Below are 49,664 nucleotides of genomic sequence, written 5' to 3' on the forward strand. Positions count from 1 at the left end.
CCCGCCAACGGCGGCGCGGGGCAGACCGTCGCGATCGTGGACGCGCAGGACGACCCGAACGCCGAGGCCGACCTCGCCACCTACCGCAGCCAGTACGGCCTGCCGGCCTGCACCACCGCCAACGGCTGCTTCAAGAAGGTCGACGAGAACGGCGGCACCAACTACCCGAGCGCCGACTCGGGTTGGGCGGGGGAGATCTCCCTCGACCTCGACATGGTCTCCGCGATCGCCCCGAACGCGCACATCGTCCTGGTCGAGGCGACCTCCGCGAACATGAGCGACCTGGGCACCTCCGTCAACGAGGCCGTCTCGCTGGGCGCCAAGTACGTCTCCAACAGCTACGGCGGCTCCGAGGACTCCACCGACCTCAGCTCCGACAGCAGTTACTTCAACCACCCGGGCGTCGCCATCACCGTCTCCGCGGGCGACTCCGCCTACGGCGCCGAGTACCCCGCCTCCTCGCAGTACGTGACCTCGGTGGGCGGCACCTCCCTCAGTCGCGCCTCCAACACCCGCGGGTGGAGCGAGAGCGTCTGGTCCACCTCCAGCACGGAAGGCACCGGCTCCGGCTGCTCCGCCTACGACCCCAAGCCCAGCTGGCAGACCGACACCGGCTGCTCCAAGCGGACCGTCGCCGACGTCTCCGCCGTCGCCGACCCGGCCACCGGCGTCGCCGTCTACGACAGCTACGGCGCCTCGGGCTGGCAGGTCTACGGGGGCACCAGTGCCTCGTCGCCCATCATCGCCTCGGTGTACGCCGACGCCGGCACCCCCGGCAGCGGCGACTACCCGGCCAAGTACCCGTACCAGCACACCTCGTCGCTCAACGACGTGACCAGCGGCAGCAACGGCAGCTGCTCCCCGGCGTACCTGTGCACCGCCGAGGTCGGCTACGACGGTCCCACGGGCCTCGGCACCCCCAACGGCCTGACGGCCTTCACTGCGGGCAGCAGCTCCACCGAGTCGGTGAGCGTCACCAACCCCGGTAGCCAGAGCGGGACGGTGGGCACCGCGGTCTCCAAGCAGATCTCCGCGACCGATTCGGCCGGCAAGTCGCTGACCTACTCCGCCACGGGTCTCCCGGCCGGCCTGTCCATCTCCTCGTCCGGTCTGATCTCCGGCACGCCGACCACCGCCGGAACCTCCAGCGTAACCGTCACCGCCACCTCCGGCACCGCGTCCGGCTCCACGACGTTCAGTTGGACGGTCAGCACCAGCGGCGGTGGCGGCGGCTGCACCAGCACCGGACAGAAGCTCGCCAACCCCGGCTTCGAGTCCGGCACCGGCTCCTGGACCGCCAGCAGCGGCGTCATCGGCCAGAACGGCCCGAGCGAGCCCGCCCACACCGGCACGTGGGACGCCTGGCTGGACGGCTACGGAACCACCCACACCGACACTCTCGCCCAGTCCGTGGCGATCCCGGCCGGCTGCAGCGCCACCTTCTCCTTCTGGCTGCACGTCGACACCGCCGAGACCACCACGACCACGGCCTTCGACACCCTCAAGGTCCAGGTCCTGAACAGCTCCGGCACCGTGCTCGGCACGCTCGCGACCTACTCCAACCTCAACGCCGCGACCGGCTACGCCCAGCACAGCTTCAACCTGTCCAGCTACGCCGGGCAGACCGTCACGCTCAAGTTCACCGGCAGCGAGGACGCGAGCCTGCAGACCAGCTTCGTCGTCGACGACACCGCCCTGACCGCCTCCTGACGCCCGTGCGGGCGATGCCCCCGGCATCGCCCGCACCGACCGACCCGCGCGACAGTCCCCAAAGGCTCGCCCGTCCCGAAAGGCATCCCGATGACCGTGTCACGCCGCCTGCTCGCCCCCGCCTCAGCCCTCGCCCTCCTCGCCGGCGCCGTCGCCCCCACCGCGGCCGCCGCGGTGTCGGCCCCGGCCCTGCTGCAGGCCCCGATGCACCACGTCAGCGGGCAGCACGGCAGCACCCCCTTCTTCATCAGCCATGGCGGCGGCGTCAAGCACACCACGACCACCAGCGACAACTGGTCCGGCTACGCCGCCACCGGCTCCACCTACACCAGCGTCAGCACCACGTTCGTCCAGCCCGCGGTCGACTGCTCGCAGGGCGACGGCTACTCGAGCTTCTGGGTCGGCCTGGACGGCTACACCAGCTCCTCGGTCGAGCAGACCGGCACCGAGGCCGACTGCTCCGGCGGCCAGGCGCAGTACTCCGCCTGGTACGAGATGTACCCGGCCAACCCTGTCACCTACAGCAACACCGTCCAGCCGGGCGACACCATCACCGAGACCGTGAGCTACGCCTCCGGCACCTACACCCTCACCCTCGCCGACCCGACCGAGGGCTGGACCAAGAAGATCACCAAGCGCCAGAGCGGCCTGGCCCGCTCCTCCGCCGAGGTCATAGCCGAGGCCCCCTGGTCCGGCAGCGTCCTGCCGCTGGACGACTTCGGCACCGTCACCTTCGACAACAACAAGGTCAACGGCCAGGGCCTCGCCTCCACCAACCCGACCGGCATCAACATGGTCTCCGACTCCGGCACCCCCGAGGCCACCATCTCCGGCCTGAGCGGCAACGCCTTCTCCGTCACCTGGAACAGCCTGTGACCCACTGACCCACTGACCCACCGAACAGCGTCCGCGGCCTGACGGCACCCCCTTGCCGTCAGGCCGCGGCGTGGCAGTCGGCCGCAGCTGAGATCATCGAGGCATGGCTGATCCCGGGCGCCCGCACGTCGTCGACATCGGCTACGACAACCCCGATCAACCCCGGCTGGGGCTGGAGGTCTTCTCCTTCGCCACGCTGCGGCGACGCCTGCGACCGTCCGTCGCCGCAGCGTCCAGCCGCCCGGACTTCCACCAGTTGACCCTGGTCACCCGCGGCGAGGGCACTGCGTGGATCGACTTCGTGGCCCACGCGTGCGCTCCGGGAACCCTGCTGCACGTCCGCCCCGGCCAAGTGCAGCGCTTCCCCCTCGACTCCCGGGGGGAGATCGCGGATCTCGAGGCCACGCTCGTGGTGTTCACCCCCGCCTTCCCGCCGCCGGTTCCGGCCGCCACCGCCGTCACCGACGAGGCGTTCGGTCCCGCCGCGTTCTCCCTCCTCTCCCTTTCCCCGGCCGAACACCGGGGCATCGCAGGCGCGGTGGCCGAGCTGGCCGCCGAGTACGAGGCGCTGTCCGTGCGGGACGCGTCGCAGACGGAGCTCACCGTGGAACTGCTGCGGCAGCTCCTGGCCGCACTGCTGCTGCGCATCGCCCGCCTGCCGCAGGCCGACGCGGGCGAGGCCGCTGCGGGAGGGGAGGTGTTCCGCGCTTTCCGCGCTGAGCTGGAACGCGCGTTCGCGACGAGGCGTCACGCCGCCCAGTACGCAGCGACGCTTGGCTACTCGCCCCGGACCCTCATGCGAGCCTGCCTGGCGGCCACCGGCCGCACCGCCAAGGACCTCATCGACGACCGCGTCGCCCTGGAGGCCAAGCGGCTCCTGGTGCACACCGACCTCCCCGTCGCGTCCGTCGCCCGCATGCTGGGCTTCACCGAGCCGGCCAACTTCGGCAAGTTCTTCGCCCGGACCGTGGGCACCACCCCCGGAACGTTCCGCGCCACCCAGCGCTGACCGCGCCGCGCGCGCCGGGGGCGTCAGAGACGGTGTCCAGTTTCGACCATGGCGCGTCACTTGCCGACCTCGTCCACCAGGGTCGTGCCCGCGCATGCTGGAGACACGCAGTCAGCAACAGGGACAAACGACCATTCCCTGCGCACTCCACCGGAAGGAACCACCATGTCCGTTCCCGTCACCGACCCGGCCCAGCTCCCTCCGGCCTTCGAGAAGGCCCTGAACTCCGGGAACCTCGACGAGGTCCTCGACCTGTTCGCACCCGGTGCCGTGATGCGCACCGTCACCGGCGAGACCGTCACCGGCCAGGCGCTGCGCGACTACACGGCCGGTTCGATCGCCGGCAACGCACACCTGTCCAACGGCCCGTCGCGCGTCGTCGCCGGGGGTGACATCGCCCTGCTGAGCGAGGAGTGGACCATGGAGATCACCACCCCCGACGGCCACCGCCGGAAGGCCACCGGCACCACCGCCAACGTCGCCCGCCGCAGCCCGGACGGAACCTGGCGCATGGCCGTCCTCAACCCCCTCGGCACCGCCTGACCTCGTCGGGACACGGCTCCGCCCCGGCTCCCGGCAGCGCGCGCAGGACGTCTAGGCTGATGCCGTGGCAGGCAGGGAGCAGACAGAGCGGCGCGGTCCGGGGCGGCCCCGTGAGGAGCGGGTCGAGCGGGTGGTACTCGACGCCGTCCTGCAGCTGGTCACCGAGCAGGGCATGGACGCGGTCACCATGGACGCGGTGGCGGCCCGGGCCGGGGTGAGCAAGCCGGCGATGTACCGGCGCTGGCCCACCAAGCAGGACCTGGTCCTGGCCGCCGCCGAGTCGCGGATCGGCGCGGTCGACATCCCGGACCTGGGCGACTTCCGCGCCGAACTGCGGGCGCTGCTGGAGTCGCGCATGCGCCGGTACCGGGAACCCGGCACCGACCGGCTGCTCGCCGAGCTGATCGGTGCCGCCGCCAAGGCGCAGGGCGCGCGGGGGGCCTACGCGACCTACACCGCCCGGGTCACCGACCAGACGCGGGCCATCCTGGAACGCGGTATCGAACGCGGCGACGTCCGCGCCGACCTCGACGTCCCCACCGCCGTCACCCTGGTCGCCAGCCCCCCGGTCTTCCGCCTGGTCGGCGAGCAGCTGCCGCCGGACCAGCGGTTCGTCGACGAGCTCGTCGACCTCCTCGCCCTGGCGTTCGCCGCCCGCGACTAGGGCATTCCCGACCGTTCCCGACCGTTCCCAACCGTTCCCAACCGTTCCCGTCGGGTCCGGCCCGCCCGGTACGCCCGGGTGTCCCTTTGCAGCCGCCGCGAGATTCCTCGGCCGCCAGGCCTTGTGCACCCATGAGGCGATAACGATACTTCCGGTAACGAAACCGGGGATCGCCCCTCGCCCATGGAGGACGCCATGCCGCACGCCCCGCACACCGCCACCGCCACCGCCACCGGCACTGATACGGCGCCCGCGCCGGCGCCCGCGCTCGACAAGCCGCTCATGCACTACGGCCGGCGCACCCTCGAACGCAACGCACCCGGCCGCACGCCGGGGGAGTACCGCACCTTCGGCATCACCCCGCTCACCCCGCACATCGGCGCCGAGATCACCGGCGTCGATCTCTCCCGGCCGATCAGCCCCCAACTCGGCGAGGAGCTCAAGCAGGCGCTGCTGGAGTGGAAGGTCGTCTTCTTCCGCGACCAGCACGACTTCACTCCCGAGCACCAGCTCGCCCTGTCCGCCCTGTGGGGCGAGCCCGAGGACAATCCGTTCTTCCCCAAGGGCGACCTCGTGGGCGTCTCCCGACTCGCCAAGGACGCCATGGCCGTCGGCACCGAGAACATCTGGCACAGCGACCACTCCTTCATGGCCGCTCCCGCCCTCGGCTCCGTGCTGCGCGCCGTCGAGATCCCGCCCGCCGGCGGCGACACCCTGTGGGCCGACATGGGCGCCGCCTACGACAACCTGCCCGAGATCACCAAGGAGCGCATCGCCGACCTGCGCGCCGTCCACGACTGGGTGCCCAGCTGGGGCGCCATGATGACGCCGGAGCAGATCACCGCGCTGCGCGAGCGCCTGCCGCAGGTCGAGCACCCCGTCGTGGTCCACCACCCCGTCACCGGGCGCCCGCTGCTCTACGTCAACGAGCCCTTCACCACCCGCATCGTCGGCCTTCCAGAGGAAAAGAGCCGGCTGCTGCTGGACGAGCTGGTGCTGCAGGCGCGCATCCCCGAGTACCAGGTCCGCTTCCGCTGGCAGCCCGACTCGGTGGCCATCTGGGACAACATCGCCGTCCAGCACTACGCCATCAACGACTACTTCCCCCAGCGCCGGGTCATGGAGCGCATCGCCATCGCCGGAGTCCCGCTCTCCTGACCCCGGCCACGAGCGGAGGGGCGCCCTCGGCGGAGGGCGCCCCCACCACGCCTCACGCCGTCCCCGCACGCAACCCCCACCCCCACCCCCACCCTGCCCCCGCCGACCCGTGCCGGAGCCGCACATGACCGAGACCGACGCCAGCGCCAGACCCGTGTATGACCCCGCCCGCCCCACCGGGCTCTCGACACGGAGCGCCTGGCTCACCACCGGCCTGCTGGTGGTGTTCATGATGGTCAACTTCGCCGACAAGTCCGTGCTCGGACTGGCCGCCGACCCGATCCGCAAGGACCTCCGCCTGACGGCCACCCAGTTCGGCCTGGCCAACAGCGCCTTCTTCCTCCTCTTCTCCGTCGCCGCCGCAGCCGTGGGGCTGCTCGCCGACCGGCTCCGGGCCCGATGGCTGCTGCTGGGCATGGCCCTGCTGTGGTCCGCGGCCCAGCTCCCCGTCGCCCTCGGCGGCGGCCTCGCCGTCCTGGTCGGCTCCCGGATCGTGCTCGGTGGCGCGGAAGGCCCGGCCTTCCCACTGGCCCAGCGCACCTCGCTGGGGTGGTTCCCCGACGAGCGACGCAACCTGCCGGGCGCCCTGGTCACGCTGGGCGTCACCTTCGGCGTCATGGTCTCCGCTCCCGGACTGACCTGGGTGATCGACCGGCACGGCTGGCGCAGTGCCTTCGCCGTGGTGGCCCTCGCCGGCCTGCTGTGGGCCGCCGCCTGGTGGCTCTTCGGCCGGGAGGCTCCCCAGCCGGGTCCGCTCCCGGCCCCGCGCACCGTGCCGGGAGGCGTGACCACCACGCCCGCCCCCAGCTACCGCAGCATCTTCGCCACCCGTACCTGGATCGGCTGCACGATCGCGTACTTCACCAGCTACTGGGTCGTCGCCCTCATGCTGGTCTGGCTGCCGTCCTACCTGCACACCGCCCTCGGCTACACCACCGACCACGCGGCCACCCTCGTCGCCCTGCCCTGGGCGCTCGGCGCCGTCGTCGTGCTCGCCCAGGCAGCCCTGACCAGCCGTCTGATGCGACGCGGCGTCAGCAGCCGCCGCGCCCGGGGCGCCGTCGGCGCAGGTCTGCTGCTCGTCGGCGCCGCCGGCTGCCTGGCCGTCCCCCTGGTCGGCGGCAACGGTCCCAGGACCGCGCTGCTGTTCCTCGGCTTCGGCTTCGGCGGCTCCCTCGCCGGCCTCGCCAGCACCTGCGTCGCGCAGATCACCCCCGCGTCCCGGCGCGGCGGCGCGCTGGGCACCATGAACGCCGTCGTCACCACGGCGGGCCTGCTCGCACCCGTGCTCGTCGGCCGCCTCGTCGACAGCGACGGTGCGGCCGGCTACCAGCACGCCGTCGTCGTGTCCGGCGCCCTGCTGCTGCTCGGCTCGCTCGCCGCATTCGCTCTGATCGACCCCGACCGCGACGCGCGCGCCCTCACCGGGTGACCCGTCCGACCGCGCCCACCCCCACCTTGCAACAGCGCCCAGAGAGGCGGCCATGACCACCGTCATCGACACCGAGGCCCTGGACCGGGCCGTCGCCGAGCTCCGCGACCGGGCCTCCTCCTGGACCGACACCCCGCTCCCGGCACGGATCGCACTGCTGGAACGCATGCTCCCGCGCATCGGCGCCGTTGCCGATGCCATGTGCGCCGACGCGGCACGGGCCAAGGGCTACCCGGCCGACTCGACCTGGGCGGCCGAGGACTGGACCGGCGGCCCCTGGGCCCTGGCCCAGAACGTCCAAACCCTGCTGCGGACCCTGCGCCGGATCGCCGCCACCGGCGAGGTCGTCCCGCCCCACGCCGTGCACACCCGCGAGGACCGCGTCGTCGTGGACGTCTTCCCCGCGACCCGCTGGGACCGGCTGCTGCTCAACGGCTACCACGCCGAGGTATGGATGGCCGTCGGCAGCACCACCGGTGGGGTCCGCGCCTCGGCGGGCACCGCCTACAGCGGACGACGCCACGAACCGCGCGTGGCCCTGGTGCTGGGCGCGGGGAACGTCGCCGCCATCACCGCTCTCGACATCCTGCATAAGCTCTATGTCGAAGGCCAGGTCGTCCTGGCCAAGATGAACCCCGTCAACGCCTACCTGCGCCCCCACATCGAGCAGGTCTTCGTCGAGTTCACCGAACGCGGCTGGCTGCGGTTCGCCGACGGGGGCACCGACGAGGGCGCCTTCCTGACGCGCCATCCCGGCATCGACACCCTCCACATCACCGGCAGCGCCCGCACCCATGACGCCATCGTCTGGGGCATCGGACCCGACGCCGAGCGGCGCCGCGACCAGGACCGGCCGCTGGTCGCCAAGCCGTTCAGCAGCGAACTCGGCGGCGTCAGCCCCTGCATCGTGGTCCCCGGCCGCTGGAGCGCCGCGGACTTCCGCTACCAGGCCGAACACATCGTCACCAGCAAGATGAACAACTCCGGCCACAACTGCATCGCCAGCCAGGTCCTCGTCCTGCCCCGCGACTGGGACGGCACCGAGAAGCTCCTCGCCGAGATCCGCCGCGTACTGCGCGCCCTGCCGCCGCGCCCCGACTACTACCCCGGCGCGCCCGCCCGGCTGCAGGCGGTCCGCGACGCCCACCCGGGCGCCGAGGTCCTCGGTGAGGACTGCTCACGGCTGCTCGTCGAGATCGGAGCCGAGGACCCGCTGCTGCGCGACGAAGTGTTCGCCAGCGCCCTCGGCGTCGTCCGCCTGTCGGGCGCCACCGCCGAGGACTTCCTGCCCCGCGCCGTCGCGTTCGCCAACGACACCCTTCCGGGCACCCTCGGCGCCACCCTCGTGGTCCACCCCCGCACCGAACGCCACGCCCCCGGCGCCGTGGGCGCCGCCATCGGCGCGCTGCGCTACGGCACCCTCGGCGTCAACTGCTGGTCCGGCGTGGGCTTCCTGCTCGGCACCACCCCCTGGGGCGCCTACCCCGGCCACACCCGCCAGGACATCGGCAGCGGCGTCGGCCTCGTCCACAACGCCTACCTGCTGGCCGACGCGGACGTCGAGAAGACCGTCCTGCGCGCTCCCTTCGCCCCGGCGCCGCGCGGACTGCTCACCGGCTCGCCCTCGCTGTCGCCCCGCCCGCCCTACTTCGTCACCAACCGCACCGCCCTCACCACCGTCAAACGCCTCACCGCCTTCACCCTCGCCCCGTCCCTGCGCCGCCTGCCCGCGATCCTCGCCTCCGCCCTCCGCGGCTGACCCGCCGCCCGGGCCGCGGTCGACGCGCCGGTCCACGACCTGACTCGGCGCAGACTGCTCACGGGCCGCGGCGCGCCCGATGCGACCTCGGCCCCGGCTGCGCGTGCGGTCCGGCTGCGCCGTCACCGTCGGCTGCGGCTTGCGACCCCCGCGCGGCATCGGCCTGTCAGTGGGGGCCGGACGCCACGACGTGCCCTCCTTGGGTGGGTCCGGCGGACGAGCCGGCCATGCCGGGCGGATCGAATGGTCCCCCCGCGCCGGCAGGTTCCCCCGCGCCGAGCGCGGCCAGGCGCGAGGCGACGCGGTCGGCGGCCGGTCGCAGGCCGAGTGCGTGGTAGCGGCGGGCCGCGGCGCAGAGGCACAGCGAGCCGACGACGAGGGCGCCCCGGGCGGCCCTGATCGCGCCGATTCCCTCCAGCGCCGTCGCCTCCTCGGCCGGTCGGCCCAGCGCCCGGTGCAAGGCGAGGGCTCGGCGGTAGGCGCGCAGCGACTCCCTGGTGTGCCCGGCCGCTTCCAGAGCGGCGGCGAGGTGGTTCAGGGCCCACGCCTCGTCGCCTTGTTCCCCGGCCGCACGGAACGCGGCGATCGCCGGTCCCAGCTCGGCCAGCGCCCCCGGATGGTCCCCCCGGCGCTGTCGCGCCGCGCCGCGGTGGACCCGCACGACCGCCTCACCGTGGCGTTGCCCCAAGGCGCGGTAGAGCGTGATCGCCTCCTCGAAGTCGGCGGCCGAGCCCTTGACGTCCCCGGTCAGGTCGCGGACGACGCCCCGCTCGGCCAACGCCCCGGCCTCGCCGATCTTGTTGCCCAGGGCCCCGGCCAGCTCCGCCGCCCGAGAACTCACCCGCAGCGACTCGGGATAATCGCCGGCCCGGCGGCGCAGTGCGGCGAGGGAGACGAGTGCGGGGACCTCCTCCAGCGGGTTGCCGAGATCGCGGCACAGCAGACGGCAGCGAGTGAACGCCCGTACCGCGCCGGGGTCGTCACCGGTCAGCGCCCGCAGCAGCCCGAGCTCGCTGAGTGCGCGCGCCTGGCCGACCACGTTCCCGACCTCGTGGTAGAGGGCGAGGCTCCGTTCGACGTCCTCGATCGCGGGAGGGTACTCGCCCAGCCGCTGGCGCACCCGGCCGCGCACGCTCAGCGCGTTCGCCTGCCCGAGCCGGCAGTCCAGCGCCCGGTAGAAGGCCAGTGCCGTGCGGCACGCCTCCAGCGCGGCGGGGTAGTCCGCGGCGTGCATGCGCACGCGGGCCAGCTCGGTCAGGGTGTTCGCCTCGCCGAGGGGATCCTGCGCCGCGCGGTAGAGCTCCAGCGCGGTGGTGAGGGCCTCGGCGCCGCCCGCGCGGTCACCCGTCAGCTGCCGCAGCGGTCCGGCGGCGAGCAGCCCGGCCGCCCTGGCGCGCGCGTCGTGCAGGGTGTCGGCGAGGTCGGCCGCGCGGGTCAGCAGCTCCAGCGCGCGGGGCCAGGGACCGTGGTGGTACAGGTGGGCCGTGACGGCGAGCGGGAGGCTGACGGCGTGTCGCGGATCTTCCCGGGTCGCGGCGTGCCGGGCCGCCGCGACCACGTTCTCGATCTCTGCGGCCAGCCAGGCTTCCGCGTCCTGGCGGGGGCCGATGAGCGAACCGGGCCCCCGGCCTCGGGCCCTCCGGCCTCTGGCCCTCCGGCCTCGGGCCCTCCGGTCCCGAAATCCGCGGCCTCGGGCCCTCCGGCCCAGGACCTCCTGGCCTCGGGCGGCTCCCCGCCCGGGACCATCCGCAGTCGGTGGCCGGCCGCGCGGGCCGCGCGTTCGTAGTGGTCGAACAGGCCGTCCAACGCGGCCTCGCACACGGCGGGGTCGTCCTCGGCCCGCGACCGGCCGCGGGCGTAGTCGCGCAGCAGGTCGTGCAGACGGAAACGGTCAGGGGCGGTCTCGGCCAGGAGGTGACGGTCGGCCAGTTCCCGCAGGCCGCGCCGCACCGGCCCTGGGGGGACGGCCAGCAGGGCCGCCGCCCCGTGCACGTCGATGTCCGGCCCGGGCACCAGGCCGAGCCGCCGGAAGAGGGTCCGCTGGTCGGGTGTGAGCGAGCGGTAGGAGAGCTCGAACGTGGCCGCGAGATTGCGGCTGCCGTCGTCGAAGGCCTCCAGATCCCCCTGGCGCGTGTGCAGTTCGGCGAGCACGTCGCCCAGCCGCCAGGCGCGCCGGTGCCGCAGCAGCGACGCCGCGATGCGCACGGCGAGCGGGAGCCGGCCGCACAGCTCCACGGTCTCGGCCAACAGCGCCTCCTCCGCGGTCCGCAGCTCGCGCCCCGCCGTCGCCCGGAACAACGCCATCGCGTCGGGCGCCGGGAGGCTCTCCAGGCTGAGCGGGTCGGCCTCGTCCAGCCCGTTCAGCCGCCTGCGGCTGGTCACCAGCACCAGGCATCCCGCACTGCCGGGCAGCAGCGCCCGCACCTGTGCCTCGTCGGCGACGTCGTCCAGCACGATCAGCGTGCGGGTGCCCGCCAGCGCGGCACGGTACGCGGCCGCCCGGGCGTCCGGGCCGGGCGGGATCGCGTGAGGCGGGAACCCCAGACAGCTCAGCGCCAGCCCCAGCGCCTCGGCGGTGCCGCGCGGCGGCACGCCCGCGCTGTGCGTGTGCAGCTCCAGACAGAGCTGCCCGTCGGGGTAGCGGTCGGCGAGTCGGTGCGCGCAGTGGAGCGCGAGGGAGGTCTTGCCGACCCCGCCCATCCCGTCGATCGCGCACACGGCCGGAACAGCGGCCCGAGCACCGTCCCCGGAGCGCTCCGCCAGCCTCACCACGCGCGCGACCTCGTCCGAGCGGCCCGTGAAGGCCCCGGTGTCGGGCGGCAGTTGGCGTGGCGACGGGCCGGGGCCACGCCGGTTGTCCGGTCCCGGCCCACCACGGCGCCCGGAGCCCGCGGCCTCGGGCCGGCGTTCCGGGGCGGTCGCGCGGCCCGCGAGCGCGTCGCTGTGCGCCTGCCGCAGCGCAGGGCCGGGCGTGTGGCCGTCGGCGATCAGCGCGGCGGTCGCACGGGCCGCGGCCTCGGCGGCCTCCACGCCCTCCCCGCACGCGGCGAGCGCGCGCACGAGCGCCACCGCGACGCCCTCGTCCTGCGGCCGCTGCGCCGCCAACCCGCGCAGCGGCTCCAGCACGGCGGGGAGCCGGCCCGCCTCTTCCTCGATCCGCGCCAGCAGCAGCACGGCATCCCGGTGCCGCAGCGTCAACTGTGCGGCCCTATCGCGAAGGTAGGGCGTGTCCAGTCCGTCCAGCGGAGGGTCGCGCCACAGGGCGAGCGCCTGGTGCAGGTGGGCCGCGGCGATCTCGTGCTCGTGTCCGGCCCGCGCGGTGCGGGCGTTCTCCACCAGCGAGCCGAAGCGGTCGACGTCCAGCACGTCCGCCTGCAGCACCGCGCCGAACCGTGCGGAGCGTGAGGAGAGCGTCACCGTCTCGCCCAGCGGGGCCAGAGTGCGACGCAGTCCCGACACGTAGTTGGCGATCTGCCGGTCCACGGTGGCGGGCGGGTCCTCGGGCCAGGCCCAGGCTGCCAGGTTCGCGCGCGAGAGGGTCCGGCCGTGGTGCAGCAGCAGCACCGCGAGCAGGCACCGCTGCCGCTGACCGGGCAGGGGGAGCGCCACGCCGTCCCGACTGACGCTCAGGCCCCCGAGCAGCCGGATGCTCAACGCCATTGCCCCGCCCCCGATACAGGTCCCACGCACCACAGTCTTGTCATGCACGCTGCCGTTCCCGCCGGTGACTCTACTGCCCGAAGTCCCGCGCGGGCCGAGCGTATCCGGATTGTGAACGTGCACTGACAGACTGTCCCGATGTGCTTGCCCGGGGCCGCCCGGGGCCACCCGGGGGCCGTCAGGGTCGGTCGGGGGGTTGTCCGTAGGCGGTCGGCGGCCCCGGACGTGCGGCGCCCGTGCGATCGTCATGCGCCCTTTGTGACGTTCCGCCAGCACACTTCCCAGCGTGTCGACGGGACCACCGCGACGCCACCGGGCAGCACGCGGACCGCGTCGGCTCCCCGCTCCGCGGAGGAGGAGCCCGGTGCTCCGACATGCCCCCTGGAGAAGATGGCCATGACCGATCTGCCGCACAACCCGGGCTTCACCCGGCGCGGAGTCCTGCGAACCGGCGCCGCCGCCGCCCTGGGCGCCGGGTTCACCCTTGGATCCGGGCTGCTGCGAGCCACCCCGGCCGAGGCCGTCAACGGCGTCGGTCAGACCGGCGCCCCTCTGTGCCAGCAGCCCGGCGACTCCGCCTCGGCCCAGGGCCTCGGCAGCGGAGACCTCGGCATCCCCTACCTCCGGGGGCACGACGGAACCTGGGGCTACGTGTTCGGTGACTCCTTCGACGACAACGGCACCTACCTGCCCTCGCCGACGATGCTGAACCAGGCGGGCTTCGACTCCTCGGGCTCGGCCCCCATCTCGTTCACCTACGCCATGCCGAACGGCCAGGCCGCCTCGCTGTTCGACTACACGCCCAACCAGGACAACGGCTACGGCGTGGAGAAGACCCGGATCCCCAACGACTGCATCGAGTTCGGCGGCCGCACCTACATCCAGTACACCTCGGTGGTCACCGGCATCGGCCCGGACGACCTGCCCGCCGGGGACGACGGCTCGTTGATGTCGGGCATCGCCTACTCCGACGACTACGGCGTGACCTGGACCGACTACGCCTACCACTGGGACGGCCAGTACCGGGGCGTCAACCAGTCGATGTACGGCATGTGGTCCTTCGCCGGCATCGACGCCGACGGCTGGCTCTACGTCTACTCCAAGCGGTGGAACGGCAGCCACAAGAACACGGCCGACCAGGGGGCCATCCAACTGTTCCGCTTCAACCCGGACGACTTCCGGGCGGGCAACTTCGGCGCGCAGCAGAACTGGGTCTACAACGGCAGCGGTTGGTACTGGGCCACCGACGGGACGCCGCCCACGCCGCTCTTCCCGCCCGGCAACAACATCGGCGAGTTCTCCGTCAAGAACATCAACGGCACCTACTGCATGAGCTGGTTCGACGTGACCGACGGGTCGATCTGCACCCGCACCGCCCCCGCCCGGACGCCGCCTGGACCAACCCGACCCCGCAGGTGGTCGCGAACGCCGCCTGGCCGCTCAACCACCTGGGCCGGCCGCAACTGGACAGCCTCTACGGCGGCTACATCCACCCGGGCAGCGCGAGCGCCACCTCACTCACGCTGATCGTCTCGCAGTGGACCAGCCAGGGCGCCTACCGGGTGCTGCAGTACGACGGCATCAACCCGTGACGAGGCGGGCTCGAGCCGGCTGCGGGACGGCCTCCGCCTGACACCGTGCCGGTCGCAGCCGCGAGCGGGCGGCTGCGACCGGCGCCTCACCACTGACGCCGAACCGCCGTCAGTTGGTCGGGGACACGTAGCCGCTGATCGTCATGCCCCAGTAGGAGCTGTAGCCCACCGTCCCTTCGTAGGAGTCGGAGTTGACGTAGGAGGTGGAGGGGTCGTTGGTCCCCTCGTTGCCGCCGATGCTCTGGATGGTCCCGTCGGGGTTGACCGCCGTGACGATGGCGACGTGGTCCGCGTAGCCGCTGCCGTTGTCGTCGAACAGGATCGCGTCGCCGACCTGCGGATCGCTGTGGACCCCGGCGCCGTACTGGTCGAAGCTGCCGGCGGCGGGCGTGAGCCCGTCGACGTTGTAGCCCGCCTGCTGCCACACCCACGCGGCGAAGTCCGCGCACCAGTTCTCGGGCGAGCCGCCGTCACCGGTGCAGCTGGAGTTGTACCCCTGCCCGCCGGTGCTGTTGGTGTCGCAGGCGTGGTTGGACATGTTGGCGTTGGCGATGTTGACGATGTCGTCCGTGCTCGCCGACGCCGGGCCCGACACCAACAACAGCGTCGGACCCGCAAGGGCCACGGCCACCAGGCCCCGGGTCAGCGTGCTGCGCAGACTTGCGGCGTTCATGAGGGTATTCCTCTCGGAACATGAAGTGATTGCCCATGGCCCTCGGGGCCATGTCCCTGACATAGCCAGGAGCATGGCGGGCGGGCTGCACAATCCGCGCACAGGCATCGCACACGACCGGACTGCGGTGGGCCGGCGGTCCTCGTGCGCAGGCGTGCGTCGTGTCAGACTGCGACCGGACGAGGACGAACGTCAGCCCGAACCGCAGGTCCTGTCAGGAGTGGCCACATGCGCGTACTGATCTCGGCGGACATGGAGGGCGCCACCGGCGTCACCTGGCCCGACGACTGCGAACCCGGCAACCCCGCCTGGCAGCGCTGCCGCACCATGTTCACCTCCGACGTCAACGCCGCCATCGCCGGGTTCTTCGACGGCGGTGCCACCTCTGTGCTCGTCAACGAGGCCCACGCCACCATGCGCAACCTCCTCCTGGAGGACCTCGACCCGCGCGCAGAGATGCTGACCGGGCGTCACAAGGACCTCTCCATGGTCGAGGGCATCCAGCATCCGGGCGTGAGCGGCGTCGCCTTCGTCGGCTATCACACCGGCGCCGGAACGGACGGCGTCCTCGCGCACACCTACCTCGCCAACTCCATCACCGGCGTCTGGGTCGACACGGTCCCGGCCGACGAGGGCTACCTCAACGCCCTGGTCGCCGCGGAGTTCGGGGTGCCGGTCGTCCTGGTCACCGGCGACGACCTGGCCTGCCGGGACGCTGCGGCCTACGCACCCGCCGCCGTCACCGCCGCCGTCAAGGACTGCGTCAGCCGCTACGCGGCCGTCTGCAGGCCGCCGGCGGTCACCTTCGAGCTCATCCGGGCGGCCGCGAAGCAGTCAGCGGCCCTGTGCGTCCGTGCGGAGCCCGTCACCGGGCGCACCTTCCAGGTGGAGGTGGAGTTCGACGCCGCCCACCTGGCAGCGGCCACGGCCGCCGTGCCCACGGTCACGCGGACGGACGTACGCCGCGTCGCCTTCTCCGCGGACAGCGCCTACACGATGATCCGCGCCTTCAAGACCGTCACGACCGTCGCTGCGGCCGCCGTCGAGAACCGCTACGGATGAGCGGACGGCCCGGCGCGTCCTTTCCATTTTCCAGACTGAGTATGTTTTTGAACCCAGTCTGATTATTATGGTCCGCATGGCAGGACTGCGCGAGCGCAAGAAGGAACAGACCAGGCAGCGAATCGCCGCGGTGGCGTGGCAGATGTTCACCGAGCGCGGTTTCGACGCGGTGTCGGTCAACGAGATCGCCGAGGCCGCCGAGGTGGCCAAGGCGACCCTCTTCGCCTACTTCCCGAGCAAGGAGTCACTCGCCCTGCACGGCGTGGGCGGCGACGACCTGGCGGGGATCGTCGCCCGGCGGCCGGCCGGCCAGACATTCCTTGAGCCGCTGCGAGCGCACCATCGCGCGCTCGCCGCCGGAGAGGTCCCCGAGGGGGAGCTCGAAGCACTCCTCGCCCGCGTGCGCGTGATCCAGGACAGCCCGACCCTGCAGCACGCGGCCAACGCTCAGCTCTACCACCAGCGCGAGGCGTTGGCCCAGGTCCTGGCCGACGAGTACGGTCCCACGGCGGCCGCGCTCATGGCCGCCCAGATCGCCGCGTCCCTGCTCACTCTCCAGGAGACCTACTTCCGGCATCTGCAGAGCGGTGCCTCCGCCCTGGAGGCCCACCGTGCCCTGGCACAGGACGTCGAGCTGGCCTTCGACCTGCTGGGACACGGACTCGATCAGGCAGAAGGGCGCTGACGTGCGCGCGCGAGGCATCAACTACGACACCGGGACCTTCCCCGGAGACCGCCTCACCCGAAAGACCTTCGACCCGGCCCAGGTCCGGCACGACATGACGGTGATCGCCGACGACCTGCACTGCGACGTCGTCCGCATCACCGGCCGCGACAGCGACCGACTCGGCATCGCCGCCCACCACGCCGCCGAAGCCGGGCTAGAAGTGTGGCTCTCGCCATTCCCGGTCGACCTTCCCCCGGAGCAGATCCTGTCTCTCCTCGCCGACTGCGCCCAGCGCGCCGAAGCCCTGCGGCAGGGCGGCGCACAGGTGGTGCTGGTCACCGGCTGCGAGCTCAGCGCCTTCGCCCACGGCTTCCTCCCCGGGGACACCCACCTCGACCGTCTCCACGCCATGGCCACCGCCGACATCCACTGGTGGCTGTCCCTCGGACCGGTCCCCGAGCGACTCAACGCCTTCCTCGCCGAGGCCGCGACGACGGTCCGCGCCCACTTCGGCGGCAAGATCACCTACGCCTCCGGCCCCTGGGAGCCCGTCGACTGGCACCCCTTCGACATGGTGGGCGTCGACGCCTACCGATCCGCGCAGAACACCGACACCTTCCGCGCCGAGCTGCGCGAGTTCTTCTCCCACGGCAAGCCCGTCGTCGTGACCGAGTACGGCACCTGCGCCTACCGCGGAGCCGGCGAGCTGGGCAGCATGGCCTGGCAGCCGCCGCACGGGGCGATTCCCGACGAGACCGAGCAGGTGCGCTACCTCGACGAGCTCCTCGACGTCTTCGAGGAGGAGGGCGTCGACACCGCGCTGTGGTTCTCCTTCGCCAACTACGACAAGCCCGGCGACCGCGACATCGCGTCCTACGGGCTCGTCCGCCTGGTCGACGAGACCCGCTGGGAGCCGAAGAAGGCCTTCCACGCCATGAGCGCCAGGCATCAACGGACCGGCAGGACGATCCGTTCAGGCGATCGGTAGGATCGGCCGGCCGGGGAGAGGTGTGATGTTGCAGGTTCTGCACAGCGGGGCGACCAGGGAGCTCGAGCTCTCCGGGACGCGTCGAGGGCTCTTGGCTCTCGGGAACCTGCTACGCGAGAAGGCCGGAAGCTGCGATCTCGTGGAGAACCGGCAACCCTTTCCCTACGCGAGGTCACTGTCCGAGATCGCGATCGGTGAGGAGCCGGAGTGCAACACCGCTTCGATCGTCACGGACGGCCAGGCACTGAGGATCCAGGGAGGGCGAGCAGCTCTCGACCTCCTGGCCGACACCATTGAGAACTTCGCCACCGAGGCGGACTCGGGCGATCACTGCCATGTCGACTCACCGACATTCGACTTCATTGCGCCGGAGTCGGACTCGTTGGTGATTGCCTTCCTGAAGTGAGCAGCGCACCTTCTCCTGACGCACCGCCCGTCGGTGCCTCGTCAGAGGCATGGTCGGTCTCTCAAGAAGCGGTCCGGCTGCCGTCGGTGACCCCGGTGTGGAAGACCGGCCAGCCGACCTCCGTGCGCCACTGCGAGGTGTCGGAGGTGTGGCGCTGGCCGACGAGGTAGTACTCGCGGATCGGGCCGTCGACGATGAGCGCGTGCCGGGCGACGTACGCGGCCAGTGTGCCGTAGGCGCGGTCGACTTCGGACGGCGGCCCGCAGTGTTCGAGCACGGCCAGCTCCGCCGCCGGCACGACCAGCGGCTCCACCCGGCCGACCGGCCGGACCGTGCCCTCGCAGGGCACGAACACGGTGGCCCGCCCCCGGTGCAGAGTGAACAGCTCGTCCGCGTAGACGCCACCGGCCGGCCCGGACTCCCGCAGGCTCTGACCCGCCACGGTCGCGAACAACTCACCGAGCGCGCCTTGGAACCACGCCCCGGCGTCCTGAGCCTCGACGGTCGCCGTGATCGCCGCAGCCGGGACCTCGCCGACGCTGCGCAGCTCGATCGCGGGGGAGTCCCCGGCAGCGGGCGGGGTCAGGAGGTCGCGCAGGGCCGCCACCGCCCGTTGGGTGCGGCCCAACTCCTCCTCCAGTCGCTGCAGGTGGGCGCTGATGTGCTGGTTGCGCGTGGGGACGTCGGAGGTGGCCAGCACGGTCCGGATCTCCTCCAGGGGCATCCCGAGATCCCGGAAGCGGCGCACCACCTGGGCCGTGGGGATCTGCCCCGCCGAGTAGCGGCGGTAGCCGGTGTGCGGATCGACGTCGACGGGTTCGAGCAGCCCGATGTCGTGGTAGTGGCGCAGGGTCTTGACGGTCATGTGGGTGGCGCGGGAGAAGTCGCCGATCGACAGGTGGTTCGTCACCCGTCGATTGTGCGGCCTCCCGTAGGGGGAGAGTTCGGCGCGGCCGTCCTGTTGACCCTCCCGTGACGGCCGACGGCAGCCTGGTGCACACGGCGGAACCCCGCCGATCACGTACCGAGCCAGGGAGTTGACCCGCCATGTCGCAGACCACCGCCATCGACGTCGACCGGATCGTGCAGCGCTACCTCGCCGTCTGGAACGAGCCGTCCGCAGCCGCACGCGAGCGCGCCGTCGCCGAGCTGTGGGCGCCCGACGGCGTGGAGTTCGTCGAGGGCGTCCAGTTCCGCGGACACGCCGGGCTGGTGGCCCGGGTGGGGGAGGCGTACGGCCTCTTCGTCGCCTCCGGTGAGTACCGCGTCACGCACGACGGCCATGTCACCGTGCACGACGACGTCGTGAAGCTCACCATCCAGCTGACCTACGCCCGGGGCCCCCGAACCGGTGAGGTGGCCTGGGCGGCCCGCGTCTTCCTCGTCCTGGACACCGACGGCCGGATCCTGCAGGACTACCACCTGACCGTCCAGCCGCTGCCCGAGGCGTAGCCCCGGTCGGGCGGCCCTGTACACGACGTCAGCCGAGCGGCGTGGTCAGTTCCTGGTCGTCGAGGAGTGTCATCCCCGGCCCGGAGTCAGGCGCCGTTGATGACACGCATGATCCGAGCGGTCGCAGCGTCCAGCTCGGTGGAGGCCGCGTTGCCGTCCGTCACCGCCTTGGTGATGAGGGCCGGGTTCTTGGTGGCGACGCCGGTCCTGCAGTCGGTGGCGGCCTGTTGGTACGCGTCGAGGACGGCGGACAGGTGGTGTTGCGCCTGTGCGTCGGGGACCGGCCCGTAGGAGCGGGCGGCGGAGACATCGGTGGAGAGCGAGGTGCAGTCGCTGCCGACCTTGGCGGGATCGGTGTTCGCGTCGTTGTTGACGTCGCCCAGGTCCGTGCCGATCCAGCCGAGCCGGCCTTCGCCGCCGCCGTACCACCAGGCGGACACCTGCTGGCGGACGCTGCCCGTGGTGGGCCGGCCGGTGCTGCCGGTGGCCGTGCTGCGGGGGGTGGCGCCGGCGTTCGGGCTGTGGGAGCCGACGGGGGTCGGGCTGGTCGGCGGCCCCGGCTTGCTGACGCCGTTGCAGCCGCAGAGCAGGACGGCTGCGGCGAGGGTGAGCAGGACGCCGGCGGGTGCGCGCAAGGTGGATTCCCTTCGTGGTGGTCCGCAGAGCGTTGCATCGCGGCCCGGGGGCTGTGTGGCGCGCGTCCGGATCGAGGCCAAATGGTGATCATGGATGCCGCCCGCAGCACCCGCGGCACCCGCAGTACCGCCGACGGAGCTGCGGCACGGTGCCGCGGGCCAGGCCCGCTCCAAGGCTGGCCGTTCGGTACCGGGGCTCTCAGTTGGCTGTGAATGAGACGGCCCTGATGAGCGGAACGCGCCGACGTTTCTGCAGGTCAGAGACTTCCGGTCGGAGTTCCCCCGGCGCGGGGGCAGCAGCGGCACCGCACAGCCCGCTCACAGCGGGTCATTCGGGTGGCCCGGCGCGCCCCAGAATGGCCGCATGCCGCACAACCTCGCGCCGACCCGTGCCGCCTCGACGAACACCCTGGTCACGGACGACGAGTCCACCGGGCCACGACGCGTCCGCGTGGTGGACGAGCGCGCCCACGAGGGGACCTGCGGCAGTGAGGTCATCGAGCTCACCCGGACCGAGTACGCGCTGCTGCGCCACCTGATGCGCAACTCGCGCCGCGTGCTGAGCAGGGGCCGCACACCGTTCATCCACACGGTCCGCGGGACCGGCCACCTGATCAAGGCTCCGACGACGTGAAACCGCACCGCTTCCGCCTGCCCGCTCGGCGCCCTCGCAGGCGCCGGCCCCTGGGGCCACCGGGTCGGTTCCTGCCCCGCACCCTGCGCGCCCGGCTGACCGCCGGACTGCTGGTCCTGCTGGTCCTGGCGAGCACGGTCGTCGGACTGGTCACCATCTGCGAACTGCAACGCTTCCTGGTGGCGCAGGTCGACCAGCAGCTCACTCGAAGCGGTGGCCGTTACGCGCTCAGCCTGGAACACCCCGGCCAGAGCGGCGACACCCGGGCCCAGTCGGTCGGCACGCTCGGCGTGCGGTTGAAGAACGGTCGGATCACCGCGGCCGGTGTGGTCGACGGCGACCCGGACGACCGGGCCTTCGGTGGCCCTGACGACCGGCCGGCCTTCGGGCAGCGAGAGAGCGCGCAGTTCGCCGCGCTGCGGGTCGGCGGCCCGCCGGTCGCTCTCCATCTGGACGGGCTCGGCGCGTACCGGCTGGTCGCACAGGCGGGCAAGGACGGCGACGTCCTGGTCACCGGGCTGCCGCTGGAGCCGGTCGACAGCACCGTGCACAAGCTCCTGGTGGTCGAGCTGGCCGTCTTCGGCGCACTGTTCGCGGTCACCGCTGCGGCGGGCACCTTCTGGGTCCGCCTGACGCTGCGGCCCCTGGACCGGGTCGCCCGGACCGCCGAGCAGGTCAGCGCGCTGCCGCTGGCCAGCGGCGAGGTGGCGCTCGACACCCGGGTGCCGGACCAGGACCCCTCCACCGAGGTGGGGCGCGTCGGTGTCGCGCTCAACCGCATGCTCGGCCATGTCGAGCACGCGTTGGCCCAGCGCCAGGCCGTCGAGGAGCGGCTGCGCGCCTTCGCCGCGGACGCCAGCCACGAACTGCGCACCCCTCTCGCGGCGATCCGCGGCCATGCGGAGCTCGCGCTGCGCCGGTCCGAACAGGCCCCGGAACCGGTGCGGCACTCGCTGCGCCGCATCGAGGCGGAGTCGCTGCGGATGGGCGCCATCGTCGAGGACCTGCTGCTGCTCGCCCGCCTGGACGCGGGCCGCCCACTGGCCGCGGCCGAGGCCGACCTCTCCCGCCTCGCCCTCGACTGCGTCGGTGACGCCCGGGCCGCCGGACCCGACCACACCTGGCAGTTGGAACTGCCCGAGGAACCGGTCCAGGTCACCGGCGACGAGGACCGCCTGCGGCAGGTCGTCACCAACCTGCTGGCCAACGCCCGCAGCCACACCCCGCCAGGGACCCGGGTGACCCTCGGACTGCGCAGCGAGCCCCACGCGGTGGTCCTGACCGTCGCCGACACCGGTCCCGGCATCCCCCCTGACCTCCTGCCCCACGTCTTCGAACGCTTCGTCCGCGGTGACCGCGCCCGCTCCCGTGCCACCGGGTCCACGGGCCTGGGCCTCGCCATCGTCCACGCTGTCGCCACCGCCCACGGCGGCTCCGTCCGCGTCGATTCCGCGCCCGGCCGTACGGTCTTCGAGCTGCGCGTGCCGGACGCGCGCCGGGGATCCGGCTGAAGCCGCGCCGCACCGCGCCGTAGGGCGTCGCGGCCGACGTTGCCGCGCTGGGCACTCGCCTGGCTGAGTGGGCGACCGGGGAGCACAGTGGAGGATGTGGGAGCGCAGACACGCGGCCGGGAGCGTCGGCGCCCATGGCGTCGACGTCATGTGCTGACGCCGGTCCCGTTCGTGCTGATCATCGTCATCACGACGGTCGACCTGACGACGCCGATCAGGGTTCACTACGGGGCCGCGCTGATCCTCGCCCCGCTGCTGATGGCCATGATCGAAGGGCCGTGGCTGACCGCAGTCACCGCGCTGCTGGCCGTCTGTGCGCAGATCGTCATCGCCGTGCACTTCGACGTCCTCGAGGTCAGGCGCGAGGAGGCGGTCCAGATCATCGTGCTGACGGTGCTGTCCACCATGGTGGTGTGGTTCGCGCGGGTGTACCAGCGGCGACGCCGGCAGTTCGAACAGTTGCGCTCGGTGTCGGAGACGGCGCAGAAGGCGGTGATGCGCCCACTGCCCAGCCGTCTCGGCGGCCTGCAGATCGCCTCGTTCTACCTGGCGGCCGCGGCGGAGGCCCGGATCGGTGGTGACCTGTTCACCGCCACCCGCACCGGCTACGGAGCGCGCGTGCTCATCGGGGACGTGCGCGGCAAGGGCCTGAACGCCGTCGGCGAGTCCGCCCTGCTGGTCGGGGCGTTCCGGGAGGCGGCGGCGAGTCACCGCACCCTGCCGGAGCTGGCGGCCGCGCTGGACCGCAGCGTCGGCCGCTTCCTGGCCGACTACGCCGAGGACTACGCCCACCCCTCGGAACACTTCACCACGGCCGTGCTGCTCAACATCCCCGAGCACGAGTCGGTCGTGGAGGTCGTCAGCTGCGGCCATCCTCCGCCGCTGCTGGTCCACGACGGCACGGTACGGGTGCTGGAGAGCTCCGACCCGGCTCCTCCGCTCGGCATGCACGTGCTGGAGCTCGGCGACGAGTGCACGGACGTCTTCGAGTTCACCGCGGGCGACACCCTGCTGCTCTACACCGACGGGGTCGTGGAGGCCCGGGACGAGCTGGGCGCGTTCTACCCGTTGGCCGAACGCCTCCGGGCCTGGGCGCGCGAGAAGCCTGACGACCTGCTGCAGAGCCTGCGCGAGGATCTGTCGGCGTTCTGCGGCGGACGCCTGGACGACGACGTGGCGGTCATCGCGATCCACCGCGTGCCCTCCCCGCTGCCCCGCCCGGCCCAGGACCGCCGGACGGGCGGGCGGACCGCAGGCGCCGACACGGCTCCCGGCGACACCGTTCCCGGACGCACTGTTCCCGGCCGCACGGCCCCCGGCCACACGGTTCCATGAGGTGCACGCTTCCGTGGGGCCGTACGGCCCGGTGCCGGGCGGGGTGGCGGCGTCGGTCTTAGCCTTGATCCACGGGCGCCGCGGCGCCGTCCCCGACCCGTGAAGGTCCACCGCATGGGCACCGAGCACCCCGACGGGAGCCTCCCGGCGCCTCCGGACGACGTCCTGGAGGCGGCCCGCGTCGGCACCTGGACCTGGGACCCCCGCGCCCGCACGCTGACCGTCGACGCCCTCGCGGCGCGGTTCCTCGGCCTGCCGCAGGAGCCCGCCCGGCTGACCGAGGCGGAGCTGCGCGCCCGGGTGCAGCCCGAGGACATGGTGGTGCTGCGTTCCAGCGCGCTGCTGCTGATCGCCGAGGGCCGACCGATGGACGTGCCCGTGCACGTCGTCACCGCCCCCGACCGGCCGCCGCGGCCGCTGTGGGCGCGGCTCGCGCCCGGGCCCGCGGATGCCACCGGGGCGATCCGCGGCACGCTGGTGGAGGAGTCCGAACCGGTCGCCGAACGCCTGCAGATCGAGGCACTGAACCGCGCCCCGCTGCCGGCCGGGCAGACGGCCGGGCAGACCGCCGCGCAGACCGCCGGGCTGTCCGGCGGGCAGGCTGCGGGTGTGCCACAGGCCGAGGCCCGGCTGCGGCGCTCCCGGGAGGCGTTCCTCCTCGACGCCGGGCGCGCCCTGGCCGAGGCGACCACGACCAGTGACGTCCTGCGCGTCGCGGCGTCACTGGCCATGCCGGGCTTCAGCCCCGACGAGCTGGCGGTGTTCGGAGTCGAGGGCAACCGGCTGACCGTCGTGGGACACCACGGCCGGCTCACCCATGCGCAGGAACCGTTCCAGATGCCGCTGGACACCGCCCATCCCGCCGCGGAGGCCGCACGGACGGGACGTCCGGTCTACATCTCCTCGCCCCAGGACTACCGGCGGCGCTACCCGGCGGTGTGGCCCCTGGTCTCCGGCGAGGGACGCCGGGCCTGGGCCGTCCTGCCGCTGACCGGCGCCGGACGCACGACCGGTGCGTGGCTGGCCGCGTTCAGCGAGCCCGTCGCGTTCAGCTCCGACGAGCGCGCCGTCCTGGGCACCGTCGCCCGCATGCTCTCCCAGGCGCTCGAACGAGCGCACAGCAACGAGTCCGAGCGCGCGCTCTCGCGCGGCCTGGCCCGCAGCATGCGCACCGGGGCGCCTCAGGCGGGGCTCAGCGTCGCCACGCGCTACGTCCCCACCGGCGGCGGACTCCAGGTCGGCGGCGACTGGTACGACGTGATCACCCTGCCCGACGGGCGGTTGGGCGTCGTGATCGGCGACGTCCAGGGGCACGACGTCCACGCGGCGGGCCTGATGGCCCAACTGCGGACCGCCGTCCACGCCTACGCGGCCGAGGGGCACCGCCCGGACGCCGTGCTGGCCCGCGCGTCGCGATTCCTCGCCGGCATCGACGAGGACCGCTTCGCGACCTGCCTCTACATCGAGGCCGACCCGGAAACCGGCATGTTGGAGATCGCCCGGGCCGGTCACCCCCACCCCGTCGTGCGTCTGCCCGACGGCACCTGCCTGCTGCGCCACGTCGACGGCGGCCTTCCGCTCGGCCTGATGCCGGACGGCGACGACTACCCCGTCACCCGGATGCAGCTGCAGACCGACGAGATCCTGATGCTGTGTACCGACGGCCTGGTCGAGACCGGGGGCCACGACTGGTACACGGGCTGGATCCGCGTCCGCGACGCGATGTCGCCCGCACCGGCCGACGACCTGGAGGGCATGGCCGACGCCCTGATCACCGCCGTGCACGGGCCCGCCTCCCACCGCATGCCCGGCAACCTCGCCGACCGGCGCGAGGACGACATCGCCCTGCTCCTGCTGCGCCGTGACGCGCTGCCCGGTCAGCCCGGCGCGGAACCGGACGGGCCCGAGCGGCGCATCGCCCTGACCGTCGGTCAGGACCAGCCGGAGCGCCTCGCCGACGCCCGCCAGGAGATCCGCGGCGTCCTCCACGACTGGGCGCAGCCCGAGCAGGTCGACGCCGGCACGCTGCTGGTCTCCGAACTGCTCGCCAACGTCCTCGTCCACACCGACCGGGACGCGGCCCTGCTCGTCGAGGTGTGGGGGGCCCGGCCGCAGCGGCGCCTGCGGGTCGAGGTCGCGGACAGCAGCGACGACCTGCCGCACCGGCGCTCGCCGGGGGAGATGTCCTCCTCCGGCCGCGGCCTGATGCTGCTGGACATCCTCGCGGACCAGTGGGGTGTGCTGCCGCGCGGCGACGGCAAGTGCATCTGGTTCGAACTGCACGAAGCCCCCACCCCGGCCGCGGCGTCGGCGGCGGATCTGGTGGGGTGAGACGCCTGCTGACGGCGCCTGGATCCGGGCCGGACCGGCCGGGGTGGGAAGCGGGTAGGTTGTGCGCGGCGTGGGAGCGCCGCGCGGGACGGACAGCGATACGGGGGACGGTCGATGGCAGGGCGCAAGCGCGTCCGCGGGGGCGGGCAGAAGCAGCGCAGGGGGCCGGAGCAGAACCGTCCGGCGACGGGTCGCGGCAGGCCCTCCCTGCCGTCGTCGAGGCTCGGTTGGGCGGGGATCCTCGGCCTCGTCGTCCTGCTCGGCGTCGGGATCGGGGCCAGCGTGGGCGGGGTGGTGGCAGCCGGCGGCATCGGCACCCAGCTCGGCCTGCGGGAGGGACCGGAGCTGCGGATGACGGTGTTGGCCTGCGCCGACTCCTCCACCGGCAAGAACACCGTCACCAACTGCACCGGTGAGGGCGATCCGGGCCGCAGCGGCGTCACGTCCGGGCCCTGGAGCCTGCACGATGCGGGTGCCCACTACCGCTTCGGCACCGTCGTGGACGTGCGGTGCACCCGATCGGGCGACTGCACCGTCATCGGGCTCGGCGGTCTCTCCGAGGACCTGGCCGGCCTCACCCTGTGCCTCGCCTTCGCCTCCTTCGCGCTGACGCTCGGCCTCGGGGTGCTGGCAGCCCGGTGGTTCCCCGAGCGCAGGGCCGGCCGCGTACTGCCCGGCCGCCGTGTGATCCGCGGCTGGCTGGGTGTGCTCGGCCTGCTGCTCCTGACCTCGGGGGTTCTGGCCGTGCTGAGCTGAGACACGGTGACCGGGGCTGCACAGGCTCACGGCAGCGGTGCCGCTGTCAGGCCTGGTCGCCGGGCCCACCATGATGCGCCCCCCGCGACGGTCGAGAAGTTCGCACGCGGACGCGACGCACCGCCTCCGGCCTGCACATCGTCGGCTTGGACGGGGTGCGGGCGGGCGAGCACACTGTCGCCTGCGATGTCGCGCCGTGGATGCGCGACGGGGATGATGCGGAGGGGACATGACGGACGATCCGGTACAGAGCCTCGAAAGACTCGCCGAGTTGCATCGGCGCGGTGATCTGAGCGACACGGAGTTCGAGGACGCGAAGCGTCAACTGCTGCAACGCGGTTCAGCGGGCGGGGCGCCGGTGCAGCCGACCGTTCCGGCGCCGGCCATGTTCGACACCCGACCGCCGTTCCCCCAGCAGCGGGAGTCCCAGGAAGCGCCCGGACCGGCCCGCATGTCGGCCGCCAAGCGGTGGACCCTCGCCCTGATCGCCACCGTGGTGGTCGGTTTCGTGCTCGGCATCGCACTGCTCGTCGTGGCCGAGGTCGCACCCTCTACGGCCGGATGGACGACGCAGTTCGTGTGCGCCGGCGGGCAGCACCTCATCACCAACGGCGGCGTGGTCCACAGCAACGGCGGCTCCGCACAGGGCTCCACGCACTTCTACTGCGCGCCCGTCGGTCAGCAGGTCACCGGCCTGGACCTGCTCTCGATGCAGGAGCAGAGCGGGAACGTCCTCGGCCTGTCGATGCTGCTCGGCTTCCTGATCGCCGCCGTGCTGGTCGGCCTGGCCACCGCGCTCCTCGCGCTGCGTTCCAAGGCACGCGTCCCGCGGGGGTGAGGCGGCGGCGGTCGGTCCCGTCCCGCTGCCCTGGCAGCATCTTGACGAAGGCTGGCGGGCCGGGCGCTCGCCACGACGGGCCGGGACGGGCCATCCTCTCGACATGATCATTCCTGACACCAAGGACTGGACCTGGGTGCTCGAGCGCCCCTGTGCCGACTGCGGGCTCGACACCGCGGCCATCGCCCGTGAGGACGTGGCCGGCACGGTGCGGGCCAACGCCGCCTTCTGGGTGGAGCTCCTCGCGGGCGACGCGGCCGCGCTGCGGAAGCGGCCGAGGCCGGACGTGTGGTCGCAGCTGGAGTACGCCTGTCACGTTCGGGACGTCTTCCGCCTGTTCGCACTGCGGCTGGACCTGATGCTCACCCAGGACGACCCCGTGTTCCCCAACTGGGACCAGGACGAGACAGCGGTCGCCGAGAACTACGGCGCCCAGGACCCGGTCCGCGTCTCGGCCGAACTCGCCGAGGCTGCCGAGGTGTTGGCGATCGCCTTCGACCGTGTCGAGGGTGCCCGGTGGCAGCGCACGGGCAACCGGAGCGACGGCGCACGCTTCACCGTGCAGTCCTTCGCTCCCTACCTGATCCACGACGTCGTCCACCACCGCTTCGACGTCTCCGAGTGACCGGAGGATGCTCCCGCCCTCAGGGCGGCCGCCTGCACCTCGCGGGCGGCATCGTCGTGACCGTGGTGCGGTCGCGGGACCTGCCGATGGAGCCGACCTCGGTGCGGGTGCGCCGGGACAGTCTGGGACCACAGGGATGAAAGGGATGAAGCAGGCCTGAGAGCCGCGGTCCCTGCCCGTGGGCTCGGCGGCGAGGGCGCGGCACCTCGCCCGGCGCCCCGCTTCTGCCTCCGTCGGCACCCGGTGGCTCAGGACCTGCGCCGGGGGCGCTCCTGCCCCCACCTGCCCGTCCAGGCGCACCCGCGCCGGCCGAGTCGGCTCGGCCCGCCTGGCGGATCCCTGGGCCGGGTGAAAGGTTGGGGGCATGCGGTTCCGTTCCCGCAAGGTCACTCCGGCGCGTATCACCGACGCGCGCCCTGGGCTGTCCGAGGACATCCGCCACCGCCAGCGCCGGTACGCCCTGACCATGGGCATCCGCACGGTCTGCGTGATCCTGGCGATCGTCCTGTGGCAGGTGAACCGCATCGCCGCCGTCATCGCCCTCGTGGCCGGCGGCACCCTGCCCTACATCGCCGTCGTGTTCGCCAACGCCGGGCACGAGCGCTCGGGCGAACCCATGGACTCGCCCGTTCCCCCGGACCCGCCGCACGGACTCCCGAAGGGGCCGCCCCCGGAGCCCCCGCCGGAACCCCCGCAGCCTTCCCCACCACCGCCGCGACGAGGCGAGTGACCGAGCGGGGCGCGCGGCTCCGCCACCACTTTCAGGGGCGACAGCAAGGGTCCCAGTGCCCTCGACGGGACGGACCGAATCGTTATATTCCGGGTCATCATCGCCCAACCGATGCGTGGCTAAGATCCGGCGCCATGGCACTTCTCGGACGCCGCAGGTCGTCCCCACGGTTGGCACCCGAACTGGACGACAGCGACTTGGGCAAGCTCTGCAAGGGGCTCGGACCCTCCACCATGCCCGGCATGACGGACTTCAACGTGGAAGCGGCCGAGCGCCTCATCAAAGCCGCGGACACCGACTGGGACCGGCGCTGGCACCGGCTCTCCGTGCTCGCCCAGGCGACCGCGGACTTCGACTTCGACCGCTCCTGGCGGCTGCGCCGACCGCGCAGCGTGGACGCGATGGTCTTCAGCGCCTGTGTGGCCACGGTGCGGGTACGCCGCGGCGAACCCGCGACGGAACTGCCGGAGGCAGTGCGGGCCTGCTACCAGGCGCATGAGGCACGACCGCAGGAGCCCCTCCCGCTGGTGGCGCTGCTCGGCGTGCTCCGGCTGATGCGCACCCCCGCGCCGCAGGTCAACGACGTCTGGAGGGCCCTGGTCCTGCGCGACCCGTGGAACCGCGAGGCACACCTGCAGGTCCTCGCCTACCTGTCGCCGGAGGAGTGCGGAGCTCCCGGCCAGGCACGCGAGTTCGTCGACGTCCAACAGGCCCGCATGCCGTACGGCGCCCCCGCGTCCGCACTCGAACTCACCGCCGCCGTACGCGACTTCCACCGGGCCACGGCCGGGGACGGCCTCAACGCCATCCTCGCCGACATGTGGTGGCGCCGCCCCCACGCCGCGGGCATCCTCGACCGCGCCCTTCGCTCCTGGACCGGGCCCGGCTTCCTGCGCCACGCCGCCGCCCTGGCCGACCTCAACCTGCTCGCCTACGCACTCGTCCAGGCCGGACGCGTCGCCGACGCGGCGCCGTTGTTCCAGCAGATCGGAACCACCGTGGTGGCATGGCCCTGGTCCTACCACGGCGAGCCCGTCGAACAGTTCACGTACTGGCGCAACCGCGCCCAGCGCTGACCCTGCGGCGGACAGCCGCTGACCAGCCCTGGACGGCGACGCGGTCGTGGCCGCCGCGAGTGCAGCGGTAGGTTGCTCGCTGGCGTCCTCACGAGGAGCGTCGCGAAGAACGTGATGGCGGACAGGGGGCCGGTTGTCATGAAGTCCACCTGGATCGCCATGGCTGGCTCCCTGATCTTCGTCCTGCTGTCGGTGCGCGCAGTGCTGACGCCCGAGCAACGACAGAGGGTGGAGAGCGCTCCGATCCCAGGAGCGCTCTGCTTGAGCGGCATCTCGGTCGTACTCGCGGGCGCGGTGGCCATGGGGCCCGGCGTGGGAAGCAGCTCCCACGCCGGGCCCATCGCCCTGGGTGTGGCTACGGCAGGCCTCGGTGTCTTCCTGCTCGGCCTGCTCGGTCAGCTCTCCATTGCCTTCACCGGTCGGCCCGCGCTGCTCGTGCGCGGGCCGGCGCAGGTGGGAGCCGGCGTGGACCCTGCCGGGCGGAGCACCTGGGTGCCGGAAGGGACCGCCAGGGCCCAGGCCGCGACCGCATCGTCCCGGATCTCGGTGATGCGCGACGAAGAGGACTCGTACGCCCAGATGCGTCGCTACCACGTCTTCGGCTGTGACCGCATACGTTCACCGGGTTGGCGATACGTGACGCCAGGAGCCGAGCTTCTAAGGTGAGGCGTCACAGCTCAGCGCCGGGTCGGGAGGACGCATGGCAGAGGTTGAGGTTCCTGGACCGGAGTCGGACTGGGAACGCGCGCCGGAGTACCAGGGCGGCAAGCGAAACCCGGCATTCCAGGCCAGCATGTGGGAGTACGCGGCGAGCTCCTTCCGGCTGGTTGCCGGCCTGTCGCCATCGCTGGACGTTCTCGCCGCACGGCTGCGGTTGAACATCGAACGAGGTTGGGAGGACCTGGGTGCGGTGGATGCGGCGATGTTCCGCATCCAGAAGATCGACTTTGCGCTCAGCCGACTGGAGGGCAACCCTTGCCCCGATGTCTTCGTCTGGGTCAGCCGCGCCCAGACTGATGTCGACACGGCCCTCGACATCCTGCTCGCTGCCCTCGGCATCGGCGAAGAAGCCCTCACCTTCCGCGGCGACATCGAAACCGGCTTCGCTGACCTTCGGAGCGAACCCCAGACCTGAGACCTGAGACCTGAAATCACGCTGCTTCACCGATGGGGCGTCCGCCCCATCGGATGCCTTTCTCTCTGCGGACGCGGGCCCGTTCGCGCCGCTGGGCGGCGAGGACGTCGGGATGCCGGGCGTTCTTGTTGCGCCAGCGCAGGTAGGCGTGCAGGGCCCTGGTCTGGACGGGGTGGTTGGAGTTGGCGATGGTGAACTGCCGCAGCGGTCCGAAGTGGGCCTCGATCGGATTGGCCCAGGAGGCGTAGGTCGGGGTAAAGCACAGCTCGACCCGGTTCTTCCTCGCCCAGCGCCGGATGGTCTCGCCCGTGTGGGCGGACAGGTTGTCCAGAATGACGTAGATCGGGGCGCCGTCCGGGCGAGCCGCGCGATCGACCTGAGCGCGGCCAGCGTGTTGTTGGCGCCCTTCTTGCGACGGTTGACGCCCCACAGCGTGTCGTCGCCGATCGAGTAGCACCCGTGGAAGTAGCGGACGCCGTGGGTGCGGTGGTAGGTCGCGGGGTGCCGCTCGGGGTGACCGACATGGACCCAGCCGAAGCCGTCGGTGGGGCGGATGCCGAGCGGGCCAAACTCATCGAACGCGAAGACGCGGCCGGGAAAGCGGTGCACAACGTGCTCGATACGGTCGAGCTTGGTGTCGCGCTCAGGATCCGGTGACTCCTTCCAGGCCTTGGTGTGTTGGAAGGTGACGCCTCGGCGGGCGAGCAGGCACCGTAACGCTTCACGGCCGATCCGGATCACGCGGCCGTGCACGCGGCGGAGGTAGGCGGCAAGTTTGCGGATGGACCAGCGGGTGAAGGGCTGCCCCAGCTTGGTCGGGCGGGTGGTGGCCGTCTGGACGACGAAGTCCTCGTCGTCAGGACTGAGTAGGCGGGGACGGCCTCCCGCCCAGCGAGGGTCCAGGCTGGCCAGGCCGATCTCGTTGAACTTGTGGATCACGTCGCGGACGGTGTCCTCGTCGGCCTGCACCAACTGGGCGATCACCGGGACCCGGTTCCCAGCGACCGAGGCCAGCAGCATCATCGCCCGCCGGAACCGCACCGAACTGGTGCTACCCCGGCGCACGATCTGCTGCAGCTTCTGCCCTTCCGGGTCAGTCAACCTCTGGACACGGACAGACTCTGCCACCACACCCCCAACGGTCGGATCAGCGGACGTCACCGCACATCCAACCGCCGAAACGACCACCCCGGCGAACCTATGTGGTCAGAGCACTACATCGACGGATCCCGAGTCGGGCGGCTGCGACGAGGGGAGCTGTGCCTGACGCAGGTCCCCGGCGGAGCGCACACGGTGCAGGTGAAGATTGCCTGGTGCTCGAGCCAGGTGCTCTCTGTGTCCTTGGCGCAGGGGGAGCAGAAGTCCTTCATCTGCCGGGCCAGGGCCGGCGCGTCCTCGGATCTCGTCGGCGTCGTGTCGCAGAGGTGTGACGAGCTCCTGGTCCTTCGCGAGGTGCAGTAGGCGTATCCGGGCCCGGCACCGAATATGCGGACCGTGTGCCCTCACCTGGAGAACCCCGGCCGCGTCCGGCGGTGCGCCGCCGCTCACGGATACATTCGGTGTGCGTCCGACGGATCTGCCGAGAGGAACCTGCATGGCCGCCGCGCCGTTCGCTGACCGTTTTGTCGACCCGCCCGTCCGGAAGTTCGGCCTGGGCACAGCCGCTGTCGGGCGCCCCGGCTACATCACGCTCGGGCGGGAGAACGACCTTCCGGCCGAGCGGACCGTCGCGGCGCTGCGCGAGCGCACGCACGCGCTGCTCGACAGCGCCTATGGCGCAGGCGTGCGCTACTTCGACACGGCCCGCTCCTACGGACGCGCCGAGGAGTTCCTCGGCGCGTGGCTGACAGCCCGCCCCGAGGCCGCCGCCGAGGTGGTGGTGGGCAGCAAGTGGGGCTACACCTACACCGCCGACTGGCGTACCTCGGGCGTGGCCGCGCACGAGGTGAAGGAGCACTCGGCTGCGGTGTTCGACCGTCAGATCGCCGAGACCCGGGCCCGGCTGGGCCGTCACCTGGACGTGTACCTGATCCACTCCGTCACCCCCGACAGCCCCGCCCTCACCGACCCGGCCCTGCACACCCGCCTCGCGAAACTGGCCGCCGAAGGCGTCCGGGTCGGGCTGTCCACCAGCGGGCCGGAGCAGGCCCGCGCCCTGCGAGCCGCGCTGCGCGTCACCGTGGACGGGCGGCCGCTGTTCGCGGCCGTGCAGGCCACCTGGAACCCGCTCGAACCCTCCGCAGCGCAGGCACTTGCGGAGGCGCACGAGGCCGGATGGCTGGTCGTGGTGAAGGAGGCCATGGCCAACGGTCGGCTCGCCGACCGCAACGCCACCGGCCCCGACACGGCCGTTCTGCGCACCGTCGCCGCCCGCACGGACGCCTCCCTGGACGCGGTCGCTCTCGCCGCGGCCGCCGCCCAGCCCTGGGCGGACGTCGTGCTGTCCGGTGCAGCCACCGTGCAGCAGCTGTCCTCCAACCTCACGGCGGCCGGGCTCGCCCTCGGCGTGGACGACCTGGCCGAGCTGGCTCCGCTCGCCGAAGCCCCCGAGGCGTACTGGCACACCCGCGCGGCACTGCCCTGGACCTGAGCCGGTTCGTTCGTCGGTCGCGCACGCCTCCGCCTCAGACCTGCGAGCCGGACCGCCGGTCGCGAAAACGTCGGCCGCGAAGACGGCACCGTGCGGCGCCGGCCGCACGCATCAGCGGCGCCCCAACGGGGCGCGCAGTGGTGGTTCACGGACGAGTCGCAATGAGGTGGCGGTGGTTGGCGATCTGGTGTTTGGATGCTCCGCGTGACTTCTACGGCACTTGATGATCGCCCCGAGCGGGCCCTGCTGGACCGCCTCGAGCGTTACTACGACGCGGTGCCGCGCCATGGTGCCCGGGCCGAGGACTTCGGGCCGCTGACAGTGTTCGTGCGGGAGGGCCAGGGGTGGCCGTTCTACGCACGTCCGGCCCAGGGATGGTCCGGTGAGGCAAGTGCCGCCGATGTCGCCCGGGTCCGCGCCCGCCAGCGCGAACTCGGGATCCCGGAGAGTTTCGAGTGGATCGCCGAGATCACGCCTGCGCTCCGGGCCGTGATCGAGGACTCGGGGCTTGTGGTTCACGAGTACCCCTTGATGGTGCTTGACCCTGGCGTGCCGGTGCCCACGGCGGAGGAGTTGTCCGTCGAGTCGTCGGTGCGGATCATGGGTCCGGATGATCCGGCGCTGGCGAGCGCACTGGCCGTGCCGCACCTTGCCTTCGCGGAGCCCGGAACCGATATCGGCTCTGCGGGAGTCGTCGAACTCGCGGAAGCTGTGCGCGCCCGAGCAGGCGACGGGTCGGTGGACCTTGTGGTGGCACGGATCGGGGCGGGTCTGACCTCGGTTGCCGCAGCGGTCGACGGTGGGACGGCGCTGTGCGCGGGTCAGCATCAGCCGGTCGGCGCGGTCAGCGAGATCGTCGGTGTCGGGACGCTGCCCACCGCACGCCGTCGTGGTCTTGGGCTCGCGGTCACCGCGGCCCTGGTGGCGGACGCCCGATCGCGAGGCGTGGAGACCGTCTTCTTGTCGGCAGGCGACGATGACGTCGCCCGAATCTATGCCCGACTCGGCTTCAGGCGTGTCGCCACCGCGCTGGTCGCCGAGCCTGCCGAGTAGCGCATCCGGCTCCAGGGACCCGGGCCCCGTGACGTGGCAACGGGCGCACGGTGGCGTCGTGCAGGACGGCCCTGGCGCCGGCTGACATGTGCCTTCCCCTTGACCGCAAGGGGTGTTCGCACGAGCCACCTCCGGCCCTGCCCGGCCCTGCCCGGCCCGGCCCGCACCACAGCACGACCGACAGGCCGTCCGCGCCACGACGTGAGGCGCGAAGTGGGCCGCCGGGCAAGGGGGTCAGTCCGAAGGGGTCGACCTGGCGCCTGCGCCCTGCGCGGTCATCGCCAGCAGGACCAACGCGTCGTGCTCAGCCGTGCCGGGTGCAGCCTGGTAGATCAGCAGCCGCTGACCGTCGCCGCCTGCGGTCAGCACCTCGATGCCGAGGGTGACCGCGCCGATCGTGGGGTGCTGGAACGCAGTCCGGCCCGCGCGCTTGACCCACACCTCCTGGCGACGCCACAGGGCGGCGAACTCGGCGCTCGCCGACGACAGTTCGTCGGCCAGCTCGGCGGTCGGCCCCGGCGAGGTCAGCTCGGCGGTGTGCAGGTGCGCGACGCTGTTGCGGGCCACCCGCTCCCAGTCGGCGAACACGGTGCGGGCGGCCGGGTGCAGGAAGGTGTAGCGGATCGTGTTGCGCCGCCCGGTCGGCCAGTCACCCAGGCCCGGCAGCAGCGCGAGTCCCTCCGCATTCGCGGCGAGCACGTTGTTGACCTCGTCGAGGACGTACGCCGGGCTCGGCCGGACCGAATCCAGGAGCAGCAGCAGGCCGGCGGCGGGTCGCTGCTCGGCCGGGCGGCGGCGTGGTGTCCGCCCGGCCAGCTGGTCGGCCAGGCCGAGCAGGTGGGCGTGCTCGTCGGCACTCAGGCGCAGCACGCGCGCCAGCGCGCCCAGGACCGCGTCGCTCGGCGCGGTCTCCCGCCCCTGCTCGATGCGGACGTAGTAGTCCACGCTCACGCCCGCCAGCGCGGCGAGCTCCTCCCGGCGCAGGCCGGGAGTGCGCCGGGCGCCGGGCCCGGTGGGCAGTCCCACGTCAGCGGGACCGATCTGCCCGCGCCGGGTCCGCAGAAAGCTGGCCATCGCGTTCACAGGCCCGAGTCTGCCATCGGTCGGCCCGCTCCCGGGTGGCCGTGTCGCACCCAGGATCCGGTCGGCCTCCCTGGGCGCCGTCCGGGGGTGCAGCCTCGAGGCATGACAAACGCGATCATCATCGGCGGCGGCTCCGGCATGGGCCTCGCCCTGGCCCGGACCCTGCTCGCCGAGGGCACGCACGTGACCGTCGTCGGCCGCTCCGCCGACAGGCTCGCGGCCGCCCGGGCACGACTGGAACCCCTCGGGCCCGGCGGCGTCGACACCTTCGTGGCCGACATCGGACGGGAGGAGGACGTGGCCGCGCTCTTCGCCCGCGTCGAGGAGGTGGACCACGTCGCGGTCACCGCCGCCGACGCGACCGGCGTCTACGGCCGGACCGCCGACGTCGCCACCGCGACCGCCCGGGACGTCGTGGCGACGAAGCTGCTCGGCGCCTGGCTGGTGGGCAAGTACGCCGACGGACGGGTCAAGCAGTCGATCACGTACACCTCCGGCATCAACGCCTACCGCCCGAACGGCTCCAACACGATCATGTCCGCGGCCAACGGCGCGCTCGCGTCGCTCGCCTGCGGTCTGGCGATCGAACTGGCGCCGGTGCGGGTCAACGTGATCTCCCCGGGCTGGGTGGACACCTCCCTCTGGGACCAGCTCGGCATGGACAAGCAGGCGGCCTTCGCCGACCTGGCCGAGCGGCTCCCGGCCCGCCGGGTCGGCACACCCGACGACATCGCCCAGGCGTTCTCCTCCGTGATGCACAACAGCTTCATGACCGGCACCGTCCTCCACGTCGACGGAGGACACCGCTTCACCTGACCGTCGGGTGGTGGGGGAAGGCCCGTTCGAGCGCCTCCCAGCTCATGTCGCGTTCACGTTCCCGCTGTTGCGCCGCCAGCCCGCCGCGCAGGCCGAAGAGGCGCTTGGCGTACAGGAGGTAGACCACGACAGCGACATTGACGACCAGGGCGGTCACCTTGAACACCGTGACCCGGTGGGTCAGCTCCCACACCTCGGGGATCAGCAGGACCGTGGTGGCGACCAGGGTCAGGTACTCCGCCCACCGGCGGGCCAACCACAGCCCGACCGCCTCCACCCCCTCCAGCACCGCGTACGCCGCCAGCACGATGCCCAGCAGCCACAGCTTGGTGGACGCGACGGCGAACGCCTTCTCCAGTTCCCCCGCCACGCCGGTGCCCGGCCGTGCGCCGACACCGCCCACCCCGTTCTGCAGGGCGTCGACCACGCGATAGAACGGGCCCGACAGGCGCGCGCGGTCCACGGTGAACAGCAGCACCACCACGGCGGCCGTGCCCAGCAGCAGGAAGTGCAGCAACCGGTCCAACGCGATCAGCCGTAGCACGTAGCGGTCCCGCAGGGCCCGGCCGCGCTCGGGCACGACCACCGGCGGCGGATGTGGTCCACCCGGCGCGCGGCCGGGCGCCCGGCCCGACGGGCGGGCATCGGCGGACGGCAGCCACGCGTCGCAGCGCAGGCACCGGCTCCAGCGCAGCCCGTCACCGGTTCGGCGCACCAGCTGCGGCGCGGTCCGTTCGTCGACGTCCGCCGGGTCGGGCAGGGCGTGCCCCTGGGCGGCGCAGGTCAGGAGCTCGAGGTTCAACCGGTGCCGCGCCATGATCCACGCCCTCTCGTCATGCCTGTGCTCCCTGGCGTCTACCCGCCCGACGGCGTCGGACAGGCCGACACGCCGTGAAATCGCCCACCCGCGCGGCGGGCCCGGCCCCCTCACGGTGCCGCCCGCCCAAGTGGCGGGCCACCTGGGGGACGGGTTGCATGGGTGCCGCAGGGCGCCGGCGCCGCAGGCCGCCGCCGGCGCCACAACCGATGCGAGCGCGCAGGACCGTGGGAGGGCCGAACATGCTGGACCAGAACGGCACGGACACGTCCGGCACGAACCGAACAGCCAGCCCCGGCCCGGACCCGTCCTCGGGGCCGGTCCGTCGCACGCTCCGAATACGTCGTCGCCCGCGTCCTGCCGGACCGATCACGCACCGCCGCTGGATATGGCGGCGCGTCCGGCGGTGCACGCTCGCCCTGGTCGTGGCGTTCTCCCTGTGGGTCGGCTACTCGGTCTACGGAGCCCTGGCCGCTCCGGGGACCGACAGCACGGCCGCCCGGTTGGCCGAGTGGGGGAGGGACCACCATCTGAACTGGGCGGTCAACTGGCTCGAGGTGCAGACCTACACGCCGCCCAAGGTCGGCGGGAGCATCCCGCCGGACGCGCTGGCCCGGATGCAGGCCGCGCAGCGTCAGCAGGAGCTGGCCCGCAAGGCGGCGATCACGCTCCACACGCCGGTCCGACCGCTGGTCAGCCCGCCCCTCCCGGGCGAGGGTGACTTCAGTCCGCTCGTCGAGGAGCACGGGCAGCCGGTCGTCCAGAGCGCCACGATGCGCCCCGACTCCCAGTACACCTCGTTCCCCGTCGGCGTGGTCTGGATGAAGCAGAGCGCGCTGTCGTTCTCCCTCCACCCCGGCTTCTCCGAGCCCGGCGGCAACTGGAACGTCCCCGACACGGTCCCGTCCGGGCAGCGGCTCGGCCTGGTCGCCACCTACAACGGCGGCTTCAAGGTGTCCAACGGCGACTCCCACGGCGGGTTCTTCCTCGACGGCCAGAGCACCGGGACGCTGCGCGACGGCGCCGCCTCGGAGGTCTTCTACAAGGACGGATCGCTGCGGATCGGCGTGTGGGGGCAGGACGTGCGCATGACGCCCAACGTGGTCGGCGTCCGCCAGTGCCTGGTGCCGCTCGTCGCCCACGGCCAGGTCACCCAGCAGGTCTACAACGGCGGAACGGACACCTGGGGCTTCACCGACCAGGGCATGCCGTTCGTGGCGCGCTCCGGCATCGGTGTCGACAAGAACGGCGACATCATCTACGTCGGCGGCCGTGTCCTGTCCGTGCAGACCCTCGCGGTCCTGCTCCAGCGCGCCGGAGCCGTGACCGCCATGATGCTCGACATCAACCTCAGCTGGCCGTCGTTCATCTCCTACGACGGCTCCCACGACGCGGCCGACCCGACACCCCACAACCTCGTCAACTTCGTCCGCCCCGCCGACCGCTACTACCAGCCCTCCAGCCGCGACTTCGTCGCCGTCTACGCCCGCGCCCACAGCTGACGGCGCGGCACGCCGAGACGCCGGACCCCGGATCGTCCCGCGTCTAAGCGGCCTCCACGCCGACGGGTCCTCGCCGTGGGGGACGGGCGGTCACCTTGGCGAGTTCGTGCCAGAAGGGGACGGCGGTAAGGTAGGCGCCCAGTCCGGACAGGATGCCGAACGAGAGGTCCACACTGATGCGCCCCTCCTTGGCCCAGTAGACGTCCTGGAGGTCCAGGAGCAGGGCGAACTCGTCCGCGATCAGAGCCGCGCCCGCGCCGTAGACAGCGCCGACGCCCGGGTGGCCGGTCAGCTTCGCGTCGCCGCGGACGGCGACCAGGCCGACGCCCGCCAGTGTGGCGATGCCGATGTTGTAGTGGTGCAGGTGCCTGCCCTTGGCGGAGATGTTGCCCCAGGGCAGCCAGCCCCCGCGGATCCCATGGGTGAGGAAACGGACCGTGCCGAACGTCGCCCCGAACGACAGCCATGTCGCCAGCAGTGACCGCTGGAGCGGGGAGGTGCGCCGGTCCAGGGTGGCGCGCCACCGGGCGGGCAGGCACTCCGCAGGGCTGCGTACCGGGTCGGGGCCGGGCGTGGGCAGGCCGTTGTCCTCGGTCTGTTGAGACATGGCGTCTCCTCCTGCGCGCAGGCGTGTTCTCCTTCGATGGTCCCCTCATCCGTGTCGTCCCGCAGATTCCGGTTTGCCGACGGGAGTCCCGGAAAGCAGCGAATCGGGATCACTCTGGCCGTTCTCTGCCTGATTCTCCGGGTCCTCGGCGCCGTCGGACGCGAGGTCGGCGGAAGACGGCACTGCTGGTGAGGGCCGACCGGCCGGCGAGTCGGCCTTCGGCTCGGACGCCGGTCCAGCCGCCGTTTGTCGTGGACCAGCAGGTCGCCGTCGGTGACCTCGTCGGGGCTGGCTGGTCACCTCGCCGGCCACGATCGCCGGCCGGGCGGTTCCCGGGGGTGCGGCTCACGGCGCCCCCCGGAGGAGTGGGTTCCACCCGGAGCCGCTACGATCCCCGCCCAGGGCGGGGGCTCGGGCGGGTTTGAGGGGTGGATCGTGGCGCGTTGGAAGGCGCTGCCGGGCGGGTTGGAGCCGGCGGTTGTCGAGTTCGTGGGCGGGTTGCGCAGCGCCAAGGACGCGAGCGGGCTGACGCTTCGGCGGCTCGCCGAGCGCACCGGCTACAGCACTTCGTCGTGGGAGCGGTATCTCGGCGGTCGGCTGCTGCCCCCGCGCGAGGCCGTCGAGGCGCTGGTCGCGGTGGCTGGGACGGATCCCGCACCTTTACTGGCGCGGTACGAGATGGCCGCGGATGCGTGGCGGCGCGAGCGGCCTGACGATCCGTTGCAGCCGGAGCACGTGCCGCAGGTCCGCAGCACGCCGGACCGTGGCACCCCGGTCGGCGCCACGTCGGCGCTCGGCGCGTCCGCCGACGTCGAGCCCTCGTCCGGTGGGCCGGCGGACGGCGGGCCGACGGACGGCGAAGCCGTTGCGGCGGCCCGGGTGGTCGGCGACGACGCCAGGCGGGCGCGCCTTCGGCTGCTGGTCACCGCCGTCGTCTCGGCCACGGTCGGGGCGACGGTCGCGGCGCTGGTGATGCTCGCGACGCAGGGCTCGCCGCCGACCGGCCCGGCCCGGGTGAGCGCGCCTGTGGCGCAGCCGGTCTCCTACGCCTGCAACTACGTGCGCAAGGCCGGACTGTGGTACGCCGGGAACAGCAACAGCTCCACCGACGCACTGGAGGTCGACAAGTCGGGGCCCGCGGTGGCGGAGTTGCAGTGCCTCCTGCAACGAGCGGGGTTCTCTCCCGGCGGCGTCGACGGCAACTTCGGCCCGCTGACCGAATCGGCGGTCATCCGGGCGCAGAAGGCGTTCGGCCTGGACGTCGACGGACAGGTCGGCCCGCACACCTGGGCGGCGTTGCGCGGATGAGCCCGACCTCTCCCGAAGGCGCCCGCCTGGCCGCGGAGTTGCGCCTGCTGCGGGAACGCTGCGGACTGACCCTGTCGGAGCTGGCCGCGCAGTCCGCGTACAGCAGGTCGACCTGGCAGCGTTACCTGGCCGGGAGGGCGCTGCCGCCGTGGCCCGCGGTGCGTGTCCTGTGCGGCCTGGCGCAGGAACCGGAGCCACGGCTGAAGGCCCTGTGGGAACTGGCCGAGGCCGGGTGGAGCCGCCGGACCGCGACGCAGGCACCGCCGGCCCCCGCCGCCGTACCGCCGCAACCGGTCCCGTCGACCTCTCCGGCCGACGAGGTCAGCGGGACGACGATGGCGGACCCGACACGGTTGGCGGCGGTCACCCACACGCCCCGCCTCGGCAGAAAGGCCCGTGCGCGGTGGGTGATCGGCATCGCGGCGGGTGCCGCCGCACTGCTCGGGGGCGCCACCGTGACCGCCCTGACCCTCGGCGACCGTAGCGGCACCGGATCTGCGGCTTCCTCGGAGAGCTTCCACGTCCGTTGCACAGGCACCGCCTGCAACGGCCAGGACCCGGGCACGGCCCTGTGCGGAGTCGAACCGCAGACGCTGCTCGAGGTTCAGACCCCGGCGGGAGTCGGACTGGAGATCCGGTACAACCCGCTCTGCCAGGCCGCCTGGGCCAGAGTCTGGAACGCCGCCTCCGGCGACCGGCTCAGCTTCTCGGTGCAGGGGCAGCCGACCCAGCGGGCCTCGGTCTCGCACCCGAGCAACCAGGACCCGTTCGTCTACACGCACCTGGTCGCGGTGCCGGGCGACAGCACCCGCCTGACGGCCTGTGTCGCCACCAGCACCGGCAGGATCGACGGATGTTACTCGGCGTCAGCGCCCTGACCAGCCGCGCCCGGGAGAAGGCGTTGCCAGTTCTGGCGGTTTCGCAGGCCGGGTCCGACCGGGATCAACCGGGTTCAACCGGAAGCCTTGAGACAGCAGTTGGCAGCGGACCAAGCTGACATGTACACGACTGAACAACGGTCGCAACGCCCGGCACCGGGCTACGGCTCGGGGTCGAACCGAAAGGAAGTCATGGCCAACTGGACCGGTCGTCTCACCAAGATCCTTGCTGCCGCCACCATCACGGTCGCCGGCGCGGTTGCCGGAACGGGAAGCGCCCACGCGGCGCAGACCGCCTACCAGTGCCGCTCGGACGGCTATCCCGTCACCAACACGGTCCGGATCCAACCCTGTTACTACGTGTACGACGGCCGCATCATGGAAGCTGAGATCATCTTCCAGAACTACTCCGGCACGGCCTTGGTGTACTGCGCCCATGCCGTCAACGTCGCCAACGGTGCGTGGGCCCACGACTTCGGCTGCACGTCCTCCGGCGCGACGAACGACTACGTGTGGGCCGGACACGACCCCGGGTACGGATCGTCCTACTCCGACTGGAGCGCTCCGGCGGGCACCTATGTGATCTCCGCCGGGTTCTGGATGAACGGTCACTACCTGGGCGACATCCAGAGCCCGAGGACCACCATCGGATAGACAGCAGAGCAGAGGTCCCGGCGCCCACCTGGGCAGCCGGGCCGCTGCGTTCGTTTCGCCGAGCCGGCCTCGCGGACCTCGGCCTTGACGACTCGCATCCGACACCGGGTCGTGACGCGGCGGAGATCCCGATGCCTGGCAGCGCTCCCGAGCGCGTCCTACGCTTCCGGCAGTCGCCAACTCAGGGGGCAGCATGGTGCATCAGCAGTTCGAGGACGGGCCGGGCATGCTGTTCGTCTCGGCCCTGTTCTTCGCCGTCCCGGCGATCGTCGTGATCATCGCCGCGTCCGTTGCCCGCCGCAAGCCCCCCGCGCCGCCACCCGTGTGGTGGCAGCCACCGCCGCCGGGAGCGCGGGAGGACGATGACGACTGACGGTGGACCCGGCCGATGTCCGCGGGTTCGCTGTTGCCCGCTCCGGTCGTCCCGCTACTGTGGAGGGACCAGCGAGACCTGGAGGCAGCGTGAGCGTGCAGCCCGTCGACCACCACGACAGCGGCGACCCCCACACTCCGGACGTGCCGCCCACGATCGAGGCGATCAGCGGTGCGCTCGGCTCGCAGGAGCTCAGGCTGCAGTTCTACACCGAGACCCTGTCCGCGCCCGCCGGTGCGCAGATCAGCGAGGTCCTGGAACGCTGGCGCGCGGAAGCGATGCTGGACGCATCGGGGAACCGTGAGCGTCGCCCCAGCGCGCGCCGCACCGGCTTCGACGAGTTGACTGCCCCGCTCGGAGGCGTGGACGCCCTGTGACCCAGCCGTCCCACCCACGCTGGACCGTGTCCGCCGAGGAACACCCCACCGAAGTCCTCCAACAGATCCTCAAGTCCGACGAGCAGCTCTACCGGCGTCTGATGCTGTTCCTGCGCAGCGCAGCCCTCGAGACCGGGATCGCGATCGACGCGGGACGCCGTCCGCCCGGCATGGCGATGACGGACGGGCGTATCGCGCTCGACGTCCCGCGCGAGGGCGTGCTCGTCTACTACGAGCCCGACCCGGCCGTGCGCGAGATGGTCGTCACCGACGTCGTCTGGGTCGGCTGACCCTGCGCGGTGGCCCCCTGCGGAAGGGGGCACAACGCATCTGCACCCGCAGCGGCAGGGGCCGCACTCCGGTCCGGGGATTCCGCGGCGACGAGCGCCGCCGAGCGGGCAAGGATGCCCATGCCGACCACGCGGTAGCGCCGATCCGGCACATCACCTACGGCAACAAGGGCGCCCACTGCAGCCGGCTGCCCCCACCGCAGGAGCGGACCCCCGCGCTCTGACCGGTCCACCGCCCGCCCGGCCGCCTTCCGCCTCGCCGACCAAGACCTGCCCTCGAACCTCCAGACGGCCTCGGGAGACGGCTCCTGGTTCTCCATCAGGCGCACCATGCAGGCCAGCGTAGCCGCCGGATCGGCCGTCTCCAGCACAACGTGGTCAGGCCCCCACGGATGCGCCATCACGACGAAACCACTGGTCGACGCCGCGATCGCGGGGAACGGTTCACCGGCGTAGTCACGGAAGTCGCCCGTCTCCGAGACATGCAGCTCGTTCATGCTCGTCCACGGAAACAGCCTCCGCAGAGCCGGCTCGTCCGCAGCCAACTGCAACAGGTCCCACATAGCCGGGCTGGCCCAGTCCCCGGCCTGATGCGGCGGCCGCCAGGCGTCCAGCACCTCACGCCAATCCCGATCGTGATCGCTGCCCCCGCCCTCGCTCGTCATGCCTCCGACGATCGAGCCATGGACTGCCCGCTGTCAACGCGCGCCACTCGAGGCCCACGACGCCGTGACGGTGGCGAGCGGCCCGGGCCGTCGAATCACCTGGTTGGCAGGTCTCGCTGTTTGCGCGTGGTGGGTGGGGGTTACCACTCCGAAGCGCCGCGCCCCCGCTCTCAGGTCGGGCGCTCCCTCCCGTGCCGTCAACGAACGGGTCCCAGTACAAGCGCAAGAGCGAAGAGGAGCAGCTATGTCTGTGATCATGACGTTGGAGGCCGCTGGCGATGCCAAGGCCCTGGAGCAGTACGCCTCGGCGAACAAGGAGAAGATGAAGGCCATCGTCGAGGCCGCGAAGCGTCATGGCCTCATCGCGCACCGTTTCCACGGCTCTGTCGACGGCAGCAGGGTGCTGGTCGCTGACGAGTGGCCCGACCGGCAGAGCTTCGAGGCGTTCTTTCAGGACCAGCAGGCCGAGATTCTGCCGCTGTTCGAAGCCGCAGGAGTGACCGCACAAATCGAGCCGACGTTCTGGCAGGAGCTCTCGACTCACGACGCCTACGGTTGGGGCGCCTGACCCTGCCCGCAGCAGTACAGACAGGCCCCCGTGCACAGGCCGGTGCGCGGGGGCCCTCTGCTGCGTGTGCTCCCGCTAGCCGCCGGTCGCATGATCGGCTTGATTGCGAGGGCTTCCGGCTTCTGCCACGGATCAGCAACAACGATCAAGACTGCGCAGCAGCCTGCCGATCACCAGAACGTCGAGGCCCCGCTGAACTTCCCCGTCGGCGGGGTCTCGACGTTCGGCCGGCGCTACTCCCACACGTCGTGGCCGCCGCCCCGCCACTCGACCATGCGCTCGGCGTCCAGGTCGAGCTCCTCGAGGCCGGCGCGGCGGCAGAACTCCGCGACGTCCTCGAGGCTGTACGCCTTGCCGACCGACTCGCCGAGGATGTCGACGCGCCGGAACGGGCCGGTCGAGTCGGTCTGGACAGGGTGGACAACGACATGGGCGTGGTGGTGCTCGGTGGGCGCAGGGTCGGTCATGTGCCCCAGCCTGCGTCCCGTCCACCGTGATCGCATCCGTGTTCGCCCATCCGCCACTCGAACGAACGACAAGGCCCCGGATGTCGCTCCTGGTGACGGTGCACCCGGGCGCTATCGCGATTGGGCCGGGGCGCTGGTGAGGATGTCGGTGGCGATGCGCGCCGCCAGTGCCGTCGGATCGGTCGCGGTGAGGCCCCGGAGGGTGGCGGGGGTGGCGGGCTTGCTGCCCGTGGTGGCGTGCTGGGCAAAGAGGGCGACGGCCAGGGCCAGGTGGGTGCTGCTGTCACCGACGGCCCAGGCGGTGCGTAGACCGGCGTGGCCGGTGTGCAGGGCGGCGCCGCTGGTGCCGGCCCGGTCCGGTCGGTGCGACTGGGCGGAGTAGAGGATGTGGCCGCCGCGCGTGATGGTGTCGACGGTGTAGGGGGCGGCGTACCGGTCGCCGGCGGGGAGGGCGGCGTAGAGGGCGGCCATCTGGACGGGCGTGATGGTGGGGGCCGAGGCGAGGCTCCCGGCTCCGCTGAGGCGGGCGTGGGCCAGGTCGGTCAGGGCGGTGCCGGTCTCGACGGCGCCGTCCGTGGCGTCGTCGAAGGGCTGGCGGGCGTAGTCGGCGCCGCCGTAGAGCGCTCGGACGGCGCCGCTGCCAGGGGCGACGACCGCGACGGCGGTGTGCAGCTGCGCCGTCGGCCGGGAGCGGCCGGCGCGCTGAGGAGTGACGCCCGTCTGGGCGGGGGTGTCGGTTCGGACGGCTTGCGTTGTCGCGTCCTGCAGGGTGAGGTCGAAGGTGGTGTGGACGGTGTAGCCGCCGCGGGCGAGTTCGTCCTGGGTGATGCCGAGGCGGTGCGCGGCCTCGGCGGAGGCCACGTCCAGCAGGTACTGGCGCTGCCCGTCGGAGGGGCTGGGCGGATAGGGCCGGAACGCAGGGAACCGGGCTTCGGCGCGACGGGCGGCGGTGAGGGCGTGGTCGGCGACCATGCCGTCCAGGACCCAGGACCAGCGGCGCTGCAGTGTGGCGGTGACGGCGGGGTCCGAGCCGACTCGCTCGTAGTAGGAGGGCAGATTGATGATCGAGGCCAAGGCCGCCCCTTGTTCCAGGGTCAGCTGGTCGACGCCCACGCCGAAGTAGTTGCGGGCGGCGGACTGGACACCGGCCGCGCCGCGGCCGAAGTACACGGTGTTGAGGTAGTCCTGCAGGATCTCGTTCTTGGGCCGGGTCTGGTCGAGCTTGATCGCGATCAGGGCCTCGCGAAGTTTCCGGGACAGCGACCGCTGCGGGGTGAGCAGGGCGTTCTTGACGTACTGCTGGGTGATGGTGGAACCGCCCTGGCGCTCACCACCCGTGACGGCGGCGAGCACCGCGCGGGCGATGGAGGAGGGGTTGATCCCGGTGTCGGTGCGGAAGGTGCGGTTCTCCGCCGCGATGACCGCGTCCTGGACGAACGCGGGTACCCGGGCGAGCGGCACCTCCTGACGGTCCACCGGCCCGCGGCGCCCGATGTAGGCCCCGTGCAGGTCGTAGAAGACGGTGCTCTGCATCACCGCCTCCGGGTGCGGTGGGGGGATGTCGACCATGGCGTACGCCCCTACGACGAGCCCACCCAGGCCGACCGCCACCACCAGCACCACGCCCAGGAGCCGGCGCAGCCACCGCCACCACCACCGGCGCCGCGGACGTGCGCCGCGGACACGGCGGCGGGGAGCGCCGGGGGCGTCCGGATCGGAATCGTGCGGTGCGGGGTCGTGCGGTGCGGGGTCGTGCGGTGCGGGGTCGTGCGGTGCGGGCCGTTCCTTTCGGACCCGCCGGAACAGGGGGAGTGCAGGCAGACGAGACATCAAGCAGGAGCTTTCACCGTCATGGGAGGAGGAGAGAACGGAGAACCTCGCCGGTGGAGGAGTGAGGAGTGGGCCCCGGTCGAAAGCCGGGGCCCACTCCGTCACGGGCGGTCCCGCGCCTCGGTGTGGCCGTCAGGGTGGCACGGTGCAGGTCGCGGGGGAGTCGTTGCTCGTCAGAAGGCGGGGTCGGTCTTCTGGTTGTAGATCTCGTTGCCTGACGCGTCGTAGGCGTGGACGTAGGGGGTCGGGGTCTCGGTGTTCGGGCCGAGGTGGGTGGTGCCGCTGGACAGGGCGATGGTGTAGGCGAACGCGCCGCCCGCCATGGCGGCCGGGTACTGCGTCGGGTCGGTGCCGAAGCTGATGGTGACCTTGGCGACACCGGGCGCGTAGTGCCCGGCACCCAGCGTGAGGTACTGGCCGCCGGTGGCCGGTTCGCCGGTGGAGTCGAAGTACTCGATCAGGTGACCGGTGCCCCAGAGGCGGCCGTTGACGAACGTCGCGGGAGAGTCCTGGCTGGTGCCCTTACGGCCCTTGGTCTCGCACTGCACGTACTGGTTCGCGGAGTTGAGCGCGACGACCACACCGTCCTCGTCCTGCCCGGCGACCGGTGCGCGGACCGCGAGCACCGGGTGGTACTGCGACGCGTCCGAGCCCAGGCACGAGGCCAGGATCTCGGCGACGGCCTTGGCGCCGATCGGGGTGGCCTTCGCGCTGGTGACGGTGAAAGCAACCGGGGTGGGGGTGACCGGGCCCGAGCTCGGGCCGAGGCCGCCGCCGCTGGTCGGGGTGCTGGACGGGCCGCCTGCGGTCGGGGTGCTGGTCGCGCCGGTGGAGGGCGAGGCGACGGGCTGGGAGGCGCCGGCCGAGGGAGTGGCGGTGACCGCAGGGGTGCCGGCGGAGGGCGAGGCGGAGGGCGTGGGGGTGCCGGTCGAGGCGGAGGGCGTGGGGGTGCCGGTCGAGGCGGCGGCCACGCCACCCGCCGTCGCGACGGCTGCGGCAGTGGCCACACCGATCATGATCGGGCGCAAACGCATGAGAGTGAACTCCTTGTCCGCAGACTCCGGTTGATGCCTGCGCCCGGATACGCCCGCCGGCACCCGCCAGGTCGCACCCCGCACACGTGATCTAGGTCATAGAGCGCGGGTGCGACCCTGGGACGGTGCTCGTGCGTACAGGCCTCGGCAGGGCCGCGGGACACGCGGGGGACAGGGCTTCACGGCCGCGGTCGACGAGTGTTCTCCGGTGTCAGGCCTGTCACGCGAGCCGACCGACAGCACCAGAAGAGAGCCCTTGATGACACCACAGGAGTTCGACGCGTTCTATGCGGCGTCCTTCTCCCGCCTGACCGGGCAGCTCTACGCGATGACCGGCGACTGGTCCGAGGCGCAGGACGTGGTCCAGGAAGCCTTCGTCCGCGCGTGGGACCGAAGGCGGGCCCTCAGCCTGGACGAGGCACCGGAGGCGTGGATCCGCACCACGGCCCGACGGCTGGCGGTGTCCCGCTGGCGACGCCTGGCCCGCGGCCTGCACCTGGCCGGACGTCACCATCGCCACGAGCCACCCGCCGTCGAGCCGCCCGGCGAAGAACACCTCGTGCTCGTCGCCGCGTTGCGTGACCTGCCCGAGGCGCAGCGCAGCGCCGTCGTCCTGCACCACATGTGCGACCTCTCGATCGAGCAGGTCGCCGCCGAGACCGGCGCCGGTCTCAGCGCCGTCAAGAGCCGTCTCGCCCGTGGCCGGGCCGCTCTCGCGGCCCAGCTCGGCGACCAGCACCCGACCAGCGAGGAAGGACAACTCCGTGTCTGATCCGATCCATGACACCCTGGGCGACCGGTTGCGGCTGCTGGGCGCGCAGACGCCCGCACCGACCCTGCCCGCTGCGGAGGTCCGCCGCCGCGCCGACCGGCGCCGCCGACGCCGGTACGCCCTCGGCGCGACCGCGGCCGTCACCGCGGCGGCTGCGGTGGCGCTGTGCCTGGCCCTCCCGTCGGTGCTGCACCCGGTGCGAGGGCAACAGGCGCCGGCCGCTCCGGACGCCTCTACCGTGTCGGCGTCCCCCCATCCTCGACCGGCGGGCGCGTACACCGTCACCAGTACGGAGTCGACGCCGATCGGTGCGGGGGCGGTGGCCGAGATCCTGGCCTCGTGCCTGGGCTCGGACGCGTCGCAGTACCACCCGGTGCTCGCGGTCCGCGCACCGGTCGCCGGGCAGGACGAGGACGGTGTGGTCGTCGCGCTCAACTCCGCGAACCAGTACGTGCAGTGCGAGACCAAGGGCCGCAAGGGCACCAGCCAGGACTCTCCCGCGACCTTCATCAACGACCGCCTCTGGGGCACCGGTCACCTGATCGAGTACTTCGACTCCACCGGCGAACCGGCCACCGGCGGCCAGTACCTCACGCTGGGCGCCGGGCACTACGCGCCCGGCGTCGCCAAGGTCACCATCAGCTTCGGCACCGACCCGACGCAGTACCCGGCCGCCATGGCGGGCGGCGCGTTCGCCTACACCATCGCCCTGTCCAGCGGCAC

The 49,664-nt window shown here is 72.4% G+C and carries 50 protein-coding genes and 2 pseudogenes; 39 read left to right on the forward strand and 13 right to left on the reverse strand.

All coding sequences use genetic code 11. The features are described from left to right. The 8 genes from BMY61_RS40320 to BMY61_RS40355 form a co-directional block, all read left to right on the forward strand. On the forward strand, positions 1–1,710 hold a 1,710-nt coding region (locus BMY61_RS40320; protein ID WP_075004251.1), incomplete at its 5' end, for a S53 family peptidase. A gap of 90 nt (positions 1,711–1,800) precedes the next feature. Continuing rightward, positions 1,801–2,586: a G1 family glutamic endopeptidase gene (locus tag BMY61_RS40325; protein WP_042444976.1), complete on the forward strand. Its 786-nt coding sequence runs from the start codon at positions 1,801–1,803 to the stop codon at positions 2,584–2,586. Between the two features lie 103 nt (positions 2,587–2,689). Next, positions 2,690–3,595: an AraC family transcriptional regulator gene (locus tag BMY61_RS40330; RefSeq protein WP_042444974.1), complete on the forward strand. Its 906-nt coding sequence runs from the start codon at positions 2,690–2,692 to the stop codon at positions 3,593–3,595. Between the two features lie 165 nt (positions 3,596–3,760). Continuing rightward, a complete protein-coding gene (locus BMY61_RS40335) occupies positions 3,761–4,138 on the forward strand; it encodes a YybH family protein (RefSeq protein WP_042444972.1) in 378 nt (125 codons plus the stop codon). A gap of 64 nt (positions 4,139–4,202) precedes the next feature. Further along, positions 4,203–4,802, forward strand: a complete 600-nt coding sequence (locus BMY61_RS40340; protein WP_042444970.1) for a TetR/AcrR family transcriptional regulator — start codon at positions 4,203–4,205, stop codon at positions 4,800–4,802. A 195-nt stretch (positions 4,803–4,997) separates the two neighbouring features. Then, the gene (locus BMY61_RS40345; RefSeq protein WP_042445230.1) at positions 4,998–5,960 is read left to right on the forward strand and encodes a TauD/TfdA dioxygenase family protein; all 963 of its coding nucleotides are present in this window, start codon (positions 4,998–5,000) and stop codon (positions 5,958–5,960) included. Positions 5,961–6,084: 124 nt separating this feature from the next. Next, positions 6,085–7,392, forward strand: a complete 1,308-nt coding sequence (locus tag BMY61_RS40350) for an MFS transporter (RefSeq protein ID WP_052438530.1) — start codon at positions 6,085–6,087, stop codon at positions 7,390–7,392. 52 nt (positions 7,393–7,444) lie between these two features. Then, entirely contained in the window at positions 7,445–9,151 is a 1,707-nt protein-coding gene (locus BMY61_RS40355) for an aldehyde dehydrogenase family protein (RefSeq protein WP_042444968.1), read from the forward strand. 166 nt (positions 9,152–9,317) lie between these two features. On the opposite strand, the gene BMY61_RS40360 is transcribed toward BMY61_RS40355, so the two are convergent. Continuing rightward, positions 9,318–10,628: a tetratricopeptide repeat protein gene (locus BMY61_RS40360; protein WP_280521072.1), complete on the reverse strand. Its 1,311-nt coding sequence runs from the start codon at positions 10,626–10,628 to the stop codon at positions 9,318–9,320. Then, positions 10,586–12,811, reverse strand: a complete 2,226-nt coding sequence (locus BMY61_RS48175; protein ID WP_052438529.1) for an AfsR/SARP family transcriptional regulator — start codon at positions 12,809–12,811, stop codon at positions 10,586–10,588. Before BMY61_RS48175 ends, BMY61_RS40360 begins: the two co-directional genes overlap by 43 nt. 396 nt (positions 12,812–13,207) lie before the next feature. On the opposite strand from BMY61_RS48175, the gene BMY61_RS40370 reads away from it, so the two are divergent. Continuing rightward, positions 13,208–14,338 carry a DUF4185 domain-containing protein gene (locus tag BMY61_RS40370; protein ID WP_236655938.1) on the forward strand — a complete coding sequence of 377 codons (1,131 nt, stop codon included), beginning with the start codon at positions 13,208–13,210 and terminating at the stop codon, positions 14,336–14,338. Positions 14,339–14,512: 174 nt separating this feature from the next. On the opposite strand, the gene BMY61_RS40375 is transcribed toward BMY61_RS40370, so the two are convergent. Continuing rightward, the gene (locus BMY61_RS40375; RefSeq protein ID WP_042445222.1) at positions 14,513–15,076 is read right to left on the reverse strand and encodes a CHAP domain-containing protein; all 564 of its coding nucleotides are present in this window, start codon (positions 15,074–15,076) and stop codon (positions 14,513–14,515) included. A 228-nt stretch (positions 15,077–15,304) separates the two neighbouring features. Here BMY61_RS40375 and BMY61_RS40380 point away from each other — a divergent pair, with 228 nt between their 5' ends. The 4 genes from BMY61_RS40380 (at position 15,305) to BMY61_RS40395 (ending at position 18,199) form a co-directional block, all read left to right on the forward strand. Continuing rightward, positions 15,305–16,138: a M55 family metallopeptidase gene (locus BMY61_RS40380; RefSeq protein WP_042444962.1), complete on the forward strand. Its 834-nt coding sequence runs from the start codon at positions 15,305–15,307 to the stop codon at positions 16,136–16,138. A gap of 76 nt (positions 16,139–16,214) precedes the next feature. Further along, positions 16,215–16,823, forward strand: a complete 609-nt coding sequence (locus tag BMY61_RS40385; protein ID WP_042445217.1) for a TetR family transcriptional regulator — start codon at positions 16,215–16,217, stop codon at positions 16,821–16,823. Between the two features lies 1 nt (position 16,824). Beyond that, positions 16,825–17,793 carry a glycoside hydrolase family 113 protein gene (locus BMY61_RS40390; protein WP_042444960.1) on the forward strand — a complete coding sequence of 323 codons (969 nt, stop codon included), beginning with the start codon at positions 16,825–16,827 and terminating at the stop codon, positions 17,791–17,793. A 25-nt stretch (positions 17,794–17,818) separates the two neighbouring features. Then, positions 17,819–18,199, forward strand: coding sequence for an Imm32 family immunity protein (locus tag BMY61_RS40395; RefSeq protein ID WP_042444958.1), 381 nt, complete (start codon positions 17,819–17,821; stop codon positions 18,197–18,199). Between the two features lie 61 nt (positions 18,200–18,260). On the opposite strand, the gene BMY61_RS40400 is transcribed toward BMY61_RS40395, so the two are convergent. Beyond that, the gene (locus BMY61_RS40400) at positions 18,261–19,109 is read right to left on the reverse strand and encodes a MerR family transcriptional regulator (RefSeq protein ID WP_042444956.1); all 849 of its coding nucleotides are present in this window, start codon (positions 19,107–19,109) and stop codon (positions 18,261–18,263) included. A 137-nt stretch (positions 19,110–19,246) separates the two neighbouring features. On the opposite strand from BMY61_RS40400, the gene BMY61_RS40405 reads away from it, so the two are divergent. Further along, positions 19,247–19,651, forward strand: coding sequence for a nuclear transport factor 2 family protein (locus BMY61_RS40405; protein ID WP_052438528.1), 405 nt, complete (start codon positions 19,247–19,249; stop codon positions 19,649–19,651). Positions 19,652–19,737: 86 nt separating this feature from the next. Here BMY61_RS40405 and BMY61_RS40410 read toward each other — a convergent pair whose 3' ends face one another. After that, positions 19,738–20,286, reverse strand: coding sequence for a hypothetical protein (locus tag BMY61_RS40410; RefSeq protein ID WP_042444954.1), 549 nt, complete (start codon positions 20,284–20,286; stop codon positions 19,738–19,740). Between the two features lie 364 nt (positions 20,287–20,650). Between BMY61_RS40410 and BMY61_RS40415 the strand changes: the two genes are divergently transcribed. From BMY61_RS40415 to BMY61_RS40465, 12 genes and pseudogenes are all read left to right on the forward strand, one after another. Then, on the forward strand, positions 20,651–20,920 hold the full coding sequence (locus BMY61_RS40415) for a response regulator transcription factor (RefSeq protein ID WP_042444952.1): 270 nt from the start codon (positions 20,651–20,653) through the stop codon (positions 20,918–20,920). Then, on the forward strand, positions 20,917–22,431 hold the full coding sequence (locus tag BMY61_RS40420; RefSeq protein ID WP_342342555.1) for a sensor histidine kinase: 1,515 nt from the start codon (positions 20,917–20,919) through the stop codon (positions 22,429–22,431). Before BMY61_RS40415 ends, BMY61_RS40420 begins: the two co-directional genes overlap by 4 nt. Before the next feature lie 96 nt (positions 22,432–22,527). Then, positions 22,528–23,766 carry a PP2C family protein-serine/threonine phosphatase gene (locus BMY61_RS40425; protein WP_143094763.1) on the forward strand — a complete coding sequence of 413 codons (1,239 nt, stop codon included), beginning with the start codon at positions 22,528–22,530 and terminating at the stop codon, positions 23,764–23,766. A gap of 114 nt (positions 23,767–23,880) precedes the next feature. Then, a complete protein-coding gene (locus tag BMY61_RS40430) occupies positions 23,881–26,097 on the forward strand; it encodes a SpoIIE family protein phosphatase (protein WP_042445204.1) in 2,217 nt (738 codons plus the stop codon). A gap of 114 nt (positions 26,098–26,211) precedes the next feature. Further along, positions 26,212–26,853 (forward strand): hypothetical protein, encoded by a 642-nt coding sequence (locus BMY61_RS40435; protein ID WP_042444950.1) that lies wholly within the window; start codon positions 26,212–26,214, stop codon positions 26,851–26,853. A gap of 229 nt (positions 26,854–27,082) precedes the next feature. Further along, positions 27,083–27,691 carry an SHOCT domain-containing protein gene (locus BMY61_RS40440; RefSeq protein WP_042444948.1) on the forward strand — a complete coding sequence of 203 codons (609 nt, stop codon included), beginning with the start codon at positions 27,083–27,085 and terminating at the stop codon, positions 27,689–27,691. A gap of 103 nt (positions 27,692–27,794) precedes the next feature. After that, complete coding sequence (locus BMY61_RS40445) at positions 27,795–28,316, forward strand: DinB family protein (protein WP_042444947.1); 522 nt, start codon at positions 27,795–27,797, stop codon at positions 28,314–28,316. Between the two features lie 20 nt (positions 28,317–28,336). Further along, positions 28,337–28,444: pseudogene (locus tag BMY61_RS48180) on the forward strand (RNA-guided endonuclease TnpB family protein); the annotation flags it as partial. A 236-nt stretch (positions 28,445–28,680) separates the two neighbouring features. After that, positions 28,681–29,046, forward strand: coding sequence for a DUF3099 domain-containing protein (locus BMY61_RS40450; RefSeq protein WP_042444945.1), 366 nt, complete (start codon positions 28,681–28,683; stop codon positions 29,044–29,046). A gap of 242 nt (positions 29,047–29,288) precedes the next feature. Next, positions 29,289–30,122 (forward strand): hypothetical protein, encoded by an 834-nt coding sequence (locus tag BMY61_RS40455; RefSeq protein WP_143094764.1) that lies wholly within the window; start codon positions 29,289–29,291, stop codon positions 30,120–30,122. 138 nt (positions 30,123–30,260) lie between these two features. Further along, positions 30,261–30,788: a hypothetical protein gene (locus tag BMY61_RS40460; RefSeq protein ID WP_143094765.1), complete on the forward strand. Its 528-nt coding sequence runs from the start codon at positions 30,261–30,263 to the stop codon at positions 30,786–30,788. Positions 30,789–30,822: 34 nt separating this feature from the next. Then, on the forward strand, positions 30,823–31,257 hold the full coding sequence (locus BMY61_RS40465; RefSeq protein WP_042444941.1) for a hypothetical protein: 435 nt from the start codon (positions 30,823–30,825) through the stop codon (positions 31,255–31,257). Between the two features lie 16 nt (positions 31,258–31,273). On the opposite strand, the pseudogene BMY61_RS40470 reads toward BMY61_RS40465, so the two are convergent. Then, positions 31,274–32,385, reverse strand: a pseudogene (locus tag BMY61_RS40470) (IS630 family transposase). Positions 32,386–32,851: 466 nt separating this feature from the next. On the opposite strand from BMY61_RS40470, the gene BMY61_RS40480 reads away from it, so the two are divergent. Together BMY61_RS40480 and BMY61_RS40485 are read left to right on the forward strand one after the other, a co-directional pair. Beyond that, the gene (locus tag BMY61_RS40480) at positions 32,852–33,847 is read left to right on the forward strand and encodes an aldo/keto reductase (protein WP_042444939.1); all 996 of its coding nucleotides are present in this window, start codon (positions 32,852–32,854) and stop codon (positions 33,845–33,847) included. Positions 33,848–34,051: 204 nt separating this feature from the next. Beyond that, the gene (locus tag BMY61_RS40485) at positions 34,052–34,900 is read left to right on the forward strand and encodes a GNAT family N-acetyltransferase (RefSeq protein ID WP_236655937.1); all 849 of its coding nucleotides are present in this window, start codon (positions 34,052–34,054) and stop codon (positions 34,898–34,900) included. Positions 34,901–35,134: 234 nt separating this feature from the next. Here BMY61_RS40485 and BMY61_RS40490 read toward each other — a convergent pair whose 3' ends face one another. Continuing rightward, a complete protein-coding gene (locus BMY61_RS40490) occupies positions 35,135–35,974 on the reverse strand; it encodes a helix-turn-helix domain-containing protein (RefSeq protein WP_042445201.1) in 840 nt (279 codons plus the stop codon). A 111-nt stretch (positions 35,975–36,085) separates the two neighbouring features. On the opposite strand from BMY61_RS40490, the gene BMY61_RS40495 reads away from it, so the two are divergent. Next, a complete protein-coding gene (locus BMY61_RS40495; RefSeq protein ID WP_042444937.1) occupies positions 36,086–36,799 on the forward strand; it encodes an SDR family oxidoreductase in 714 nt (237 codons plus the stop codon). On the opposite strand, the gene BMY61_RS40500 is transcribed toward BMY61_RS40495, so the two are convergent. Continuing rightward, positions 36,792–37,601, reverse strand: coding sequence for a DUF2127 domain-containing protein (locus tag BMY61_RS40500; protein WP_236655936.1), 810 nt, complete (start codon positions 37,599–37,601; stop codon positions 36,792–36,794). The genes BMY61_RS40495 and BMY61_RS40500 overlap by 8 nt on opposite strands. 440 nt (positions 37,602–38,041) lie before the next feature. On the opposite strand from BMY61_RS40500, the gene BMY61_RS40505 reads away from it, so the two are divergent. Then, on the forward strand, positions 38,042–39,118 hold the full coding sequence (locus tag BMY61_RS40505; RefSeq protein WP_075004253.1) for a phosphodiester glycosidase family protein: 1,077 nt from the start codon (positions 38,042–38,044) through the stop codon (positions 39,116–39,118). A 43-nt stretch (positions 39,119–39,161) separates the two neighbouring features. Here BMY61_RS40505 and BMY61_RS40510 read toward each other — a convergent pair whose 3' ends face one another. Continuing rightward, positions 39,162–39,725 (reverse strand): hypothetical protein, encoded by a 564-nt coding sequence (locus BMY61_RS40510; RefSeq protein ID WP_236655935.1) that lies wholly within the window; start codon positions 39,723–39,725, stop codon positions 39,162–39,164. Positions 39,726–40,160: 435 nt separating this feature from the next. Here BMY61_RS40510 and BMY61_RS40515 point away from each other — a divergent pair, with 435 nt between their 5' ends. From BMY61_RS40515 to BMY61_RS40540, 6 genes are all read left to right on the forward strand, one after another. Next, a complete protein-coding gene (locus BMY61_RS40515) occupies positions 40,161–41,033 on the forward strand; it encodes a peptidoglycan-binding protein (protein ID WP_052438526.1) in 873 nt (290 codons plus the stop codon). Then, positions 41,030–41,911: a helix-turn-helix domain-containing protein gene (locus BMY61_RS40520; RefSeq protein ID WP_042444934.1), complete on the forward strand. Its 882-nt coding sequence runs from the start codon at positions 41,030–41,032 to the stop codon at positions 41,909–41,911. Before BMY61_RS40515 ends, BMY61_RS40520 begins: the two co-directional genes overlap by 4 nt. Before the next feature lie 192 nt (positions 41,912–42,103). After that, the gene (locus tag BMY61_RS40525; protein WP_042444933.1) at positions 42,104–42,565 is read left to right on the forward strand and encodes a hypothetical protein; all 462 of its coding nucleotides are present in this window, start codon (positions 42,104–42,106) and stop codon (positions 42,563–42,565) included. Between the two features lie 193 nt (positions 42,566–42,758). Continuing rightward, complete coding sequence (locus tag BMY61_RS46820; RefSeq protein ID WP_075004254.1) at positions 42,759–42,938, forward strand: hypothetical protein; 180 nt, start codon at positions 42,759–42,761, stop codon at positions 42,936–42,938. 89 nt (positions 42,939–43,027) lie between these two features. Then, the gene (locus tag BMY61_RS40535; protein WP_042444932.1) at positions 43,028–43,315 is read left to right on the forward strand and encodes a hypothetical protein; all 288 of its coding nucleotides are present in this window, start codon (positions 43,028–43,030) and stop codon (positions 43,313–43,315) included. Next, on the forward strand, positions 43,312–43,605 hold the full coding sequence (locus BMY61_RS40540; RefSeq protein ID WP_042444931.1) for a hypothetical protein: 294 nt from the start codon (positions 43,312–43,314) through the stop codon (positions 43,603–43,605). The genes BMY61_RS40535 and BMY61_RS40540 overlap by 4 nt, the downstream gene beginning before the upstream one ends. On the opposite strand, the gene BMY61_RS40545 is transcribed toward BMY61_RS40540, so the two are convergent. Beyond that, complete coding sequence (locus BMY61_RS40545; RefSeq protein ID WP_042444930.1) at positions 43,545–44,270, reverse strand: DUF6193 family natural product biosynthesis protein; 726 nt, start codon at positions 44,268–44,270, stop codon at positions 43,545–43,547. The genes BMY61_RS40540 and BMY61_RS40545 overlap by 61 nt on opposite strands. A 244-nt stretch (positions 44,271–44,514) precedes the next feature. On the opposite strand from BMY61_RS40545, the gene BMY61_RS40550 reads away from it, so the two are divergent. Next, the gene (locus BMY61_RS40550; protein WP_042444929.1) at positions 44,515–44,838 is read left to right on the forward strand and encodes a hypothetical protein; all 324 of its coding nucleotides are present in this window, start codon (positions 44,515–44,517) and stop codon (positions 44,836–44,838) included. A 233-nt stretch (positions 44,839–45,071) separates the two neighbouring features. On the opposite strand, the gene BMY61_RS40555 is transcribed toward BMY61_RS40550, so the two are convergent. From BMY61_RS40555 to BMY61_RS40565, 3 genes are all read right to left on the reverse strand, one after another. Beyond that, positions 45,072–45,305, reverse strand: a complete 234-nt coding sequence (locus tag BMY61_RS40555; protein WP_042444928.1) for a hypothetical protein — start codon at positions 45,303–45,305, stop codon at positions 45,072–45,074. 111 nt (positions 45,306–45,416) lie between these two features. Further along, entirely contained in the window at positions 45,417–47,135 is a 1,719-nt protein-coding gene (locus BMY61_RS48520; protein ID WP_082014886.1) for a transglycosylase domain-containing protein, read from the reverse strand. Between the two features lie 173 nt (positions 47,136–47,308). Continuing rightward, positions 47,309–48,169: a hypothetical protein gene (locus BMY61_RS40565; protein WP_143094766.1), complete on the reverse strand. Its 861-nt coding sequence runs from the start codon at positions 48,167–48,169 to the stop codon at positions 47,309–47,311. A gap of 259 nt (positions 48,170–48,428) precedes the next feature. Here BMY61_RS40565 and BMY61_RS40570 point away from each other — a divergent pair, with 259 nt between their 5' ends. Continuing rightward, on the forward strand, positions 48,429–48,941 hold the full coding sequence (locus tag BMY61_RS40570) for a SigE family RNA polymerase sigma factor (protein WP_042444927.1): 513 nt from the start codon (positions 48,429–48,431) through the stop codon (positions 48,939–48,941). Then, on the forward strand, positions 48,934–49,664 hold a 731-nt coding region (locus tag BMY61_RS40575), incomplete at its 3' end, for a hypothetical protein (RefSeq protein WP_075004255.1). The genes BMY61_RS40570 and BMY61_RS40575, both read left to right, overlap by 8 nt.

The sequence above is a fragment of the Streptacidiphilus jiangxiensis genome, from assembly GCF_900109465.1.
Classification (GTDB): Bacteria; Actinomycetota; Actinomycetes; order Streptomycetales; family Streptomycetaceae; genus Streptacidiphilus; species Streptacidiphilus jiangxiensis.

Excerpts from the sequence above, each read along its gene's own strand:
- BMY61_RS40325 (WP_042444976.1), top strand. The coding sequence starts at position 1,801 with ATGACCGTGTCACGCCGCCTGCTCGCCCCCGCCTCAGCCCTCGCCCTC.
- BMY61_RS40330 (WP_042444974.1), top strand. The coding sequence starts at position 2,690 with ATGGCTGATCCCGGGCGCCCGCACGTCGTCGACATCGGCTACGACAAC.
- BMY61_RS40335 (WP_042444972.1), top strand. The coding sequence starts at position 3,761 with ATGTCCGTTCCCGTCACCGACCCGGCCCAGCTCCCTCCGGCCTTCGAG.
- BMY61_RS40345 (WP_042445230.1), top strand. The coding sequence starts at position 4,998 with ATGCCGCACGCCCCGCACACCGCCACCGCCACCGCCACCGGCACTGAT.
- BMY61_RS40350 (WP_052438530.1), top strand. The coding sequence starts at position 6,085 with ATGACCGAGACCGACGCCAGCGCCAGACCCGTGTATGACCCCGCCCGC.
- BMY61_RS40355 (WP_042444968.1), top strand. The coding sequence starts at position 7,445 with ATGACCACCGTCATCGACACCGAGGCCCTGGACCGGGCCGTCGCCGAG.
- BMY61_RS48175 (WP_052438529.1), bottom strand. The coding sequence starts at position 12,811 with ATGGCGTTGAGCATCCGGCTGCTCGGGGGCCTGAGCGTCAGTCGGGAC.
- BMY61_RS40370 (WP_236655938.1), top strand. The coding sequence starts at position 13,208 with ATGACCGATCTGCCGCACAACCCGGGCTTCACCCGGCGCGGAGTCCTG.
- BMY61_RS40375 (WP_042445222.1), bottom strand. The coding sequence starts at position 15,076 with ATGAACGCCGCAAGTCTGCGCAGCACGCTGACCCGGGGCCTGGTGGCC.
- BMY61_RS40380 (WP_042444962.1), top strand. The coding sequence starts at position 15,305 with ATGCGCGTACTGATCTCGGCGGACATGGAGGGCGCCACCGGCGTCACC.
- BMY61_RS40385 (WP_042445217.1), top strand. The coding sequence starts at position 16,215 with ATGGCAGGACTGCGCGAGCGCAAGAAGGAACAGACCAGGCAGCGAATC.
- BMY61_RS40395 (WP_042444958.1), top strand. The coding sequence starts at position 17,819 with ATGTTGCAGGTTCTGCACAGCGGGGCGACCAGGGAGCTCGAGCTCTCC.
- BMY61_RS40405 (WP_052438528.1), top strand. The coding sequence starts at position 19,247 with ATGTCGCAGACCACCGCCATCGACGTCGACCGGATCGTGCAGCGCTAC.
- BMY61_RS40415 (WP_042444952.1), top strand. The coding sequence starts at position 20,651 with ATGCCGCACAACCTCGCGCCGACCCGTGCCGCCTCGACGAACACCCTG.
- BMY61_RS40430 (WP_042445204.1), top strand. The coding sequence starts at position 23,881 with ATGGGCACCGAGCACCCCGACGGGAGCCTCCCGGCGCCTCCGGACGAC.
- BMY61_RS40435 (WP_042444950.1), top strand. The coding sequence starts at position 26,212 with ATGGCAGGGCGCAAGCGCGTCCGCGGGGGCGGGCAGAAGCAGCGCAGG.
- BMY61_RS40440 (WP_042444948.1), top strand. The coding sequence starts at position 27,083 with ATGACGGACGATCCGGTACAGAGCCTCGAAAGACTCGCCGAGTTGCAT.
- BMY61_RS40445 (WP_042444947.1), top strand. The coding sequence starts at position 27,795 with ATGATCATTCCTGACACCAAGGACTGGACCTGGGTGCTCGAGCGCCCC.
- BMY61_RS40450 (WP_042444945.1), top strand. The coding sequence starts at position 28,681 with ATGCGGTTCCGTTCCCGCAAGGTCACTCCGGCGCGTATCACCGACGCG.
- BMY61_RS40455 (WP_143094764.1), top strand. The coding sequence starts at position 29,289 with ATGACGGACTTCAACGTGGAAGCGGCCGAGCGCCTCATCAAAGCCGCG.
- BMY61_RS40460 (WP_143094765.1), top strand. The coding sequence starts at position 30,261 with ATGAAGTCCACCTGGATCGCCATGGCTGGCTCCCTGATCTTCGTCCTG.
- BMY61_RS40465 (WP_042444941.1), top strand. The coding sequence starts at position 30,823 with ATGGCAGAGGTTGAGGTTCCTGGACCGGAGTCGGACTGGGAACGCGCG.
- BMY61_RS40480 (WP_042444939.1), top strand. The coding sequence starts at position 32,852 with ATGGCCGCCGCGCCGTTCGCTGACCGTTTTGTCGACCCGCCCGTCCGG.
- BMY61_RS40490 (WP_042445201.1), bottom strand. The coding sequence starts at position 35,974 with ATGGCCAGCTTTCTGCGGACCCGGCGCGGGCAGATCGGTCCCGCTGAC.
- BMY61_RS40495 (WP_042444937.1), top strand. The coding sequence starts at position 36,086 with ATGACAAACGCGATCATCATCGGCGGCGGCTCCGGCATGGGCCTCGCC.
- BMY61_RS40510 (WP_236655935.1), bottom strand. The coding sequence starts at position 39,725 with ATGTCTCAACAGACCGAGGACAACGGCCTGCCCACGCCCGGCCCCGAC.
- BMY61_RS40520 (WP_042444934.1), top strand. The coding sequence starts at position 41,030 with ATGAGCCCGACCTCTCCCGAAGGCGCCCGCCTGGCCGCGGAGTTGCGC.
- BMY61_RS40525 (WP_042444933.1), top strand. The coding sequence starts at position 42,104 with ATGGCCAACTGGACCGGTCGTCTCACCAAGATCCTTGCTGCCGCCACC.
- BMY61_RS46820 (WP_075004254.1), top strand. The coding sequence starts at position 42,759 with ATGGTGCATCAGCAGTTCGAGGACGGGCCGGGCATGCTGTTCGTCTCG.
- BMY61_RS40545 (WP_042444930.1), bottom strand. The coding sequence starts at position 44,270 with ATGACGAGCGAGGGCGGGGGCAGCGATCACGATCGGGATTGGCGTGAG.
- BMY61_RS40550 (WP_042444929.1), top strand. The coding sequence starts at position 44,515 with ATGTCTGTGATCATGACGTTGGAGGCCGCTGGCGATGCCAAGGCCCTG.
- BMY61_RS40555 (WP_042444928.1), bottom strand. The coding sequence starts at position 45,305 with ATGACCGACCCTGCGCCCACCGAGCACCACCACGCCCATGTCGTTGTC.
- BMY61_RS48520 (WP_082014886.1), bottom strand. The coding sequence starts at position 47,135 with ATGTCTCGTCTGCCTGCACTCCCCCTGTTCCGGCGGGTCCGAAAGGAA.
- BMY61_RS40565 (WP_143094766.1), bottom strand. The coding sequence starts at position 48,169 with ATGCGTTTGCGCCCGATCATGATCGGTGTGGCCACTGCCGCAGCCGTC.
- BMY61_RS40570 (WP_042444927.1), top strand. The coding sequence starts at position 48,429 with ATGACACCACAGGAGTTCGACGCGTTCTATGCGGCGTCCTTCTCCCGC.